The 47389-nt window shown below is 52.8% G+C and carries 50 protein-coding genes (1 of these 50 running past the window's edge); 32 read left to right on the top strand and 18 right to left on the bottom strand.

Annotated features, from left to right (window positions below; translation table 11 throughout):
* The coding region (locus tag ON072_RS10285) for a protein NO VEIN domain-containing protein (RefSeq protein ID WP_274626046.1) at positions 1–228 on the top strand (228 nt) is incomplete at its 5' end.
* Between the two features lie 415 nt (positions 229–643).
* Here the strand turns inward: ON072_RS10285 and ON072_RS10280 are convergent.
* Positions 644–907 carry a helix-turn-helix domain-containing protein gene (locus ON072_RS10280; RefSeq protein WP_240539438.1) on the bottom strand — a complete coding sequence of 88 codons (264 nt, stop codon included), beginning with the start codon at positions 905–907 and terminating at the stop codon, positions 644–646.
* Between the two features lie 95 nt (positions 908–1002).
* Between ON072_RS10280 and ON072_RS10275 the strand changes: the two genes are divergently transcribed.
* Entirely contained in the window at positions 1003–1338 is a 336-nt protein-coding gene (locus ON072_RS10275) for a hypothetical protein (protein ID WP_037467365.1), read from the top strand.
* An 83-nt stretch (positions 1339–1421) separates the two neighbouring features.
* Here the strand turns inward: ON072_RS10275 and ON072_RS10270 are convergent, their stop codons facing one another.
* Positions 1422–1613 carry a helix-turn-helix transcriptional regulator gene (locus ON072_RS10270; RefSeq protein WP_144220510.1) on the bottom strand — a complete coding sequence of 64 codons (192 nt, stop codon included), beginning with the start codon at positions 1611–1613 and terminating at the stop codon, positions 1422–1424.
* Between the two features lie 147 nt (positions 1614–1760).
* Between ON072_RS10270 and radC the strand changes: the two genes are divergently transcribed.
* The 5 genes from radC (at position 1761) to ON072_RS10245 (ending at position 4554) form a co-directional block, all read left to right on the top strand.
* Positions 1761–2252, top strand: coding sequence for a RadC family protein (gene radC, locus ON072_RS10265; protein ID WP_025888124.1), 492 nt, complete (start codon positions 1761–1763; stop codon positions 2250–2252).
* Positions 2245–2607: a hypothetical protein gene (locus tag ON072_RS10260; protein ID WP_144134363.1), complete on the top strand. Its 363-nt coding sequence runs from the start codon at positions 2245–2247 to the stop codon at positions 2605–2607. The genes radC and ON072_RS10260 overlap by 8 nt, the downstream gene beginning before the upstream one ends.
* A 75-nt stretch (positions 2608–2682) precedes the next feature.
* A complete protein-coding gene (locus tag ON072_RS10255) occupies positions 2683–3090 on the top strand; it encodes a DUF2787 family protein (protein ID WP_051541625.1) in 408 nt (135 codons plus the stop codon).
* 108 nt (positions 3091–3198) lie between these two features.
* Positions 3199–3759 (top strand): site-specific integrase, encoded by a 561-nt coding sequence (locus ON072_RS10250; protein ID WP_144134361.1) that lies wholly within the window; start codon positions 3199–3201, stop codon positions 3757–3759.
* A 69-nt stretch (positions 3760–3828) separates the two neighbouring features.
* Positions 3829–4554, top strand: a complete 726-nt coding sequence (locus ON072_RS10245) for a lecithin retinol acyltransferase family protein (RefSeq protein ID WP_274626045.1) — start codon at positions 3829–3831, stop codon at positions 4552–4554.
* Positions 4555–4596: 42 nt separating this feature from the next.
* Here the strand turns inward: ON072_RS10245 and ON072_RS10240 are convergent, their stop codons facing one another.
* Complete coding sequence (locus tag ON072_RS10240; RefSeq protein WP_208142395.1) at positions 4597–5217, bottom strand: inovirus Gp2 family protein; 621 nt, start codon at positions 5215–5217, stop codon at positions 4597–4599.
* A 757-nt stretch (positions 5218–5974) separates the two neighbouring features.
* Here ON072_RS10240 and ON072_RS10235 point away from each other — a divergent pair.
* On the top strand, positions 5975–6748 hold the full coding sequence (locus ON072_RS10235; RefSeq protein ID WP_274626044.1) for a hypothetical protein: 774 nt from the start codon (positions 5975–5977) through the stop codon (positions 6746–6748).
* Between the two features lie 322 nt (positions 6749–7070).
* Here ON072_RS10235 and ON072_RS10230 read toward each other — a convergent pair whose 3' ends face one another.
* Positions 7071–8186 carry a multidrug effflux MFS transporter gene (locus ON072_RS10230; RefSeq protein WP_107111705.1) on the bottom strand — a complete coding sequence of 372 codons (1116 nt, stop codon included), beginning with the start codon at positions 8184–8186 and terminating at the stop codon, positions 7071–7073.
* A 154-nt stretch (positions 8187–8340) separates the two neighbouring features.
* On the opposite strand from ON072_RS10230, the gene ON072_RS10225 reads away from it, so the two are divergent.
* The 4 genes from ON072_RS10225 to ON072_RS10210 all read left to right on the top strand — a co-directional run bounded on the left by ON072_RS10225 (position 8341) and on the right by ON072_RS10210 (position 11236).
* On the top strand, positions 8341–9117 hold the full coding sequence (locus ON072_RS10225) for an AraC family transcriptional regulator (RefSeq protein ID WP_045283610.1): 777 nt from the start codon (positions 8341–8343) through the stop codon (positions 9115–9117).
* A gap of 265 nt (positions 9118–9382) precedes the next feature.
* On the top strand, positions 9383–9640 hold the full coding sequence (locus ON072_RS10220) for a YjhX family toxin (protein ID WP_025010861.1): 258 nt from the start codon (positions 9383–9385) through the stop codon (positions 9638–9640).
* Between the two features lie 10 nt (positions 9641–9650).
* On the top strand, positions 9651–10370 hold the full coding sequence (locus ON072_RS10215; RefSeq protein ID WP_117200217.1) for an SAM-dependent methyltransferase: 720 nt from the start codon (positions 9651–9653) through the stop codon (positions 10368–10370).
* A gap of 23 nt (positions 10371–10393) precedes the next feature.
* Complete coding sequence (locus tag ON072_RS10210; protein WP_167716998.1) at positions 10394–11236, top strand: class I SAM-dependent methyltransferase; 843 nt, start codon at positions 10394–10396, stop codon at positions 11234–11236.
* 79 nt (positions 11237–11315) lie between these two features.
* Here ON072_RS10210 and ON072_RS10205 read toward each other — a convergent pair whose 3' ends face one another.
* The gene (locus ON072_RS10205) at positions 11316–13619 is read right to left on the bottom strand and encodes a zinc/cadmium/mercury/lead-transporting ATPase (protein WP_261752978.1); all 2304 of its coding nucleotides are present in this window, start codon (positions 13617–13619) and stop codon (positions 11316–11318) included.
* A gap of 585 nt (positions 13620–14204) precedes the next feature.
* Here ON072_RS10205 and ON072_RS10200 point away from each other — a divergent pair.
* Together ON072_RS10200 and ON072_RS10195 are read left to right on the top strand one after the other, a co-directional pair.
* Entirely contained in the window at positions 14205–15101 is an 897-nt protein-coding gene (locus ON072_RS10200) for an acyltransferase (protein WP_238336411.1), read from the top strand.
* Positions 15101–16039, top strand: coding sequence for an acyltransferase (locus ON072_RS10195; RefSeq protein ID WP_025010858.1), 939 nt, complete (start codon positions 15101–15103; stop codon positions 16037–16039). The genes ON072_RS10200 and ON072_RS10195 overlap by 1 nt, the downstream gene beginning before the upstream one ends.
* Positions 16040–16111: 72 nt before the next feature.
* Here ON072_RS10195 and ON072_RS10190 read toward each other — a convergent pair whose 3' ends face one another.
* The gene (locus ON072_RS10190) at positions 16112–16609 is read right to left on the bottom strand and encodes a DUF523 domain-containing protein (protein ID WP_144379689.1); all 498 of its coding nucleotides are present in this window, start codon (positions 16607–16609) and stop codon (positions 16112–16114) included.
* Positions 16610–17026: 417 nt separating this feature from the next.
* On the opposite strand from ON072_RS10190, the gene ON072_RS10185 reads away from it, so the two are divergent.
* The 6 genes from ON072_RS10185 (at position 17027) to ON072_RS10160 (ending at position 28590) form a co-directional block, all read left to right on the top strand.
* Positions 17027–17752 (top strand): GntR family transcriptional regulator, encoded by a 726-nt coding sequence (locus ON072_RS10185; RefSeq protein WP_071237707.1) that lies wholly within the window; start codon positions 17027–17029, stop codon positions 17750–17752.
* A gap of 12 nt (positions 17753–17764) precedes the next feature.
* Complete coding sequence (gene prpB, locus ON072_RS10180) at positions 17765–18640, top strand: methylisocitrate lyase (RefSeq protein WP_025889867.1); 876 nt, start codon at positions 17765–17767, stop codon at positions 18638–18640.
* 180 nt (positions 18641–18820) lie between these two features.
* Entirely contained in the window at positions 18821–19945 is a 1125-nt protein-coding gene (gene prpC / locus ON072_RS10175; RefSeq protein ID WP_261752977.1) for a bifunctional 2-methylcitrate synthase/citrate synthase, read from the top strand.
* Positions 19946–20049: 104 nt separating this feature from the next.
* A complete protein-coding gene (gene acnD, locus ON072_RS10170; RefSeq protein WP_044733512.1) occupies positions 20050–22641 on the top strand; it encodes a Fe/S-dependent 2-methylisocitrate dehydratase AcnD in 2592 nt (863 codons plus the stop codon).
* Between the two features lie 85 nt (positions 22642–22726).
* Positions 22727–23926, top strand: coding sequence for a 2-methylaconitate cis-trans isomerase PrpF (gene prpF / locus ON072_RS10165; protein ID WP_208133920.1), 1200 nt, complete (start codon positions 22727–22729; stop codon positions 23924–23926).
* A gap of 227 nt (positions 23927–24153) precedes the next feature.
* Complete coding sequence (locus ON072_RS10160) at positions 24154–28590, top strand: EAL domain-containing protein (RefSeq protein ID WP_260865491.1); 4437 nt, start codon at positions 24154–24156, stop codon at positions 28588–28590.
* 60 nt (positions 28591–28650) lie between these two features.
* Here the strand turns inward: ON072_RS10160 and ON072_RS10155 are convergent, their stop codons facing one another.
* Positions 28651–29742 (bottom strand): branched-chain amino acid aminotransferase, encoded by a 1092-nt coding sequence (locus ON072_RS10155; RefSeq protein ID WP_144133117.1) that lies wholly within the window; start codon positions 29740–29742, stop codon positions 28651–28653.
* Between the two features lie 105 nt (positions 29743–29847).
* Positions 29848–31206, bottom strand: a complete 1359-nt coding sequence (locus ON072_RS10150; protein ID WP_261752975.1) for an alpha/beta hydrolase — start codon at positions 31204–31206, stop codon at positions 29848–29850.
* Positions 31207–31442: 236 nt separating this feature from the next.
* Here ON072_RS10150 and ON072_RS10145 point away from each other — a divergent pair, with 236 nt between their 5' ends.
* Positions 31443–31997: an outer membrane beta-barrel protein gene (locus tag ON072_RS10145; RefSeq protein WP_025010852.1), complete on the top strand. Its 555-nt coding sequence runs from the start codon at positions 31443–31445 to the stop codon at positions 31995–31997.
* Between the two features lie 277 nt (positions 31998–32274).
* On the top strand, positions 32275–32553 hold the full coding sequence (locus tag ON072_RS10140) for a Rho-binding antiterminator (RefSeq protein ID WP_028781134.1): 279 nt from the start codon (positions 32275–32277) through the stop codon (positions 32551–32553).
* Here ON072_RS10140 and ON072_RS10135 read toward each other — a convergent pair.
* The gene (locus ON072_RS10135; protein WP_115389399.1) at positions 32550–32897 is read right to left on the bottom strand and encodes a RidA family protein; all 348 of its coding nucleotides are present in this window, start codon (positions 32895–32897) and stop codon (positions 32550–32552) included. The two genes, ON072_RS10140 and ON072_RS10135, sit on opposite strands and share 4 nt — an antisense overlap.
* A gap of 202 nt (positions 32898–33099) precedes the next feature.
* On the opposite strand from ON072_RS10135, the gene zapB reads away from it, so the two are divergent.
* Positions 33100–33303: a cell division protein ZapB gene (zapB, locus tag ON072_RS10130; protein WP_025010851.1), complete on the top strand. Its 204-nt coding sequence runs from the start codon at positions 33100–33102 to the stop codon at positions 33301–33303.
* 2 nt (positions 33304–33305) lie between these two features.
* On the opposite strand, the gene ON072_RS10125 is transcribed toward zapB, so the two are convergent.
* The 8 genes from ON072_RS10125 to ON072_RS10090 all read right to left on the bottom strand — a co-directional run bounded on the left by ON072_RS10125 (position 33306) and on the right by ON072_RS10090 (position 38693).
* On the bottom strand, positions 33306–33518 hold the full coding sequence (locus ON072_RS10125) for a DUF1107 domain-containing protein (protein WP_025010850.1): 213 nt from the start codon (positions 33516–33518) through the stop codon (positions 33306–33308).
* 351 nt (positions 33519–33869) lie between these two features.
* Positions 33870–34481 carry a thiol:disulfide interchange protein DsbA/DsbL gene (locus tag ON072_RS10120; protein ID WP_025889862.1) on the bottom strand — a complete coding sequence of 204 codons (612 nt, stop codon included), beginning with the start codon at positions 34479–34481 and terminating at the stop codon, positions 33870–33872.
* A 159-nt stretch (positions 34482–34640) separates the two neighbouring features.
* On the bottom strand, positions 34641–35642 hold the full coding sequence (locus tag ON072_RS10115; protein WP_261752974.1) for a serine/threonine protein kinase: 1002 nt from the start codon (positions 35640–35642) through the stop codon (positions 34641–34643).
* Complete coding sequence (locus ON072_RS10110; RefSeq protein ID WP_025010848.1) at positions 35639–35932, bottom strand: DUF3630 family protein; 294 nt, start codon at positions 35930–35932, stop codon at positions 35639–35641. The genes ON072_RS10115 and ON072_RS10110 overlap by 4 nt, the downstream gene beginning before the upstream one ends.
* Before the next feature lie 16 nt (positions 35933–35948).
* A complete protein-coding gene (locus ON072_RS10105) occupies positions 35949–37421 on the bottom strand; it encodes a protein adenylyltransferase SelO (protein WP_261752973.1) in 1473 nt (490 codons plus the stop codon).
* Positions 37422–37426: 5 nt separating this feature from the next.
* The gene (locus ON072_RS10100; protein WP_025010847.1) at positions 37427–37759 is read right to left on the bottom strand and encodes a hypothetical protein; all 333 of its coding nucleotides are present in this window, start codon (positions 37757–37759) and stop codon (positions 37427–37429) included.
* A gap of 113 nt (positions 37760–37872) precedes the next feature.
* Positions 37873–38238 (bottom strand): hypothetical protein, encoded by a 366-nt coding sequence (locus tag ON072_RS10095; RefSeq protein WP_123115526.1) that lies wholly within the window; start codon positions 38236–38238, stop codon positions 37873–37875.
* Entirely contained in the window at positions 38178–38693 is a 516-nt protein-coding gene (locus ON072_RS10090; RefSeq protein ID WP_274626043.1) for a hypothetical protein, read from the bottom strand. The genes ON072_RS10095 and ON072_RS10090 overlap by 61 nt, the downstream gene beginning before the upstream one ends.
* A gap of 270 nt (positions 38694–38963) precedes the next feature.
* On the opposite strand from ON072_RS10090, the gene ON072_RS10085 reads away from it, so the two are divergent.
* From ON072_RS10085 to ON072_RS10065, 5 genes are all read left to right on the top strand, one after another.
* Positions 38964–39323, top strand: a complete 360-nt coding sequence (locus ON072_RS10085; RefSeq protein WP_025011924.1) for a DsrE/DsrF/TusD sulfur relay family protein — start codon at positions 38964–38966, stop codon at positions 39321–39323.
* A gap of 139 nt (positions 39324–39462) precedes the next feature.
* Positions 39463–39849 (top strand): nitrous oxide-stimulated promoter family protein, encoded by a 387-nt coding sequence (locus tag ON072_RS10080; RefSeq protein WP_025011925.1) that lies wholly within the window; start codon positions 39463–39465, stop codon positions 39847–39849.
* Between the two features lie 57 nt (positions 39850–39906).
* Positions 39907–40764: a hypothetical protein gene (locus ON072_RS10075; protein ID WP_144166155.1), complete on the top strand. Its 858-nt coding sequence runs from the start codon at positions 39907–39909 to the stop codon at positions 40762–40764.
* Positions 40765–40832: 68 nt separating this feature from the next.
* Positions 40833–42893: a S9 family peptidase gene (locus ON072_RS10070; protein WP_144166156.1), complete on the top strand. Its 2061-nt coding sequence runs from the start codon at positions 40833–40835 to the stop codon at positions 42891–42893.
* Between the two features lie 186 nt (positions 42894–43079).
* Entirely contained in the window at positions 43080–43658 is a 579-nt protein-coding gene (locus tag ON072_RS10065; protein ID WP_028780964.1) for a lipid-binding SYLF domain-containing protein, read from the top strand.
* Positions 43659–43707: 49 nt separating this feature from the next.
* On the opposite strand, the gene ON072_RS10060 is transcribed toward ON072_RS10065, so the two are convergent.
* Positions 43708–44277, bottom strand: coding sequence for a hypothetical protein (locus ON072_RS10060; RefSeq protein WP_144166157.1), 570 nt, complete (start codon positions 44275–44277; stop codon positions 43708–43710).
* Positions 44278–44613: 336 nt separating this feature from the next.
* Here ON072_RS10060 and ON072_RS10055 point away from each other — a divergent pair, with 336 nt between their 5' ends.
* The 4 genes from ON072_RS10055 to ON072_RS10040 form a co-directional block, all read left to right on the top strand.
* On the top strand, positions 44614–45576 hold the full coding sequence (locus tag ON072_RS10055; protein WP_025011927.1) for a LysR family transcriptional regulator: 963 nt from the start codon (positions 44614–44616) through the stop codon (positions 45574–45576).
* Positions 45577–45608: 32 nt separating this feature from the next.
* The gene (locus tag ON072_RS10050) at positions 45609–45776 is read left to right on the top strand and encodes a hypothetical protein (protein WP_164489371.1); all 168 of its coding nucleotides are present in this window, start codon (positions 45609–45611) and stop codon (positions 45774–45776) included.
* Positions 45777–45785: 9 nt separating this feature from the next.
* Positions 45786–47228 carry a disulfide bond formation protein B gene (locus tag ON072_RS10045; RefSeq protein WP_025011928.1) on the top strand — a complete coding sequence of 481 codons (1443 nt, stop codon included), beginning with the start codon at positions 45786–45788 and terminating at the stop codon, positions 47226–47228.
* 116 nt (positions 47229–47344) lie between these two features.
* Positions 47345–47389, top strand: the 5' end (the start) of a protein-coding gene (locus tag ON072_RS10040; protein ID WP_144166158.1) for a molybdopterin-dependent oxidoreductase. The gene runs 2157 nt beyond the window's last position; only the first 45 of its 2202 coding nucleotides appear in the window; it begins with the start codon at positions 47345–47347; the stop codon falls past the right edge of the window.

Here is a 47389-nt window from a genome sequence, read left to right as displayed (position 1 = left end):
CGATGGGTCGAAGTGAAAGCAATGACGGGTACGTTAGAAGACCGCCCTGTTGGCCTTTCACACACTCAATTCAACTATGCCCGCGAAAAGGGTGAAGCATACTGGTTATATGTTGTTGAACGAGCAACCGATCCGATGCATGCCCGAGTGCTCAGAATTCAGAATCCAGCAGCCAAAGCTCAAACATTTACTTTCGATCATGGGTGGCGCGAAATCGCTAGTGATTAAATGTTCAATTGAATCTTGGGAGATTTCGTTAGCAACCAGTAGTGTAACATTACCCAACACCTTGATCTAACAAAAAATCATGGATACTGACCAATAGTTTTTTTGGGCTCCCAGTTCTATTTCTAAGCCGGGGCCCTTATACGCATATTACACTTCTTCAACCAATGACATCAAACGGGGGGCCAAGTTTCACGGTTCTAGAAATGTGAGCTTCATTGTGGAATGTCAACGAAAACCGGATTCCGTATTTGAAGGGAAGTTTAGTTTGGAGTTGAATTTGCGAGTACCAATCACTGCAAAACACATTTCAAAGAAGAAAACCACATAGTTCAATGCCTCTCTGACTCATCCGCCGAATTTGATACTGAATCAAGTTGGTACAAAAGCTCTGAGAAGGAAATGAACTTAGGTCACTTCAGTTGAGGGGATATACTTTAAAAAAACGCTCTAAGAAAGAAGCACTCGATGTCCCACAAGCGATGCAAACAGCCTCCAACTCCAAAATCCTCAGTTGTCGCTCACCACTTTCATATTTAGAAACAAAGCTCTGAGGCTTGTTGAGTCTTTCCGCAAGTTGAGTTTGGCTAAGCCCTGCGTTTTTCCGCATTGCTTTCAGTTCATTACGTAGCGACTCTTCGCGTTCCAACCAGCTTTTTTGCATGGCTGGATAGTAAGTCATGTTGTAAAATATCCCATTTTGGGATATTTTGCTTTCGGCCATATTTAGGAGCGAATATCAAAGGGCTAAGCCCGATTTACTCAGGAGTTGCTGTAATGGATAGATACATTCGATATTTGATAATTAGCTTTGTCTTAATGTTTGTCATGGTGCTGGTAACAGTATTCAACAGCCATGTCTCTGTTGGTTTTTTGGGATGGTTGGCTTTTTTAGTGTCTGGCACTTTGCTTACCGGCACTGGGGCTTTTATAGGTCGCTTGTTTCTGGACTTTGTCAGACCCGATATTTACCTAACCACCGGCGCAGTAGACGCTTTTTACAAGCGCGTATTTTGGAGTATCGGCCCTCAGTTTATCGGTGGCCTTATTGGTTTTATGGCAACACAGGGGTTTATGTCCAATGTACTAGGTTACGCCCAGTTCAGTGGATAAAGCCGAGATTCAGTCAAATATGGGAAGAAGGGAATTGTCAGGTGCTACTGACAATTCCCTTCCTTCACTTGTTTAAACGTTACCTACGCCAAGCCTTCATCCCGGTCTTCAATTCGTTCAAGAATCCACTCCTCTACTTCAGCGCCAACCCAAGCCACAATTCTCGGTCCAAGCTTCACAGGTTTTGGGAAGCGTCCCTCGCTAATGTAGTTATAGATAGACGAGCGACCTAACCCTGTACAATCCATCACCTGCTTCAATCGTAATAGTTTCATGATGAGCTCCTGTTATTGACTCATCACATAAGCGCTGCCAGTAATTTTTAACTTTTCCGTATCCCCACTCTGCAGCCCGCTTTTCGAAACATTTTCAGATATATATCACCCCTGTGCATAAACCAGAGTCATCATCAAGGAGGCGATATGCACAGAACCATTTCTGCACCCAGCAACAACTGGTCTCACACATCCAGTCAAATCCTCGAAACCGCGGCCGGCATCATCGCCGAGCGCTATGTTCGAGATGGCGTATTCACCAACCCAAGCGCAACCATGGACTTTCTGCGCTTCAAGTTGCATCAACATGAACGCGAGGTATTCGCGGTCATGATGCTGGACAGCCAGCACAGATTAATTGAGTTCACGGAGCTGTTTTACGGCACGATTGATGCTGCCAGTGTTTACCCCAGGGAAGTTGTTAAAGCGGTACTGAGCTGTAATGCAGCGGCAGTTATCCTCACTCACAACCACCCTTCCGGCGTTGCCGAACCTTCTCAGGCCGACAGGCGTATCACCGAGCGGTTAATCAACGCTCTCAGTACCATAGATGTGCCGGTGCTGGACCACATTGTGGTGGGCGACCAGTGTGTATCGTTTGCCGAGCGAGGTTGGCTGGAGGGAAGACGCCATGATTGAGTTTACCGACAGCTTTTCGCAGGCTGCGGTGGCTGAAGCCTGTCAGGCATTCCCTGAATTGCGGGCGTATCTACTCAGAGAGCTTACCCTGCCCACATTCGAGCGGCCGCTGAATGACACTGGCGAGGCGATTGGTGCTCCCCAGGTGATGCCATTAACGTCGTTGCGCAAAACCGTGTTGTATGTATGCCGTAAGGATATGAATGGTCACATTCCCAGGGAAATCGGCTTTTGTCGCTACCTGCAGCGCTGCGACACTTACGGCGTGCCGTTTGGTCCTTGGCTTAAGGTGATCAACGGCTGCTATTTCAATCACGGCTCCAACACCCAACCCAATTGGAGCGCCCACAGCTGAACCGCAAACCTTTTATCTATCCCCCTGCCCGCTTGGCATTCCACCAAGCGGGCTTTTTGTTTATGGAGAATCGATATGAACATTATCCAGTACCAGGCTCTGACGTTACCCGCCGACTTTTATGAACTGCTAAAGATGCACGCCAAGGACTATCAAACCCAGGAAGCCCGCTTTATCACCCTCAATTTTGCCGATCCGGATTACAACGCCGAGCGGGGTGGCTTCCATCCGGTAGAGATAGGTTTGAGTCGTCAGGGCGATGCCTGGGCACTCAGCTACTTTACCGACTTCGCTTTCTATGGCCGGGTCATGCCGGAATTGGAGCGGGAGATTGACGTGCATTTTCAGGCTCAGGAGGTTTACAGCACCTTTTACGGAACTCGGCCTTTGCGGGAAGTCGCGGGGTTGGTGCAACTGCTGCTCAAGAACTTCCTCAGCTATGTCGCCATCGACGCTTATGTCGTCAAAGTGCAGGCCCACTGAAGTGGTTCTCAAAAAGGTATTGTGGGCACCAGCAAACCCAGGCCCGATAGGGGTTGGCAAGAGGCTGGTTCCCATATTCATCAAATAGCCAAATGAGGGAACTTCATCATGAAAGAAGTCGAGGCGGTGAAAAGCCGTGATACCATCAAGCTTATCAGTTATCTGCTTGAGCGTCACTTTGGTCAGCAGATGGCTGATGTCTGGAATATCGGTCTTAATCTGGCACTGCGGATCTCAGATCTACTGGCGATCAGATTCAGTGATATCCAAGGTGACAGGCTCAGCATCATTGAGCAAAAAACCGGTAAAAGAGCCGACATTAAACTCAACGCCAAAACCAAGGCTTTGATCGACGCTATCCGCCAGCGTCACCCTGACCACATCTATCTGTTTCAATCCTATCGTAGCCAGCAGATGCAACATGCAGCGCCTAGGCCGCTCAGTCGTCGAGCCGTGACCAAAGCCTTTGCCTTCGTTGGTGAAGACATCAGGCTTGCGTTAGGGACCCACTCAATGCGTAAAACTCGCGGTTATCACTTGTACCAATCCTGCAAGGATATTGGCCGAGTGATGCGTATGCTCAGGCACCAATCGGAAGCGGTCACGCTGCGTTACATCGGCATTACCCAACAACAGATAGACCGCGACTTTATTGAACTGGAAATCTAACCCTAAACCTTTCCCACTTGAGAGCAGTTGCCTAAAAGGGCGCTGCTCTCTTTTTATTTGGAGTACAACATGAAGAAATTCAAAGCCGGTGATCATCTGGTTACCAATATCGATCCGCTTGGACTGACTGAACACCATGGTCTGTGTGTTGGGAATGACCAAGTTATCCACCAACGTAAAGATGGTTTTGTTGAGCAACTCAGTCTGAGTGAATTCTCGGGTGGGGCCAAGGTTCGTCGCAAAGCGATTGCATATGATAGAGACAGCTCTGTGGAGCGAGCAAAGAGCTTACTCGGTTATCGGCCCTATCACCTGCTCAGCAATAACTGTGAACACTTCGTCAACTGGTGTATCGATGAAACAGAAACGTCCAACCAGGTCAGTAACAACCTCCATTTCACCGCACAAGTGACAGCACGAGCCGGATTGCTTGGCAATGCCGCTCAACGTGCAGCACAAGGGAGCCTGGCCAATATTACCCTTGCATCAACAGCAGCCAAAGCCGTCGGTGAATACATTGGGTTACCGGATGCAGTGAACAGGGCCATTGGGACTCCAGGCGATTTGGTAGCCAAACCACTTGAGACTTTTATCAATGGCACCTGTGAAACACTGAGTACGTCCTCCGGGCATTTAAGAGCAGGAAACTATAGTGAAGCTGCAACATCACTCGTCAAAGGTTCATTGGAAACGGCTGTAGATTGCACCATAGTCAAACCCCTTGAAGTTACCGGAGACGGTATTGTGGCAATAGTGGATGTTGGTAGGGATATCTGGAGCTGGCTACGCTACTGATATTTAAGCAGTCAGGCGCGAATGCCCCTGACTGCTTAGCCATTACCCCATGAAAATCTTCTGACTGCTACCAAAGTGGCGATTACCATCACCTATGTATTTTGTTTCTTTCTTCGCCAAATAACTAAGACGATTCATCCCTGCATCATAATGCATCACAAAGTCTGCTGCATTTTGATCTAGCCAGTACACACCATTTTGACAGATATGCACTAAGCCAATGGCATATTGTACATTCAGCCCAAGTGCACTAGCCCATGCCCCAAAAATACGGTTATATGTATTGTCCTCTCCGAGCACCTGAGTGCCAAAGGTGAATACCGCATCTTTGTTAAAAACAAAGGCCACGTGGTAGTGCCAATTCCCTGTACCGTCAACCTGCTCTCGACACCATATGTAACCGAAACCAATCGGATGGACTGAAGCACGTCTATCCTTCCAAGCCCTTAAACGACTTTTAAATGCCTCGATAAAACGAGAGATTACCGCGGTGTCATCTGATTGAAGGTAGGCTGGGAAGCGTAAATCAAATCTAAGAATCGTAACCCGCGTAAATCTCGCTAAATGTCGGTTCACCACTGCATGGATTGAATTGAGATAGTCGTTAGATAGATCGTACTTGCCTGCAATAGAAAAGCAGGTGTTAGTGTCAAAGCCTTTCATGGATATGTCCTTGTGTTTAGTTAGTTCAAACAACACGTATAAACACAAGATGAACAGGTACTGTAATTTTAAACTTACAATCATCCTCCCCCTGACCAAGGAGAAATAACCTACAGCTAATATATTACTATACCGAAATGACCGTTATCAGTTGAGCCTGGGAAATTTGAACTTATTAATGCTATTACATAGCCCTTTTATCGCACCAGTACTCTGGAGTTAAGGAAGGTGCGAATAAGTCCTCGTGACACTCTGGCTTACACAGCAATTGGCGTTCAAGGCATCTGACTGAAGGCATGCCGGGGCCTGTCGAAGTCGGATAACGCAGAGAGCCGGTTGCTGTGTAAGCCTCGAAGGGCGTGGCTTACAGGCCTGCCTGCGGTGTTGTGCTTCTTGCAAAGGACTAGGGCCATTTGCTGCGAACCACGCCTTGCATCCAAGCCAGTAAGCCGACGCAGACCACACATGGGACTTGTTCGCACCTTCCTTAATGACTGAAGAATGCCAGAGATACAGGAAACGTTTGCATTCGACCGTTGAAGAAATTTACCTATGCAATATGAAAAACTACCGTCAAAAACCAACAAAAACGTCTAAAACAAGGTATTTCCCCGCAGTAACGCTTACGTTTTTATGACATAAATAATGGAAATAATGACAATTACCAGTCAAAATATATCAAAAAGTTGGATTCTAAATGACGTAAGTTTGCGTTATATTATTTATAAATAAATGCTTTCTAACTGAACAAACGAATATGAATAGAAGACAGCGAAATTTCATTATCAGATGGTTGGAATTCAAAGGAGTCTCATACCTCCCATTCGGACAAGATGAGCTAAAATTAACTGAAGGAATTTACCTGAAAACATCGATAGGCCAAGCTAAACAACTCAAAGTAGATATAAAGAAATTTTGGGAGCATCAAGCAATTGCTCTAGATAACATCTCATGGCTCTCACCAAAATTAGAAAGACAATGCAATTGGATTTGGGGTCAACTCGTCATTGAGTTTAAGCAGAAAACTAAAGAAATTTACTTACCTCCAACATTTTCATTTGATACATATGCATTCACAACAAAAGATCGTTATCAGTCTATTATTGATTTTTTTGATTATCTGAATGTACCTATGGCTGAAAAGCTCAGAAAAGTAGAACAGCTCAAAAAAAACTGGGTTGAAAATGCCCCCCAAAGGGCAAAAATAGACTGGCTTGATATAGACAACAAAGAGCAATGCGATTGGATTTGGGAACACTCCAGTAAGCTACTGGACAACATTTTTCTGTTAGCGCCACGGGATAATAAAGAAAAATATCATGACGCCATTCTACTTTATGACACCTTTTTAGGAGTATTCGATAAAGATAAATTAAAAAAGCTCAAGAATGGCTGGGCCCAACAGAAATCTAGGACAAACCAGAAACAAAAAGGTGTGATAAGCGAGAAAAGCCTAAATAAAGTTCGCAAACAGGCTAGCAAGTTGAGCATTACACCTGATGAGTTAATAGAAAAGTTGCTGTTAGACTAACTAAAGCTCAATGACCAAATGGTGGGCAATACGGTGGGCATTGTTCATCCACGCTTAAAAAATACACAACAACTATATGTTTTTAAAAGAATTCACCAAATAGACCACAAGAAGATCCAAAACGTGGAGTGATATTCCGCGCTGTTAAAAACGTTCAAAAAACCAGCAAATCACATTTCAAAAAGCCCCTTCAATAAGGGGCTTTGTCATTTCTAGCTCCTACCTAATAGCTGGTCGGCACGCACAAATGAACACTAAGACCGGAGACAAGGCCTAATAGCGCAAACTCTGCATTGAATAGTAGCCAACTGCGGCAAACTCATCAGCGAACCCGGCTTACCAACAGCGCCATGCTGCCGCAGGCTAACAGTACCCATCCCAAGTGCTGCACCGCGCCTGCCAGAGCAAGGCCGCTGCCGATGAGTAAGTAGTACATCAAGCCGAATAGGGCACCAGCGCTGCCAGCCTGCTGTCGGTACTGAGCCAAGGCCATGCTGAGCACATTGGGGATAGCTATTCCGAATGCCATAACCACGAGTAGCATAGGCGCCAGAAACCCGATGGAGTTCAGCGAGAGTTGTACTCCTATGGCTCCCAGAAGCAGCAATAGAGCGGCGCCTTGCAAGAGCTTACCTTGAGAGACTCCCTTGGAGATCAAGCGTTTATTGCTGTAGCTGCCAACCAGTGAACCCAGGCCAAGGATTAAGCCGCTGTAACCGAACTGTTCCGGCGTGAACCCAAGCCTGGCAAAGTTGAATCCACCGAGTTGGTAGTAAGAAAACAGGGCGACGTTATAAGCAGTGACCAAGAGCGCAGATTGCCAGATTTGCCTGTCACCGAGCATACGTTTACTCAAGGCGACCAGTTGCAAACTCTGCCTGCTGGTTTGGGTTTCCGGCAGCCTGATAAAACAATAGGCGAATAATCCCAAGGCCATAATAAATAAAGCTAAAAATACCGCATGATGACCACCCACCTTGACCAATTGGCCACCGGAAAACATGCCGATAACAGGGCTGATGGCAATCCCAAGCCCCATCACACTGAACACTTTCCCCAACTCTTCGCCGCTGAAGGCGTCACGCAGCATGGTTTGGGTGACGATTGAGCCGACAGCAATACCAAAAGCGCTGCAGGCTCTGGCGGCCATCAGCACGGCGAAGCTGGTTGTTGACATGGCCACCCAGGCTGCGACGCCATAGATAAAGAGTCCCAGCAACATGGTCGGGCGACGGCCGCAACTGTCGGCCACTATGCCCCACACTGCCACGCCCAAAGCGAAAGCCAGGAAATAAACCGATAGAGTTTGCGCCGCCTGAGGGTAGGACACGGCAAATGTCTGCGAAATCGCCCCCAGGGCCGGGCTGTAAATGGTTTCCACTATTTGCGGGAACATCAGTAGCGCCAGCATCAACCATAGCGAAGGTTTGGTTTTCATCTCTTATCCTTATCACAATCAAGCAAGCTGCGAACAAGCCCTGTTCCTCTATGCAGGCTTGATCCGCGCTTTTCCAAGTCGGCACGCAGTGTATACTCGTGATGAAACGGCACGTTAACGACATAAAGACAAGAAACATCAAAATAGGGACATCATGGCGATTATTGAGCAGGAAACTGAGTTCGATGCGGATACCTTTCCAGCCAGTGTTATCGGCATTGCGGCCGATGTTGGCCAGCACGATTCGGGCATGCACCAACACCATAAAGGGCAACTACTTTATGCCCCCCACGGCTGCATGAGCTTTGCATTGGAGAACGCCATCTGCATCTTGCCGCCCACCAAAGCCGTGTGGATCCCGCCAGGTATTTCGCACCGCGCGGTAATGACCAATGTGGTGGCCTATCGTTCTTTGTATTTTGATTGCGCCAGGTTCAACACTCCGGCTGAGCTTCGCATGATAGAGGTCAACGCCCTCTTGAAAGCCTTGATAGACAAGATGGCACTGTGGCCTTGGGACACACCGGAGCAGAATATGGCCAATAGCAGTGCGTTATTTTGGGAAGAGTTTTATGCCGCCAAGAAACATTCATTTCAGCTGCCACTGCCACGGGATCGCAGGTTTCGCCGATTCCGCCAGCAGCTTATCAAGGAAGAGTTTCTCGCGCCTGATATAGGCCGACTTGCCGGCAGTGTCGGCGCAAGCACCAAGACAGTCACCCGGTTATTCAAGGCTGAAACCGGTATGACTTATCAGCAATGGCGCCAACAGTGGCGCCTTTTGAAGGCCATTGAACTCCTATCCGGCGCCAGATCTGTCAGTGAAGTGGCCCACAATCTGGCGTTTTCTTCCGACAGCGCCTTCATTGCGTTTTTTAAAAAGCAGACGGGCCAAACGCCTTTGAGCTTTATTCACAATCCAATCAACTGAAAACAAGAGTCAAATGCACAAACAACAGCCTAAAATCACAGTTCCCCAACCGGCTGATTTACATCTAACATCCTTAGTGGTAAAAATTGAGCGGTAAAGCTACTTTCAACTCTCATTGAGGCATTGATGCTGGAGATTGTAATCATCAGATAATCAGTTAACTGACCTTCCAAGGCCGGTCTGATTATCAATGCGCGTAAATCAAAGGTGGACACTGACAAGTGCCCGCATGTTTTGCTCATGATGATTATCGAGTTTTTCCAGTATGAATATATCCCGTCAGGAACAACGTACCCTGCACGTCCTCGCCAAAGGCGGACGCATTTGTTATTTCCGCGACACTTCAGGTCGCGTCACAGCCGTTGAATGTTATAGCCGCGAAGGGCTTGTTCTTTGCGACTGTACCCTCGCCATTTTCAAAAAGCTCAAAGCCAAAAAACTGATCAAATCTGTCAAAGGTCAGCCCTATCGCATAACCACGGCCGGCTTGCACAATGTGCGCGCCCAACTGGACAACCGTTGAGGAAAGAAAGATGAATACACTATTTTCCCGTGACTATATCAACAGCAACATGATGGGCCCCAACGCCCTGCTGCTGGCCGAAGAAGTCTGCCGGTCACTGCAACTGCAACCAGGGATGCGGGTGCTGGACTTGGCCTGTGGCACAGGCATGACCTCCATCTATCTGGCGAAGGCCTTCAACCTCGAAGTCACCGCAATGGATCTTTGGATAGCGGCCGAAGACAACCAGGCAAGATTCAAGGCCGCTGGCCTGGAAGACAGGATCACGGCGGTAAACTTTGACGTAACCCAGATGCGGCCGGGACATGCCCCATTTGCAGAAAACAGTTTCGATGCCGTCTTGTCCATCGATGCCTATCACTACTTTGGTGCCAGTTCAGCGTTTTTTGACACCCACCTCGCCCCTTTCATCAAGCCGGGCGGTCAGGTCGCCATAGTGGTACCCGGGCTGAAAAAGCCTTTTCCACTGCAGCAAAGCGTTGCCCCTGAGCTGGCCCCCTGGTGGCAGCCCGGGATGAACTTTTTCACCGTCGACTGGTGGATGCAACTCTGGCAACAGAGCGCATTTTTACAGTTGGAGCTGTGCGAAGAGAGCGGGCAGTGCACCCAGGCATGGCAGGAGTGGTTGGCATGCGACAACCCTTATGCCGTACGGGATCGCGAGATGATGGCCGCCGAAAACGGCCAGTGGTTCAACTTTACCAAAATGACAGGCTGCATACACAAGTAAGCTTTAGAAAAGCAAGGAAATGTATGAATATCAATAAGCTAATCAGCCAGCATTTGCCAATAAGGCTGTTGCCGAACGAAAGCAAAATTCCCTGGAATGATGCCGATTTCAGCCAGCGAATGCTGGAAAACCACCTCTCCCAGGAGCACGATTGGGCCAGTAGAAAACTGGCGGTGATTGAGCGCCAGGTAGATTGGCTCTGCAGCCAACTGGCTCCTGGCGCAAAAGTGCTGGATCTGGGTTGTGGCCCCGGCTTTTACACTCAATTGCTGGCAAAACGCGGCTTTTGCTGCACCGGCGTCGACTTCTCACCAGCCTCTATAACCTACGCCCAACAACAAGCGCAGACGGCTGGACTGGATATCGACTATCAACTGCTGGATGTCAGAAGCTACCGGCCGACCAAGAAGTTTGACTTCATCATGATGACCTTCGGTGAGCTGAATGTTTTCAGCGCAGCGGATGCCAAGAGTTTACTCAAGGATTGTGCAAACTGGCTGATGCCGAATGGCAAACTACTTGTGGAAGTTCACAGCTTTGATGAAGTCAAACGACAGGGACAGGCAGAGCCAAGCTGGCAAAGGCATTCACAGGGCCTATTTCTCGATGCTCCCCACCTGCTACTGACGGAGCATGCTTGGGACGAGGCACTCCAAACCAGTTCCACACTGTTTTGGGTGATTGAAGAAAACGGCCAGGTGACGCGATTCGGCAGCCGGATGCAGGCTTGGCAAGATGAGGAATATCTGCAGCTGTTAAACGAGTGCGGCTTCAACAAGATTCAGCGGATAGACACTGTAGTGTGGCCCAGCAGCAATACCTTTGAGGGCAAGCTCTATACACTAATGGCATGCTCCAAGGCATAACCTGAGTCCGTTTGAAAGAGGAAGGTGTTAAGGTCTAAGGTACCTTCCTCTTTTTTATTGTTATCAACACCAATACATTTCAGTAGCGCTTTCTAAGCAGTCTCAAGGCGTTGGCAGTTACCAACACAGTTGCGCCTGTATCGGCCATCACCGCCAGCCAGAGGCCGGTGATCCCCAGTAAGCTGGTCACCAGAAAAATCGCCTTCAGCCCCAGCGCCAAGGCTATGTTCTGGCGGATATTGCTCAGAGTTGCCCTGGCCAAGTGGATCATTGCCGCCACCCCTCCCAACTGATTATGGGTCAGGGCCGCATCGGCGGTTTCCAGCGCGGCATCGGTTCCGCCGCCCATGGCAATACCGATACGGGCTCGCTTCATTGCCGGGGCATCATTGATACCATCTCCCGTCATGGCAACATTGCGGTGCTCGGCCAATGCCGCCACCTCAGAAACTTTATCTTCCGGCAGCAGCCCGGCGCGCCAATCGATGGCCAGTTCCTCGGCAATCGCCTTGGCGGTTCTTGGGTTGTCACCGGTCAGCATTATGCTGTCGATACCGAGATGGCGTAGCTTGGCTATGGCTTCGGCGGCCTCGGCGCGCAGCTGATCCCTGAGGGCAATAATAGCCACAGGAAGAAGTAGCTCCCGCTCGGCATCACACAGTACCACCAGGGTTTGCCCCTGCTGCTCCAGTTCTGTGACGCGTTGCAGCAACTCAGGAGCTAGGTTTGGCAGCCTTGAAGGGGCCAACAGTCGCCAGTTTTGCGAATCGACCCGTCCTTCAACGCCCATCCCGGGTAAGGCCCGAATAGCTTCTGCGCCTGGCAGTTCCAGCCGCTGCGCTTTGGCATGATTGACTATCGCCTGTGCCAGGGGGTGATGTGAGCCCAATTCAATGGCGGCGGCCACCCTGAGCCACTTGGTCGCATCCTGCTCAGTGAGGCTCTCCACCAAGGTAACTTCAGGTTTACCTTCTGTGAGGGTGCCCGTCTTATCGAAGGCGACGGTATCGACATGTGCCAGTGCTTCCAATGCCGCGCCGCCCTTAATCAAGGCTCCCTGACGGGTTGCGGCGGCCAGCGCAGAGGTTACCGCCGCCGGCGTCGAAATTACCAAGGCGCAGGGGCAACCTATCAACAACAGTGTCAAACCACGGTAGATCCATTGCTCCCAAGGCTCGGCGTACAGCAGAGGTGGCAACAGCACAGTCAACAAGGCCAGCAACATGATGGCTGGAGTGTACCAGCGACTGAACTTGTCGATGAATCTCTCTATCGGTGCTCTTTGCCCTTCGGCCTCTTCAATCAAATGCAGGATGCGGTCTATGGCGTTGCTGCCGGGCTCGGAGACAACCTTCATCTTCACCAGCCTATCGGCTGCCAGGCAGCCGGCGGCGACCCGTTCGCCCTTAACCCTTTCTACCGGGATAGATTCTCCCGTAAGGGCGCTTTCATCAAATGCCGCCGAGGCATCAAGCAGTTCGGCATCGGCCGGCAGGCGAGCTCCAGGCGCAACTTCTATGATATCGCCCGGGCGCAGCTCAGAGGCGGCCACCTCTTGCCTCTGGCCATCTTGCAACCTCAATGCCTTATCCGGCACCAATGCCATCAAGGCGCTGACTCCGGCGCGAGCGCGGCCGGCCGCAAACGATTCGAGCTGCTCACCGAGCATAAACAGGAGCAACACCATGGCCGCCTCGGCTGTTTCGCCCAGCAACATGGCACCTATGGCGGCAACTGTCATCAGGGTTTCAATGGCAAAAGGGGTGCCGCTGCGAATAAGGGCCCAAGCCTTGCGGGCAATAGGCAACAGCCCCCAAACTGTAGCCAGAGTGAACAGGCTGGAGCTGATACTCGCAGGCGCCAGAGCCGCCAGCAGCATTAACAGCGCCAGTGACAGTGGTTGCCAGTATTTGCCAAGCCGGCTCCCCGGGCCGGGCTTGGAACCTTCCTTACCTGCCTGAGTCTGCTGCTTAAGCTTAAAACCGGCCGCATGCACAGCATCGACTATACCTTGGGGCGAAACGCCGGGCGTCAGTTCCACCAGCAGCTTTTCGGTGGCAAATACCACCCTGGCGCTGCAAACGCCGCTCACCCTGGAAACCGCAGTTTCGACTTTACGGGCACAGCTGGCACAGTCCATACCCAGTATTTGCCACTGATGCTGCTCACCTTGACCAAGCCGGACAGTGTTGACTTCGGCAGCGGAGTCGGCCTGATGGGACTCATGATGATCATGGCAACAAGCCGAATGACAGCCAGAATGCTCGTTGGAATGACTGACTGCGTTACCGGTTATCTGGCTATCGGTGCAATTTGCCGGGTCCTTAGCCCCCGCCTTCACAGTCTCGCGAGTGGGTTTGGGATCACAACAGGAATGACTCATAACTGTGCCTCATGCTATGGCTCAAATGATGCCTCGGAACCCAACTGCTGTTATCCGGGCCGTTTGTTATTGCCAAGGAGTGTAAAGCTTGGAGTAAGCTCCAGAGTCAAGCATCTGTGCCAAAGTATTTTCCCGGCCCCAAAAGCCCTATCAATTAACCAACCAGCCCAAGCCCTATCTGCCAGCCACTATCAATTAACCAGCGATTGTCACTATGCAGCCCTAGCCTACAACGGCGCCGATTGTCCCATTTACCGGCGCCAGTGTTGCGCTTGACAGTCAACCAGCTTCCACCAAAAATGCGCCGGGGATTTAAAGTGCCAGGCGCAGTTTCGCCACAAAGCAACATACGGGTAAAGGCTCAGGAAGATACTGAAAGACGCTGCACTACAAGCCATCTTCTGCACAGCACAAAGAATAGATGGCACAACTTATGCGGCTGAAGCTGGTTAAACCTCTTGTACCAATGCTTATGTGAGCAGGCCCTAACTCCCTGTCAACGCCAGCTTAAGATTGAAGCCAGGTGGCGACTGCGGTTAACATAGTCGGTCGATTTTTCTTTTTATGATCCTGAGGGAGCCCAAGTTGTCCTTGATTCGAGGTTGTCTTGCCTTTAGCGGCTATGTTATCAACACCCTGTTTTGGAGCCTGCCAATTCTGCTGGGCAGCCTGATAAAACTGCTTCCAATAAAGCCATTACAGCGCCTATGCAGCCACGCTTTGGATTTCTGCGCCAGCGCCTGGATCAGCGTTAACGGCGGCATAGAAAAGCTGCTTCATCCGCTGAAGATGCATATAGACGAGCTTCCGGAGCTGTCAGAGCAGGAGTGGTATATGGTGGTAGCCAACCACCAGAGCTGGGTCGATATTTTGATCCTGCAGCGACTGCTTAATCGGCGGATCCCTTTTCTCAAGTTTTTCCTGAAAAAAGAGCTGATTTATGTGCCCGTACTTGGGCTGGCCTGGTGGGCGCTGGACTTTCCCTTTATGCGCCGTTACAGCACGGCCGAGTTGAAAAAGAACCCGAAACTCAGAGGCAAAGACATTGAAATTACCCGTAAGGCCTGTGCCAAATTCAAGCACAAGCCGGTGAGCGTGATGAACTTTGTCGAAGGTACCCGCTTTCAGCCCAGCAAGCACCAGAAGCAAAACTCACCGTTCAAACACCTGCTCAGACCCAAGGCCGGCGGCATGGCCTTTGCGTTGTCGGCCATGGGCGATCAGATCCATAAACTGGTGGATGTCACCATCTATTATCCCGGCAAGATCCCCAGTTTTTGGGACTATATCAGCGGCCGTTTGCCTGAGGTTTACCTCCATTTGGAGGTCAAGGAGATAGACTCGGGGATGCGGGGTGACTACGCCAATGATCGTCAGTTCAAACAAGCCTTTCAGGAGCGGCTGAACGCCCTCTGGCAGCACAAGGATGAAGTGCTGGAACAATTGGCCGCCAAGGCAAACCATTCTCAAGGGGACTCCTGATGTTGCACTTCCTGCCCGGGCCTGTGCTGTTTATTCTCAGCCTGAGCTTGCTGATCATCAATACCGCCGTTTGGGGGTCGCTGGTGTGTATCGGCGGCCTGTTCAAATTGTTGCTGCCCTGGAAGGGTGGCCGCATCGCCATGACCCGGTTAATGAACCGGTTCATGTGGGCCTGGGCCAGCTGTAATGGCGGCATACTGCACCTGATAGCCAAGGTCGAATGGGATGTGCAGGGACTTGAAAGCCTCAAGCCAGATGGTTGGTATCTGCTGATCAGCAACCACCTCAGTGGCTTTGATATTGCTGCGCAGACCTATATCCTGCGCAACAACATCCCCATGCTGAAGTTCTTTCTCAAGAAAGAGTTGCTGTATGTTCCCATTATGGGCCTGGGTTGCTGGGCGCTGGACATGCCCTTTATGAACCGCACCAGCCCGGAAAAGCTGAAGAAAAACCCCAAGCTCAGGGGCAAGGATCTGCAAACGACCCGGCGCTCCTGCGAAAAATTCAAAGACTTGCCCACCTCCATCATCAACTATGTGGAAGGCAGTCGCTTTACCGAAGACAAACGGCAGCGGCAAAAATCCCCCTACAAGCACCTGCTGCGGCCAAAAGCCGGTGGCATTGCCTTCACCTTGTCAGCCATGGGCGAGCAGTTTGATGCCTTGCTGAACGTGACAGTGCTTTATCCCGATGCCCCCAAGGATATTCTCGGCGCCGTGATGCAGGGTAAAGTGCACAAAATCGTGGTGCGAATCGAGGCTCTGCCCGTGCCTCAGGTGGATTCTGTTCGCTACTTCAGCGAGCCAGAGTACAGGGTAGAGTTTCAACGCTGGCTCAACGACATCTGGCAACAAAAGGATGCCCAAATAGACCAGTTGCTGGCCGAATGCCATCCCGCCGACGACTACAGCAAGCTGGCACAAAAAAGCCACTGACAGTGATTGTCCAAGACAAAACAATGCCGGGTCTAAGCCCGGCATTGTTGTTTTAAAACTGAGTATTTCGACTCAAGCACTTTTATCGCATTCAGTCAGATACTTCTCGGCGGTGTCCAGCTCAAATTCGCTGAACACTTGAATACCATGGCGCATCAGCAAGGCGGCGGTCACGCCGTCGCCCTCTATGAGTTGGCGGGAGAAACTGCCATCGTAAATCTTGCCTTTGCCACAGGAAGGGCTGCGGGCCTTGAGAATGGCCGCAACCACTTGCTGTTGCTGCGCCTTGGCCAGTGCCAGCTCGGCGCCTCGCTCAAAGGCCTCTGTCACGTCCTCACCGTCACAGGTCAGCACTCGTCCCTGTATCTGTTCGGCCGGAGCTCTGGGTGTCGGCAAGCCGCCGGCGCACTCGGGGCAGAAAGGCACAAACCGCCCTTGGGCCTGCCATAGCTGCACTCTGGCATCATTGAGCAAGTTATGGCCACCGTCATAGCGTACTTCTTGCCCCAATAAACAGGCGCTTATCAATATCCGATTCGGTTTTGCTGTGTTGATGATTTCTGCGCTCATGCTTTGTCCACTCTTGTCACTCTTGCCTCTCTCCTCACTCGAACGATTCACTCCGGGGAACCGCCCTCGCCTAATTGGCAGTGGCTCATGCTCTCGGTTTAACGGCCCAGGGTCTGGGACACTGCTACGGATAACAAGCTTCGCTCTTTTCCTTGTCTGCCGCTAACAAGGAGCATTCTATCAGTCGCCCCTCAAGAAAACTGTTTAAAACGGGATTGTCGACAATAGTTGCAATAGCAAGTGTAAACCCATGCTAACAGCAAGTTTAAAAAATAAACCCAAGACAATGTTAAGTAAGGGTTTAACCACCAAAAACACCAAATTATTAGACTTACGTCTAGGTAAAGGCATTGTTGACAATGACCCGGATCACATCTAATGTCGAACCATTGTTAACAATCGAGCGAAACTTAAGCAGTGACTCAGGCACCTGTATTGGACAAAAACGGCGTTGATAAAGCCACTCCGGAGAAGAGCAGTACCCTGGTGGATCAGATCCTGGTGCAAATTCAGACCAGCATCATCAAGGGTGAGCTAGCTCCCGGCAGCAAGATCAACGAGCAGGCGCTGGCACTCAAGTACGGTATCAGCCGCGGTCCAACCCGCGAGGCCTTGCAGATCCTCGAGCGTCAGCGCTTGGTAGTACGTATCCCCCATGTGGGCGCCAGAGTCGCCGCCATGACAGTGGCCGAGCTCAACGACCTCTACGAGCTGCGCAGTACGCTGGAAGCCATGGCCTGTGAACTGGCGGCCAAACGGATAACCGATGAGCAGCTCGACCAGTTGTGGCAACTGCTGGCCCGTCAGGAAGCGGCGCTGGCAGAAGGCGATACCTATTTTCAGGAAGAGGGTGATGTGGACTTTCACTACCAGATTATCCGCGCCAGCGGTAACAAGCACCTGCAGGAAACCCTGATCGGCGGCTTATATCACCTGCTGAGAATGTATCGCTATCAATGCACCAATAAGAACCGCCCGGTCAAAGCCATCGCCGAGCACAGACGCATAGTCGAAGCCATAGCCCAGCGCGATGCCGAACTGGCCGGCTTGCTGATGCGCCGTCATATCGAACAGGGACGGCGCAATACCGAACTCAGACTCAAACAGCTTCAGGCGGAGCATGCCGCCCTGGACTCAATATAAGGAAGCAAACAGATGACTCGCAGCGCAGGACTCAGATTCCGCCAGGCTCTGGCCAAGGCCAAGCCGCTTCAAATCGTGGGAACCACCAATGCCTATTTCGCCCTGATGGCCGAGCAATCCGGTGTTCAGGCCCTGTACCTTTCCGGTGCCGGTGTCGCCAACGCCTCTTACGGCCTGCCGGATCTGGGCATGACCTCAATGAACGATGTGCTGATCGATGCCGGCCGTATCACATCGGCCACCGAACTGCCGTTGCTGGTCGACATAGACACAGGCTGGGGCGGCGCCTTCAACATTGCCCGCACCATCAAGGAGTTTGAAAAGGCCGGTGTTGCCGCCGTGCATATGGAAGATCAGGTGTCACAGAAGCGCTGCGGTCACAGACCCAACAAGGCCGTGGTCAGCACCGAAGAGATGGTTGACCGTATCAAGGCTGCCGTGGATGCCCGCACAGATGAGAACTTCGTCATCATGGCCCGCACAGACGCGGTTGCCGTGGAAGGACTGGATGCCGGTATCGAACGCGCCCAGGCCTATATCGAGGCGGGCGCCGACATGATCTTTGCCGAGGCGCTGACCGAGCTGGATCAGTACCGTCGATTCAAGGCGGCCGTCAACGCCCCGATCCTGGCCAACATGACCGAATTCGGCAAGACAGAGCTGTTCAACAAGGAACAACTGGCCGAAGCCGGAGCCGACATGGTGCTCTACCCACTGAGCACCTTCCGCGCCGCCAACCTGGCCGCCCTGAAAGTGATGCAGGCACTGATGGCCGACGGTCATCAACGCAATGTGGTCGATGCCATGCAAACCCGTGAAGAGCTGTATAAGTTCCTCGGCTACCACCACTACGAAACCAAGCTCGATGAGCTGTTCAGCCAAAAGTAACGGCTGAATCCAGGGATGATTGACCGGCGCAGACGCGCCGGTTGCAGGGTTTGCCCCATGAAACACCCGGGGTTGCCGCCCTACACTGCGCCCCAGAGCGCTGAAAAAGGCAACCGCATACCAGACCAGCCATGGCTGGCCAACAAATTGACAAGAGTGTAACGGAAGAGGGAATGCATTATGACTGACAAGAAACTGAGCGGTGCCGGATTACGCGGCCAAAGCGCAGGCGAAACTTCACTGAGCACAGTTGGTAAGTCCGGCTCAGGCCTGACCTACCGCGGCTATGACGTCAAAGATCTGGCCGAAAACGTCAGCTTCGAGGAAGTGGCCTACCTGATCCTTTACGGCGAACTGCCCACCGAAACTCAACTGGCGGCCTATCGTCAGAAACTCAAAGGCATGCGCGGCCTGCCACAGGAACTGAAAGAGGTGCTGGAGCGGATCCCGGCCGATGCCCACCCTATGGACGTTATGCGTACCGGTTGCTCCATGCTGGGTAACCTGGAAACCGAAAAAGATTTCTCCGAGCAGAGTGAAGTGGCCGACCGTCTGCTGGCGGCATTTCCTTCCATCATCTGTTACTGGTATCGCTACAGCCATGACGGCGTGCGTATAGACACAGAAACCCATGACGACCAGATAGGCGCCCACTTCCTCCACCTGCTGCACGGCGAAGCTCCATCTGCCCTGCATGCCCGGGTTATGGATGTGTCACTGATCCTCTACGCCGAGCACGAATTCAACGCCTCTACCTTCACCGCCCGGGTTTGTGCCTCTACCCTGTCTGACATGCATTCCTGCATCACAGGCGCCATTGGCTCACTGCGCGGCCCTCTGCACGGCGGCGCCAACGAGGCGGCGATGGAGCTTATTCAGGATATGCGCGATGAAGACCATGCCCGCGAAGTGCTCAAGGGCAAGCTGGAGCGCAAAGAGAAGATCATGGGCTTTGGTCACGCCATCTACCGCGAGTCCGACCCCCGTAACGTGATCATCAAAGAGTGGTCGGAAAAGCTGGCGCAGGAATATGGTGATGATCGCCTCTATCGCGTTTCTGTTGCCTGTGAAGCCCTGATGTGGGAAGAGAAGAAACTCTTCTGTAACGCCGACTTCTTCCACGCCAGTGCCTATCACTTCATGGGGATCCCCACCAAGCTGTTTACCCCCATCTTCGTTTGCTCCCGCCTCACCGGCTGGGCCGCACACGTGATGGAGCAGCGCGCCAACAACCGCATTATCCGCCCGAGTGCCGATTATGTTGGAGTTGAGCCACGCAAGGTGACGCCTCTCAGCGAGCGTTGATCCCGGCGGCGGCCAAACGGTCGCCCGATGAATGAGCAAGAGCGGGCACCCAAGTGAGCAGGGGCCCGGCTCTTTTTGCAGTTGCTTCTCAGTGGACAGAACTCATGAATACCAATTACCGAATTCCCCTGCCCGGCACCAGTCTCGAGTATTTCGATACCCGCGCCGCAGTCGAGGCCATCAGCCCCGGAGCCTATGCCAAACTACCCTACACCTCGCGGGTGTTGGCTGAAAACCTGGTACGCCGCGCCGAGCCCGGCAGGCTCAACGACTTCCTCGAACAGATTATCGAACGCAAACGGGATCTGGACTTCCCCTGGTTCCCGGCGCGGGTGGTTTGTCACGACATTCTCGGCCAGACAGCACTGGTTGATTTGGCCGGTCTGCGTGATGCCATCGCCGACAAGGGTGGCGATCCGGCCAAGGTTAACCCTGTGGTGCCGACCCAGCTGATTGTGGATCACTCGCTGGCAGTGGAACATCCCGGCTTTGAAGCGGATGCCTTCGAGAAAAACCGCGCCGTTGAAGACAGACGCAACGAAGACAGATTCCACTTTATCAACTGGACCAAGACGGCCTTTAAAAACGTCGATGTGATCCCGCCCGGTAACGGCATCATGCACCAGATCAACCTGGAGAAGATGTCCCCCGTGGTACAGAGCCGCGACGGCGTCGCCTTCCCGGACACCTGTGTCGGCACCGACAGCCACACGCCACACGTGGATGCCCTCGGGGTGATCGCCATAGGCGTGGGTGGCCTGGAAGCCGAAAGCGTGATGCTCGGCCGCGCCTCCTGGATGCGCCTGCCGGACATAGTCGGCGTCAAGCTGACCGGCAAGGCCGCTCCCGGCATTACCGCCACGGATATAGTGCTGGCGCTGACCGAATTCCTGCGTAAAGAGCGGGTGGTGGGTGCCTATCTGGAATTCTTCGGTGAAGGCGCCGCCAGCCTGACCCTGGGTGACAGGGCAACCATCTCCAACATGACTCCCGAATATGGCGCCACTGCCGCCATGTTCTATATCGATCAGCAAACCATAGATTACCTGCGCCTCACCGGCCGTGATGACCAGCAGGTGGCGCTGGTGGAGAACTATGCCAAGACCACGGGTCTGTGGGCCGACAGCCTCGAAGGCGCCGAATATGAGCGGGTGCTGGAGTTCGATCTCTCCTCCGTGGTGCGCAACATGGCCGGTCCTTCCAACCCGCACGCCCGTTTGGCCACCAGCGACTTGGCCGCCAAAGGCATTGCCGGCAAGGTAGAACAGCAAGAAGGCCTGATGCCGGACGGCGCAGTGATTATCGCCGCCATCACCAGCTGTACCAACACCAGTAACCCACGCAACGTGATTGCCGCCGGCCTTATCGCCCGCAACGCAGTGGAAAAAGGCTTGGTACGCAAGCCTTGGGTCAAGACCTCTCTGGCCCCCGGCTCCAAGGCGGTGGATCTCTATCTGCGCGAGGCAGGGCTATTGCCTTACCTGGAACAGCTGGGTTTTGGCATAGTCGCCTTCGCCTGTACCACATGTAACGGCATGAGCGGCGCGCTCGATCCCAAAATCCAGCAGGAAGTGATCGACAGAGATCTTTACGCCACCGCGGTATTGTCCGGTAACCGTAACTTCGATGGCCGAATCCACCCTTATGCCAAGCAGGCATTCCTGGCCTCGCCGCCTTTGGTAGTGGCCTACGCCATTGCAGGGACTGTGCGTTTCGACATAGAGAAAGACGCACTCGGCACAGATCAGAACGGCAACGCCGTAACCCTCAAGGACATCTGGCCCAGCGATGAAGAGATAGATGCCATCGTCAAGTCGTCGGTCAAGCCGGAGCAGTTCCGCAAGGTGTATGAGCCCATGTTCAATATCGCCGTGGAATACGGTGATGGGGTCGACCCTCTGTATGACTGGCGCCCAATGAGCACCTATATCCGCCGTCCACCCTACTGGGAAGGTGCCCTGGCCGGTGAACGTGCGCTCAAGGGGATGCGGCCACTGGCGGTATTGGGTGACAACATCACCACGGATCACCTGTCGCCATCCAACGCCATTCTGCCATCCAGCGCCGCCGGTGAATACCTGGCCAAGATGGGCTTGCCGGAGGAAGACTTCAACTCCTACGCCACCCACAGGGGTGACCATCTGACGGCTCAACGGGCCACTTTTGCCAACCCCAAACTGTTCAACGAAATGGTCAAGGACGACAGCGGCAAGGTGATCCAGGGCTCGCTGGCCCGTATCGAGCCCGAAGGGCAACAGGTACGCATGTGGGAAGCGATAGAAACCTACATGGAGCGCAAGCAACCCCTGTGCATCATAGCCGGTAAAGACTATGGCCAGGGCTCCAGCCGTGACTGGGCCGCCAAGGGCGTGCGTCTGGCCGGAGTCGAGGCGATTGTGGCCGAAGGCTTCGAGCGCATTCACCGAACCAACCTGATAGGCATGGGCGTGTTGCCGCTGGAGTTCTTCCCAGGGACCGACAGGCTGACTCTGGGCATAGACGGCACAGAAACCTTCGACGTTCTCGGCGAGCGCACTCCCGGCGCCACCCTGACCCTGTTGCTGCATCGCAGCAATGGCGAAACGGTGGAAGTACCTGTGCGCTGCCGCCTGGATACCGCTGAGGAAGTGACCATCTATGAAGCCGGTGGTGTACTGCAGCGTTTCGCGCAGGACTTCTTGCAGGGCAATGTTTAAGTCGGCCCTTGATGCGTGACCAAGTCGGCCATAGCCAAGGTTATGGCCGACTGATAAGAATATTTATGTCAAAGGATCCAATGCCATGGCATTTAAACCACAGATAAAAATCCCCGCCACCTATATGCGCGGCGGCACCAGTAAGGGAGTGTTCTTCCGCCTGGACGATCTGCCCGAGGCGGCCAGAGTGCCCGGCCCGGCCCGCGACGCCTTGTTGATGCGGGTCATCGGCAGCCCTGACCCCTACGGCAAACACACAGACGGCATGGGCGGCGCGACCTCAAGTACCAGCAAATGCGTGATCATGAATGCCAGCCAGGTTCCCGGTCACGACGTAGACTACCTCTATGGTCAGGTCTCCATAGATAAGCCCTTTGTCGACTGGAGCGGCAACTGCGGCAACCTTTCCACCGCGGCCGGCGCCTTTGCCCTGCATGCCGGTCTGGTTGCTCCGGAACGGGTACCGGAAAACGGCATCTGCGAAGTGCGGATTTGGCAGGCCAATATCGGCAAGACCATTATCGCCAAGGTGCCGGTCAGCGCCGGTGAAGTGCAGGAAACCGGTGACTTTGAGCTCGACGGTGTCACCTTCCCCGCCGCCGAAATTGTGCTGGAATTTATCGACCCTGCCGATGATGGTGAAGACGGCGGCGCCATGTTCCCTACCGGCAAGCTGGTGGATGAGCTGACGGTTCCCACCCAAGTACACCCCAGTGGCAAAATTCAGGCAACGCTGATCAACGCCGGGATCCCGACCATTTTCGTCAATGCCGCCGATCTCGGCTATCAAGGCACCGAATTGCAGCCGGAGATCAACGGCGATCCCGAGGCGCTGGCTCGCTTTGAGCTGCTTAGGGCACACGGCGCGCTGGCCATGGGGTTGATTAAGGATCTATCCGAAGCCGAAACCCGCCAACACACTCCCAAGGTAGCGTTTGTAGCCAAACCGCAGGCGCATCAGGTTTCCAGTGGCAAACAGCTGGCCGAAACCGATGTCGACCTCCTGGTTCGCGCCCTGTCCATGGGTAAATTGCACCACGCCATGATGGGCACTGCGGCAGTGGCCATAGGCACGGCCGCGGCTATCCCGGGCACCCTGGTTAACCTGGCGGCCGGTGGCGGTGAGCGCAGTTCGGTACGCTTCGGCCACCCATCTGGCACCTTGAAAGTCGGCGCCGAAGCCGAATTCAAGGACGGTCAGTGGCAGGTGACCAAGGCCATCATGAGTCGCTCGGCGCGCATCCTGATGGAAGGCGCAGTACGGATTCCGGACGACAGTTTCTAACAGTAGCTTGGTTTTCGATGGCAGTCGTTGATAACACTGCTGTCGATTGCCTCTCCCCTTTCCAAAAGGCTCCGCTTCCTCCCTTCCGGCGGGGCCTTTTTTCCTTTCTGTTATCAACTGGGCAACAAAGTAGGATAAAGTGCGATAAAGTTTGCCAAACTGAGAAAAGAAATCTGTTATAAAATAAATTCTCACCAATCAAAAACCTACTGAAAAAAGAGGGCCTCTTGTCTCGGATCTGCTGCCTACTCGCCGCGCTACTGTTATCTGTCTGCCTGTTTGAGCTCAGGGCAGAACCTGCGCCCCAGCTCAGATTCCAGCATGTCAGCAGCATGAATGGCCTGAATCAGAACAGCATCACCAGCCTCTACCAGGACAAGGCGGGCATTTTGTGGATTGGCACCCAGGATGGGCTGCACAGTTACAACGGCATCGAATTTACTCTGTTTCAACATGACCCCTACCACAGCCAGACATTGTCGGATAATCATGTCACCGACATACTGCAGGATAGCCGGGGACAGTTGTGGATAGGCACCTTCAACGGCGGACTAAACCGCCTGGATCTGCAGACGGGAGTATTCACTCCCGTTGGCCGTGACAAGGGGATCAACAGCAAAAGAATCAACCGTCTGACTCTGGTGGGTGAGACACTCTGGGTCGGAAGCGGCAATGGACTCTACGCCCTGGATACGGTCAGCGGCGAGCTGCATGAGTTGTCACTGGGGCAAAATATCAGCGCTGATATCCGGGTACTGACTCCCATAGGAAAAGATGCCCTGCTGATTGGCACCCAAAGTGATGGTTTGCTGGTTTTGCGTAATGAAGGACTCAAGCCCCTGCCCTTACCCGATGCCGAACATGGTCATCCGGTACAGGCCCGCCAGAGCGAAGATGGCGCCCTGTGGCTGGTTATCGATGATGCACTCTGGCGTTATCCGCCCGGGCTGAAAAACCCAGAGTTCATCTACCGGCTGCCAACGCCCAATCGGGGCATTCTGGAGTTTATCTTTGACAGCAGGGGCGGCATCTGGCTAGGGGGCCAACAGACGGGGCTTATCCAGCTACAACTTAAAGAAGGCCAGTGGCAAGCCAGGCACTATCGCTATGACCCATCCGATCCCAATAGCCTCAGCGATAATGATGTCTACAGCCTGCTGCAGGACAACAACGGTATTCTGTGGATTGGCAGCCTGTTTTCAGGCATAGACAAGGTGAACCTGGCCCGGCAGTACTTCGAGCATATCTACAACAATCAACAACCCCTGGAACGCCAGCGGGACAACAATATCCGCGCCATTTTCCGCTCCGGCGACGGCTTGCTGTATTTGGGCACCGACAGGGCCGGCTTATTTCATATGGATCAAGATGGCCGATTTTTCTCCCACAACAGCCAGCTCGCCAAACTACTTGGCCAGGATGAATCCTTTTTGGACCTCACTATCAGGGCGATTACCGAGGACAGCAGCCGGAGGCTATGGCTGGCCAGCAGTGAGGGCTTGATAAGACTGAACAAAAGCGGCCAAATGCAGCTGTATCGGCCCCTGGGCAACGAACCCGGTATTCGCGATTTGATCATCAGCCCAGATGAACAGATCTGGCTCGGTGCCGGCAACACTTTATACCATTTCGACCCGGATACCGGTGTTTTCCAGGCCCACTTTGTCAACGAGTATCTTGAAGAAGGGCCACAGTCGCAGATGATCCTCAGCCTGACCACGGCCAACAATGGCATCTGGGTCGGCACCACCAATGGCGCTTACTGGCTGCAACCTGACACCGGCCAACAACAGATCATCCGCGGTGATCGCCTGGCCAATCCCATGGTGCGGGATATTCTCAGAGACAGGGACGGCAATATCTGGTTTGCCACTCACGGTGGCCTCAGTCGCCTGCGCCAGGATGAGCTGCAACACTTCGGCCGTAATCAGGGATTACCGGGCAATACCGTCTATGCCATGGAGCAGGACAAGAGCGGCGACCTCTGGCTCAGCAGTAATTCAGGGATCAGCCGCTTTGCCATCGACAAGGAAAAGGTGCTGACCTTCAATGAATATGAAGGTTTGCAGGCGCTGGAATTCAACGGCAATGTCAGTTGGCAGGACAAGGATGGCAGTATCTGGTTTGGAGGCATCAATGGGTTGAACCATTTCTACCCTCAGCAGGTGCCCAAGGTACGCAAACAACCCAAACTGGCCCTGGCCGGTTACCGCCTGGGCAACAGCTATTTTCCCAGGCTGGATCTTGGCCATATACCCGAGCTGACGATTCCCTATAGTGAGCAGTTAATAAGCTTTGAGATCACTGCACTGGATTTTGCCTATCCCCAACGCCACAGATTCAGCTTTTTCCTTGAGGGCAGGGACAAGAGTTGGCATCCGGCCCAGTCGCTGCACGAGATCAGCTATACCAATTTGGCGCCCGGCGACTATCGGCTGTTTGCCCGCCATCAGTTGCAGCACAATCCCGAAGGACATGAGCAACTGTTGTTAAAACTCACAGTGCTGGCTCCTTTTTACCGCACCACCCTGGCTAATCTGTTTTATCTGGCACTGGCGCTGTTGTTGTTTGGCCTCTGGCTAAGGCGTTTCCTGTCGCAACGTCGTCTCGAGCAGCAAACACAGTCCAATATCCAGCTTTCTGAAGAGAGGCTGAAACTGGCGCTCTGGGGCTCGGGTGACCGGATGTGGGACTGGCAGTTGAAAGACGATCGCTTCTTCGTTACCGGCCCCAAACAAGGCTCAGAAACACCACTGGAAACCAACGCCAGTCGGCAGATGGCGCTGGTACATCCCGACGACAGACCCCATGTTCAAGCGGCACTGGAGAGCTACCTCCAGGGGGATGCCGAATTCTTCGAGGCCGAGTATCGTATCAAGCTTGGCAACACGCACTGGGGCTGGGTGTTGGATCGCGGAAAAATAGTCGAACGCGACCGTAGTGGCAAACCTCTTCGCCTGGCGGGCACCTACACGGATATCAGCATGCGCCGTGGCCAGGAAGAGGCGCTGCGGCTATCGTCCCAAGTACTGGAAAGCATGAATGAGTCTGTGGTGGTCTGCGATCTCAACTACCGCATCATCTCGGTCAATCCGGCGTTTTGCAGCACTACCGGCTTCAACGAACAGAAGATCTCCGGCAAGTCTTTCCTGTTCCTGACCCGAGGACTCTACGCCAGAAGCTTCTATCAGCAGATAGAGCATCAATTGCTGAACCAAAAACACTGGTCCGGTGAAGTGCAGATCCGCACCCACAGCAAGCAGCCGCTGCTGGTATGGATGGAAGTCAATCAGGTGCTCAACAGCCAGGGCGAAGCCAGCCATTTCGTGGTGGTATTTACCGATATCACAGACCGCAAACAGGCCGAGGAAGACCTGCGCCTGTTGGCCAACTATGATCAGCTCACCGGCCTGCCCAATCGCACTTTGTTCCAGGACAGACTGGATCATGCCCTGCGCCAGGCGCACCGTAACCGTAACATGGTCGCCCTGCTGTTTCTGGATCTGGACAGGTTCAAACACATTAACGATTCTCTGGGCCATCATGTGGGCGATCAACTGCTGAAAGCGGTTTCCTCCAGACTGACCCAAGCGATAAGAGATGGAGATACGGTTGCCCGCCTGGGCGGTGACGAGTTCATCATCATCCTCGAAGGCCTGCAAAAAACCAAGGCGGCGACCGTTATCGCCGAAAAACTGCTGGCGGCATTCGAGCGCCCCTTCGCACTGGAGAACTTCAGCCTCAATGTTTCACCATCCATAGGCATCAGCCTCTATCCGGATGATGCCGAAGAAGCACTGGAATTGCTGAAGTTTGCCGATACCGCCATGTACCATGCCAAGTCGCTGGGGCGCAATAACTTCCAGTTCTACACAGCTAAACTCAACGCCTATGCGGTGCGTCATGTACAGCTGGAAGCCGGGCTGAAACAGGCGCTGGATCGCGACGAATTCTATCTGCTGTACCAACCCAAATTCTGCGTCCATACCGGTAAACTCACCGGCATGGAGGCCCTGCTGCGCTGGGAAAGCCAGGATCTGGGGCCTATTTCTCCGGCGGAGTTTATTCCGCTGGCCGAGGAAACCGGCCTGGTCAACGCCATAGGTCAGTGGGTACTGCTGAGTGTCTGTAGTCAACTGGAGCGCTGGCAGAATCAGGGGCTGGAAGCGGTTCCGATAGCGATCAATATCTCCGCCAAACAGCTGCAGACTGACATTATTTCCAGCATAGAGGTTGCTCTTGCCATGCATGGTCTGGCTGCAGATCTACTTGAGATAGAGCTGACAGAGTCAGCGGTGATGCAGCAACCGCTGGAATCAGTGGAAATACTCAATCAACTGAAGGGACTGGGGTTAAGCCTGGCGGTCGATGACTTCGGAACCGGCTACTCCAGTCTGGCCTATCTCAAGCGTTTCCCGCTGAACACCTTGAAGATTGACCGCGAGTTTGTCCGTGATATCACCAAAGATCCTGATGATGCCGCCATTACCAGCGCCATCATAGTCCTGGCTCACAGCCTGGAGTTACAGGTGGTGGCAGAAGGGGTAGAAACCCAGGCCCAGCTTAACTTCCTCGCCGCCCAGGGCTGCGATCAGGCCCAGGGCTTCCTGCTGGGGCGCCCAATGACAGAAGCGCAAGCACAAGCATTACTCGGCCGAAAATAGCATCACCCCATAAAAAACGCGGCTCAAATGGCCGCGTTTTATCAATAATTAGTTATTGGCTTATGCCTTCTCCAGCCTGGGCACTTTGCAAACCCAGCCTTGAGGGCCTTGTCTGTGCCCTTTCTGGATTTCGGTGAAGATTCGATAGATGCGACTGACATGTTCACCCACCTTGCCGTCACCAACAGTGACCACCCGGCCATCTTCAAAAATGTAGGAGCCGACCGGAGAAACCACGGCTGCTGTGCCGAAACCGCCGGCTTCGATGATCTCGCCCGACTCGACACCTGCAATAAAATCATCCAGTTTGACCTGCTCCTGGCGGACATCACAGCCAAGCAGTGGCGCCAACTCAATAATAGACTGTGAGGTGATCGACTTGAGAATGGTATCGGTAAACTCAGGGATGATCACTGTGCCATCCTTGAGTATATGGAAGTGGTTCATCGCCCCGGCTTCTTCGATATATTCATTGGTCGAGTCCAGGTACAGCACCTGGGAAGCACCGTGAGCCGCAGCCGCCTTACCGGCACGCAGTGAAGCGGCATAGTTGCCGGCGGCCTTGGAGGCACCGGTACCACCGGATACTGCACGGTGGAATTCTTTACTGATCAGCAGGCGAATGGCGTTGAGGCTCTCACCATAGTAGGCACCGCTGGGGCTCATCACCACACAGAAGGTGTAGCGGTTGGCCGGGCTGACTGACAGTCTGTCTTCGGTGGCAAAAATAAAGGGCCGAATATAGAGGCAAGCTCCCTCCTGCATGGGGAACCAGAGACGGTCGACATCGATAAGGGCATTGATCGCCTTAAGCTGCATGGCTTCATCAATATTGGGAATACAGACGATATCGGCAGAGCGGTTCATGCGTTCGGCATTCTTGTTGAGACGGAAGGTATAAATCTCACCGTCTTCATGCATAAAGGCCTTGGCGCCCTCAAAAATACTCTGACCATAATGCAGCGCCATCGCGCCGGGAGCCATCTCAAACGGACCGTAGGGGACGATGCGGGGATCCCGCCACTCGCCATCATAATAATCCATCATGAACATATGGTCGGTGCGCAGACGACCAAAGCCAACATTACCTTCAGGGCAAAACTGCTCTGAGCGACGCTCTGCGGCGGGCTTTAACTGATACTTGATTTCCATTGCTTACCACCTTGACTATTGTTCAAGCAGACTAGGGAGCGCCCGGAATAATGTCAAGAGGACCAAGGCCTGTGTCCAGCAGGAGTACTGTAAAAAATTTAGTCATCAAATATCGGTAAGTTCCCCCTGGGGAGCTAAGCGGGAAAAGTCGCCGCCCTCTTCAGGGCTGACCAGAGTAAACAGCCCTGCATCCCTGTGCCGCTTAAGCAAGAGATCCACTTCTAAAGTGGCGTCCTCCTTTAACAGCCTGGATACCGCGCCGGCATCAGACTGGAACTCAACCGCACGATAATAACAGGCGCCATCATCGGGGCGCGGTACCAACTTAAAGCCGATTTTCCCTTGAGGCAGGGTCTGCATCTTGGCGGCATCCAGATACAGGGTCAGGCAGTTGAGGCTCTGCTGGTTGCGCTGCTTATCCTGCATAAAGCCTCTTGGCAGAATACCCGGCAGATACTGCTCGCCACTGAGCAGATAAAAATCGAAATCCTCTATGGCGGCGCCGGTATCATCCCACACCCGAATCACCAGCATGGTGTAACGCTTCTTGGTGGTCCGGCTTTGGGTTTGCCGCGTAAGCTCCTGACAGGCACGGCGGTAAGCCTCTACCGAGTCGACCTTCAACCAATTCAGAATCGCCTGCACTACCGGCTTGTTGGCAGCGTTTCTACGACTGACGGAACGCATGATCCCCATTTTCTCTTTGCTGTGGCAGGCCTTGGGAATAATGCCGAAGCCACTGACAGGGGCCTGAATGAAACTTTCCGGCGCCAGCTTGGCCACGCAGGCACCATCAAAGCTGTCACATTCCTGTACCTGCTCCACCAATTGCAACCGAGCATAATTCATATTCGCCGCGGCTACCCGCACGACACCATCCGAGCCCGGCTCGGCGGTATAGGAGTTGAGATAATCATAGAGGGACGCATCTATACTTTCGCCGGTCAGCACCAAGGGCCAAAGCCGAGCGGCCTCAAAATCATAGTTCAACCAGGCTTTACTTAAAGCAGCCTGCCCCAGGCTGCCCAGCTCCAACCAGTCGAGGATCTTCTGCCCCGGCTCCAATCCATCGAACCAGGCCTTAATCCTGGCGAGGCGCGACTTGCCAAGCTGTGCCAAGGCGGAGCCGTGGTTGGCTGGTGCCAGCATGATCATATGAGTCACGGGACAAGCCGCCAACTTTTGGGCTCCGAAGAAGGTCTCCAACCAGCAACGTATCACGGCTGCTCCAGTGCTGTGGGTGATCACCGCGAAAGCTTCATCCCCCAGCACTTCACGTCTGGCAGCCTCGAAGGCCAGCGCAACGTCCTCCAACTTCACCTGGTCCTGAAAACTGATATAGCGTCCCAGGTGCAGATGACTCACCTCAAGCTCAGTGTCTGCCAGCTTGGCCAATGCCTGCGGCAAATAACCATAGGTCTCTGTGGACGTCACACTCCAGCCGTGTACAAATACCAGTCTCATCCCTTTTCCCTCAGGTTAACAGTCTATTTTTCGACCACAAACCCATCACTGACCCACAACAATTGGAATTTCTAACATCAGGTTTTTTAACACAAAAAGCCAATACATACGATTAAAAACCCGATCCAGCTCTCATTCAGGTGGAGTTCAGTAAAGCGGTCCTAACCTGCCGATGAACACAAGTTGACCCGGCTTAAAAACAGCCATCCGGACTTTCCCGGATCCAGGAGTAAATTATGAAAATTCAATCTCTAGTACTGGCTTCCGCTGCGGCTCTCGCTTTCTCAGCCCCTTCTTTTGCAGCTGACTGGTTTGTTGGCGGCGGTGTTGGTGCGCAGCAAAATGACTACTCTCATAAACCCACTGATGGCGGCAAGTTCAGCGATGATGATCGCAATGCCGTCTACATGCTGCGTGGTGGTGCCTTCCTGACCCCCAACCAGCGTCTTTACGCGACGTACAGCTACAACAGCGATGACTTTGCCAAGCAGCAGATGGGACTGGTTTCCTATGACTACCTGATAGGTTTGGATCAGGCCAACAAACTGAACTGGTTTGTCGGTGCCAGCGCCGGTATCAACCACACGGCACCGGACAGCGGTGCCCTGGAATCAGACAATAATTTTGTCTGGGGTGGTCAGACAGGTCTGGTGTATAAGCTGAGCGACAATCTCAATACCGAGATAGGTTATCGCTATCTGAAGCAAGACTATGACAACAAGATAGACTCAGGCAAATATGCACTGGATAACACCCAGCAACTGTACCTGAGTGTCGACTATCGATTCTAGCCAAACTCCAGCCTCTAAAAAGCCCCATTTATGGGGCTTTTTGTTTAATATCTCTTCTTGAATCGAGTGGCATGGTTAACAGCCACGACGATACAGCGACTTTAGCAAGCCACTCCCCCACCAAGTTCATGTCTCACAATTTACTGCAAGTTATTTTGGTATAAGTGAAAATTCGAACTACTTTTATACCATTCTGCATGGAAGCAGGTGCAACTTTGGATAGCTCAAGCTTCCATCTGGAAGCGCATTATTTAACTTCAAACTAAAAGACCAAGATATGAAACCTTACCAAGCCATAGATTGCGGCCGCTATGATTACCTGGAGCTGGCCTGTATTCGCGGTTATCCGCTGAAAATAGAGCTGTTGCAAGGAGAGATACTGCATGGCAAGGCGCTGATCACCGAGACCCGTCCCGACAAGAGCGAGTGGCTGCTGGTGCAAACGGCCACCAGCAACCGCGCCATTCGAATGGATCAACTGCTGGCTATCACACCTGAGCAGGAAGGCGCCGAGTTTGGCCGAGTGCTGATTGCCTCGGCAGGCTGTGAGATTTAAATCGCCGCAATAACCGAGACTTCCACCAGATACTCGGGTTCGGCAATAGCCGCCTCCACACAGGCTCTGGCCGGTGCATGCCCCGCCGGTAGCCAGGCATCCCAGATGGCATTCATGGCATCATAATCGCTCATCTGTTTCAGGTAGATAGTCGCAGAGAGGATCCGCTCACGACTACTGCCAGCCCGCTTGAGCAGTTCATCCACCTCTTCGAGCATGGTACGGGTCTGCTGCTGAATATCGGCAAACTTATCCTTGGCAACCTGACCACAGAGATAAACCGTGTTGTTGTGGATCACTATGCTGCTCATGCGCGGATTGGTATCGATACGTTTAATTGTCATCGGCTTGGTTCCAGGTGAAAACCGTTATTTTATCCGGCAAAAGTCGGCTTGGGACAGTTGTGGTTCAGATAAGTGAAAAAAACTGCCAAACAGCCAATTTTATCGCATATTTTTTGGACACTTGGAGATAAGAGCTATTCCTTAAGCCAGCGGCACTGATAGAATCAATATCTCATTCGCCCAACTATTTAAGGACTCCTGTATGAGCCTAGAATTACTGTCCAAACTGGAGACCAAGATCCAGGCCGCGCTCGAAAATATTGAGCTTCTGAAAATGGAGCTGGAAGAAGAAAAGCAGAAGAATGCCCATCTGATAGAGCAAAACCAACAACTTCAGCAAGATCTCAACTCGTGGAACGAGAAAGTCACCGGCCTTGTTGGTCTGCTCAACGACGAAGTCAACTGAATCTAAACGGTTTTAGCTTGGCTATTCTGAGTTTCAATGAGTTCGTTCAATTCCATGATAGCCTGCTTTACCTTTGGCAGGCTTTTTCTCGGCAGCAAAAAGCGCCCTTTATCAAACTCTAATCTTCCCAGATCTTTCACCCAGACGGCGCCGGTCAAGAATATCCTTACGTGTTTGACAATCAGCTTGGGAGCATAGACAGGAAATACACGCACGAGAAACCTCCTTTAGTTGATTTCCGATCCCGAAGTTTTGACCCCCCAACCCGGTGGAAGGTTTCATTTCAATCCGGGAAAATGAGTCAAAATTCGCAACTATGCGCCTTTGTTCTAAAAATCTTGCTGTTATACCTCTCGCCCAGGTGAATTAGTCAATAAAGCAACACTTGCCAATTTTTTGACGCGCTGCTAGAGTAAAGCCGTTACTCAGGGTAAAAACTGAGCCCTATGGCTCTAATCCGTGCTTCTTGCGACCAGGGAGTACGGTTTTTTTTTGCTTTATGCCCAGCTGTTTTCCGGGTAACAAAAAAGGGCCATTAAGGCCCTTTTTTGTATTTAGATGCTAAATTATTTCAGCTGAGTCAGATAGATAGCAATATCCAACATCTCGTCATAAGACTTGATGGCACCGGTTTCAACCCGATACTTACCATTCACCACCAACGCTGGAACACCTGAGATCTTGGCGTTTTCTGTGTTGCGCTTCATGTTAGCCACCATGCTGTTGACCATAAAAGAGTTGGCCGCAGAATCAAACTGCTTGGGATCCACACCATTGGCAACAAAGATAGCCTTGATGTCGTCACGATTGGTGAAATGCTGCTTCTTGTCCTGAATCGCGCTGAACATGGCATGATTGACCTTATCAGACACCTTCAGTACTTCGGCAGTGGCGAAAGCACGGGACATCTCAACACCCATCTCGCGGCCGATAAAGTCGACATGGTTTTGCTCAAAAGCCACACCTTCGGGCAGACGAGCCTTCAGCTTGGGGATCACGTTCTTTTCAAAGTTATAGCAATGAGGACAGTAGAAAGAGAAAAACTCTGTGATTTCAGGCTTGGCGGAGGCGGGGCCTTCACTAACCACAGTATAATGCACGCCTTCTTTGTACTGGGCCGCTGTGGCCGCCAGGGGAAGCAGCAAAAATGCCGCCGCCAACATCAGGATTTTCTTCATTGGAGTTCCTTGTTTATTAAAATTTCAGCCAACACTGCTGGAGTTGCTGAATAACATAATCTTCTTTTTGAGTCGAACTCAAGCTCTGAGTTCCCTTTTTGTTAAATCCAAATGCCGGGCGGCCATATCCTCAACGCCCGGCACTCGTTCGATGCAGCCTCAATAAAGAATAAGACTCAGTGGTGCTTCATCCAGGCGCTGTTGCTGTTCTTTAAAGGCTTGCAACTGCTGTTGCCAGTATTCTTCGGTCGCAAACCAGGGGAAGTGGCGCGGAAACGCGGGGTCGTCCCAGCGCTTGGCCAGCCAGGCGTTGTAATGCAGCATTCGCAGAGCCCTGAGTGGCTCTATCAACTGCAGCTCTTTGGTATCGAAGTTGGAGAAGGCCTCGTAGGCCTCCAGCAAGACTTCCAACTGCAGCGTCTGTTGCTGCCTATTGCCAGACAGCATCATCCACAGATCCTGCACCGCAGGGCCGTTGCAGGCATCGTCGAGATCGACAAACCCAGGGCCATTGGGGGTCCAGAGAATATTGCCGGGATGCAGATCGCCATGCAGACGCATACTCTGGTATTCGATACCTTGCCAACGCCGCTGCAGCTCAGAGAAGAGACTTAACGCCGCCTCGAGCAGATGTTCCCGCAAAGCGTTCGGGATCAGCTCTGTGCGCTGCAATTGCTCCAGCGCCGGAGTACCAAGGGTTGTCGGCGTCAGATTCAGGCGCTGTTTGAACAGGCTGCCACGGGAATACTGGTGCAAACGGCCGATAAACTGGCCGGCGCCCTCTATCTGATCCAGGTTGTCCACCTCAAAGCTGCGACCCCCTATGGAAGGAAACAACGCAAAACGCCACTCTTTGAAGTGATGCAGACTGCAGCCGTCGAGCACCACAGGGGCGGCAATGGGGATCTCGGCTTCGGCCAACTCGAACGTAAATTCATGCTCTTCCACAATTTGGGCATCGGTCCAACGCTCGGGGCGATAGAACTTAACCACGTACCTCTGGCCACGATCGCAACGAAACTGATAGACCCGGTTCTCATAGCTGTTGAGTGGCGTTAGCCCCGTCTCGGGGTAAATCGCCAGACTTTCGATGGCATCCAAAATCAGTTCAGGGGAAAGATCCCGATAATGAAACGCCGCCGTGGCCTGCTTTTCTGTCATGCCTGTGACTCCAGTAAATGCTTCAGGTATACCAACACATCCCAGTCTTGTTCACTCTGGCAGCTCAACCAGCACACATCGCCGTAGAACTCATAGTTGAGCCACAAGAGACTGCCTTCAAAATCCAGCAGCCATTGGTGACGATCAGCCCCCCATTGCCGCTCCAGCACCTTGGCATCGAGCGCCCGGCACAGGGGCTCGGCAAAGCTGTCGAAGGCTTCGAACTCGACCCCGGCCGTCATCGACAGGGTTTTATGCTCGGGATCCAAGCTAAGATTTTGATACTGCATTTTTTAATCCTATTTCTTAACTACTGCAGGACATGATCAACCCCTGACCCCAATCCGGTGGTCGCTTGGCATACTCCTGCATCTCAGGCTGTTCATCGAACGGGCGTCTGAGGAGCTGGTGCAACTGCTCAAGCGGCTGGGTATTGCCCTCCTCTTCGATGGCAATGATCGCTTCCTGAGCCAGATAGTTGCGCAAGATATATTTGGGGTTGTGGGCCCGGCGCTCGGCCTGCCACTGCTCAAGTCCCTGGCGAGTATCGATACGGCACCGGTACTCGGGCAGCCAATCATCCCAGCCCTGACGATTGATAAAATCATCCCTCAGACTGCTGTTTTCTGCCTTGGGATCCAGCTCGCCAAAGCGGCGCAGGCTCTGGGTGTAGTCCAAGGCGTTTTGTTCCAACAAGCCGGTAAAGGCGCCGATAAGCGCCAGGTCCTTGTTGTCCTGCTCCAGCCGGGCATCAAGGCTTAAATCTTCGGCCAAAGGTGCCAGCCCCAACTTGGCGCGCATCAAACCAAGATATTGCTGCACTAACTCATGCTGATAGCTATTGAGCGCGGCTATCAAATCATCGGAAGCCAGCACTGGCGTCAACGCCTGCGCCAAACGTTGCAGGTTCCACAAGCCGACGCCGGGTTGCTGACCGAAGGCGTAGCGTCCCTCGGGATCAGAATGGTTACAGATAAAGTCTTCCTTGAAGGTATCGAGGAAGGCGAAGGGGCCAAAGTCGAAGCTGTCACCGAGAATCGACATATTGTCGGTATTCATCACCCCGTGGGCAAAGCCCACCGCTTGCCAGTGGGCTATCATACGCGCGGTATCACGTACCACCAGAGCAAACCAGGCCTTGTAGCCCTCATAGTCCAGGCTGAGCTGGGGATAATGTTGGCTCAGGGTGAAATCGAGCAGCTGCTTGAGCTTGTCGGCCTGACCCTTCTCGCTGTAACAGAAATACTCGAAGTGGCCAAAACGTATATGGCTGCGGGCCAGGCGCACGGTAATGGCGCCTTTTTCCAGCGACTCGCGCCACACCGGCAGCTCAGAGCCGATCACCGCCAACGCCCTGGTGGTGGGCACGCCCAAATGATACAGCGCCTCGGAAACCAGAAACTCGCGCACCGCAGAACGCATCACTGCACGGCCATCACCGTGACGAGAGTATGGCGTGGGTCCCGCGCCCTTCAAGGCCAAATCCCAGGCACCGTCAGGCCCCTGCGCCTCACCGAGAATGATCGAACGGCCATCGCCCAACCTGGGGCTGTAGCCGCCAAACTGATGTCCACTGTAGACTTGGGCGTAATATTCGGCGCCCGGCATTCTCTGGTTGCCGGCGAGTTGCGGCAGCAGGGTTTCATTGGGGGCAGTCAGGCCCAAAAGCGCCGCCGCATCATCACTCCAGGCTAACCAATGGGGCGAAGGTAGCCCGGCAGGCAGTACCTGCTGGTAAAATCCCGCCAGGCGGGTGAAGTAATCCTGTTTAAATTTCATGTCCCTTAGGGGCCGTTATTGTGCCATTGGTCACAGATTATCATATCCCTGTCGTCGAGACGGCAGTTGTGACCACACTCGAAGCTGCCCTTGCCCTCATTGAGGCGCTGCATGCCTCTGCCCTTGTCCTGGCACTGCTGCAGGGTTTGATAATAACCGGCAATGGCGTGGTAACGATCCAACGTCTCGGCCGTTTGCGGCTCGACGTCCGACTTATCTCTATTCGGCTGCTGTATATCCGTATCCGGATAGTAAAACAGGGTCCATTGCGGCTGCTTGCTGCAGGCTGCCAGCAGCAACAGCGAAGTGAGGGCAACCCATAAAGTCGCTGGTTTCATTGCGGCTCTCCATCAATAAAAAAGCGAACCCGCAGGCTCGCTTGGGAAGGAGTGAAAAAGCACTTTGCCCTTCACTCCTTGCTTGATTCTACACATTGAATCGGCTTTTGTACTCAGGCTGAGGCTTTATCTCTGGCCTTTTCTATCCGCTTGATACGACCTTCAAAGCCCGTAACTGTGCCATCTTCCAGCCCATATTCAATCGCCTTGTTGCAAAGAGCTATGGCGGCATCGAAACGACCTGCATCGCTGCACAGGGTAGAAAGCTGCATAAATCCTGTGCCCTTGAACTCGGCCTTGGGTGATTTGCTGAGTACTTTCTCCCGACTGGCGGCAAACAGGGCGCTATATGCGGTATCGTACTCTTGCCCCAACTGCAGATACTTGCTGTTTTTCCGCTGCTTGTAGCATTCACCTATCACGGCCAGTAAAGCATCATGCGCTTCGATAGCGCCTTCAGAGGCCTGATACTGTTCCATCGCCCGCTTGAGGGTAATATTGCCCCAACTGATATCCGGCGCAGCCGCCTTGACTGGCGCTCTGGCTCTGGCTCTGGCTCTGGCTCTGGCTCTGGCTCTGGCTCTGGCTCTGGCTCTGGCAGGACAGTCTCGACCTCGGCACGGCCAACTTCCACCTCTGGGGCGATATTTTCCGCTCGAGGTTCAAGCTCAGGCGATTCTGCGACCGCTTGCTCAGCCGATGGCTGAGGCTTGGGTTCGGCTTGCTCTTTCGATTCGGCAAAGTCCAGATCGACACTCTGGTGCTCCTCCTGAGTCTCGTTTTCCGTCTCGGCCTGTGGCGCCTGAGGCATGGCCGAAGCTCTGTCTTTGAGCTTAAGCGCCTCATCACGCTCCTCTTTTGCCAGCCGCTGCGCCCGGTTATAGAGGAAAATACCCGCTGCGACCAACAGTACTACGACCAGGATTTTAAACATCTTCGTCCACCATTTCTTGAGTGCCGGGCCAACTGGCGGCCCTGTTTTGTGGTATTGGCAATCCGCCAAAGCCACCCCGCTCTGCACAGAGTTTAACCGATATTAATAGAGTATCGTCTTAGTATAAATCAAGTATTTATGCTTTTTCTGCTCGCTTTTAGGCGCTTTTTGCAATTGAAACTCAGTCTGTGAAGCCTGGCGCGCCATCGACAGATACAAGCTGGTACACTCCTAGGGTTTTGATCCCAAGAATGGCAAACAAGGATTCAGATGCAAAAATTACTGATAGTGGCTCACGCCAGCCCTTATGGCACAGAAAAATTATTCAACACTCTGCGTATCGCCCTGGCGCTGAAAGACCAGGAGCAGACCGAAGTGGAGCTCAAGTTATTCCTGATGTCAGACGCTGTCTTTGGCGCAGTAAAAGGTCAGAATACCCCTGATCTCAGCTACAACCTGCAGCAGATGTTTGAAATCCTTACTGCTCAGGGTGTGCCCTTGCTGCTGTGCAAGACCTGTGTTGAAGCCCGCGGCGTAGTGGCCGACATGCTGCTGGACGGTGCCGCCATTGGCACACTCGGCGATTTGAGCCGCTGGACCCTGGAAGCCGACAAGGTTATCCATATCTAGGGTCAACTTGTCATTTGACCTTGGGTGCGCATAAAGCTTCATTTTGTGCGCACCTTCATAATTCCTGCCACTGACTTTGAACCCTGCCCCGCCTCAGGACTAAGATGACCATAGTTGAGTTATTTACTAAGGTAAGGCTATGGAACTGCTGCAAGGAAAACTACTGACCGAATTCCGCACTGTTTCTGCCATGGTGTGGATCTACTGCCGTGACCATCACCCCAGAACTGAAGATGGCAGCCTCTGCCCCGACTGTCAGGCCTTGATGGAGTACGCTCACACCCGCCTCGACCGCTGCCCCTACGGTGAAAGCAAGCCCACCTGCAACAAATGCCCGGTACACTGCTACAAACCTGAACCCAAAGAACAGATGCGTCAGGTGATGCGTTACGCCGGTCCCAGAATGCTGTTGAGCCACCCGATACTGGCACTGCGTCACCTCTGGTGCGAGCGCAAAGCCGCACCGGGAAAGCCTCCGAAGGACGCCTCCAACCGCCATAAGCGCATGCAGTGCGCCAAAAACTGACTATTTTTTGTTGCACCCCTCAAGCGGCTGAGATAAGAATGTCGTTAAGGGGGCCAGATGACTGCATTCAGCGACATTTTTACCCAAGCTTACTGGTGGCTGTCGCTGCTTGGAGGCCTGCATTGCCTGGCATTGTCCATCTACGCCCGCTTTGTCTACCAGGACAGCCATAGCCAACGTCGGCTGCTCGCCGGCATCTTTGCCTTGATGGCACTCTATTTCTTTACCGGCCTGTTCAATAGTGACAATACCCCGGCACCTATCCATTTGCTGTTTCTGTTATTACTGCCGATGTACTTCCTGTTGATGCCGGCACTGTATCAATACCTGAAGCAACAACTCAGGCCGACTGTAGATGCAAGGTTGCCGCTCAAACATCTGTTGCCGTCCATACTTGCCATGTTTCTGGTGGTGTTGCTGTGGCTATTCAATCCCAGCCTGGTCACTGGCGTGGCTCTACTGGGCTACCAGCCCAGCCTGAGTTGGGGTTCCCTGCTGTTGCCACTGTTGCTGTTACTGCAAACTACCCTGTACCTGGTATTGGTGCTGCAGCTGATGAAGCGCCACTTTCATGCATCGGCTCAGCTGGACAACAGATTGCAACAGCTGCGCAGTAACTGGCTGCTGGTATTGACCCTGGCACTGATACTGACCTGGTTGGTTCGTAACATTGCCGTGCTCTTGACTCTGTTTCTCGGCGATCAGTTCTCGGCTGTGGCGCAGGCAATCCCGAGACTGGCACTGCTACTGACCCTCTATCTGCTGGCCATCTACGGCCTCAATCAGCTCACCCGCGCCGCCTATCTGCGTGGACGCGAATCCCGTGCTCAAGCCGCCTCTGTACCCAAACAGCCTCTCGATAAGGAAGAGCTGGATTTTCTCAATGAGATACTGCACGAAAAAAAAGATAAGTAACATCGCCCAGGCTGTGACCTTTACGTTAATCTAATGCGGCTTTTAATAACAAAAACAAAGGAACAGAGATGGGATTGCCTAACAGCTACAGCCTGCTGGCCCTGTGCCTTATCGGTATGGGAACCCAGGTATTGGCCGCAGAGCGGCAGCATAAAATAACCAACCAGGACTTTTTCGAGATAGCCAACATGGGCCAGGTAGTGCTCAGCCCGGATGCCAAAATGGCCGCCTGGCTGGAATCGCGCTGGGACAAAAATCTGGATAAGGCCCAGAAAGACATCTGGCTGGTCGACAGCAAGAGCCGCCAGAGCAAACGACTGACCTTCAGCAACGAGAGTGAAAGCGCTATCAGCTGGAGCCCGGATGGCCAATATATCTACTTTCTCAGCAGCCGCGGCCATGCCGAGCAGCCGGCGCCCTTCAACGCCAAACCGCAAATTTATCGTCTCTCTATCCAAGGTGGTGAAGCTGTTCCCGTTACCCAAGAGGCCGGTGGCGTCAAGAGTTACCAGCTGAGTGACGATGGCAGCCAGCTCTATTTCCTGACCCATAAGACCCTGACAGACAAAGATCCCTGGGCCGGTATGCGCGCCGCTCACCAAGGCCCTGAGTATGCTCACGGCAGTCGCGATACCAATCCCCTGTACCGCCTGGATCTGAACCATTTTCGCAAGCAGTTGCTGCTGGATGATGACAAAGTGGTTTGGGAGTTCAGCGTCAGCCATGATGGCAATAAACTGGCGCGGATCACCACAGAAGACAACGAGTTGGTCAATCTGGAAGGTTGGTCCCAGGTAGAAGTCTTCGATATCAAAAACGCCGGCAGCCTGGTTCTGGCCGACAAGCTTTGGCGTGAACAGGCGCCCTCTCCTTACGGCTGGCTGCTGGGGCTGAGTTGGGCCGAGGATAACCGCCGTCTCGCCTTCAGAATCGATTTCGACGGCCATCCAGGCAGGCTGTTTATCAGTGATACCAGTAAACCCGAACAGGCACCTTTGAGTGTTAAACGCCAGGGTGATATGACACTCAGCGGCGGCGACATCCATTGGCGTCCGGGCAGTGAAGAAATCTGCTATCGCGGCGCCGATCATGCGCTGGTACGCCTCTACTGCACTGAAATCAATGACCTGGAACAGGGTGACACCCGGACTCTGCTGCAGGATGATACCGTCATCGGCAGTTACAGTTTCAGTCACAACGGCAAGCAACTGGCGTTCAGCCATAACGGCCTGGATCACTTCTACGATCTGTTCATCGCCAACGCCGAGAAGCGCAAAGCACCGGCCAAACGCCTGACCAATATCAATCCGCAAACCGATTCCTGGTTGCTGCCACAACTGAGCATAGTCAAGTGGCAAGCCGCCGATGGCACTCAGGTTGAAGGCATACTGGAATTACCACCCGGCTACCGCAAAGCCGATGGCCCCCTGCCACTTGTTGTGCAAATTCACGGAGGCCCCACTGCCGCTACCCCGTTTGCACTGCAACACAGATCCTATGGCCGTGCCACTTTCGCCGCCAACGGCTGGGCCTTGTTGTCGCCCAACTACCGCGGTTCTACCGGTTATGGCGACAAGTTCCTCACTGATCTGGTGGGCCATGAACACGAGATTGAGGTAAACGACATCATGGCCGGTGTGGACAAGCTGATTGCCGAGGGCCTGGTCGATGCCGACAAGCTGGCCGTCATGGGCTGGAGCAACGGCGGCTATCTGACCAATGCACTTATCGCCAGTAGCGACAGATTCAAGGCCGCCAGTTCAGGGGCCGGGGTATTCGATCAGCGCCTGCAATGGATGCTGGAAGACACGCCCGGACATGTGGTCAACTTTATGCAGGGCTTGCCATGGGAAAAACCCGAGGCTTATACCCATGGCTCGTCGCTGACGCATGCAGACAGAATAAAGACCCCGACACTTATCCATATCGGAGAGAAAGACGCCAGGGTACCTTTAGGGCACGCCCAGGGGCTATATCGCGCCCTCAAGCATTACCTGAATGTGCCGGTGGAACTGATTACTTACCCGGGTGAAGGCCATGGTTTGAGCCGCTACAAGCACAAACAAGCCAAGATGGACTGGGATCAGGCCTGGTTTGAACATTATGTTCTCGGCAAACCCTTTCCTTAGCAGTGCTGTATAGGAGATGGGTTAACTGAACTCTGGCTGACATTCACTCCAAAAAGCGCTGTTATCGGCGCTTTTTTAGTCTCCCCCTCTGTATTTTTGCTGCCGGACAAGTAAGCTCAAGAGTACCTACAGGTACCCAGTCTCTCATTGACGGGGAGCTTAAGACTCTCAATTTGGAGGTTCATCATGAAAGCCATTTCAAGTACCTTGTTTGCCTTATTAGCCCTGGCGAGCAGCCTGCTGCTGATCCCGACGGCCAGTGCCAATGACAGCTACAGCAGTGCCATAGCTACCTTCAAACAAGCCAGTGAAACCCATAAATTCTTCGACTCTGCCTATGGTTACGCCATATTCCCCACTGTCGGCAAGGGAGGTCTGGGCATAGGGGCGGCCTATGGTAAAGGACGTGTCTATCGCGGCGGCGTTTATACCGGTGAGTCGAGCATGACTCAGGTTTCCATCGGTTTTCAAATCGGTGGTCAGGCCTACAGCGAGATTATTTTCTTCAAGGATGAACAGGCCTACCGCGACTTTACCAGCGGCAGCTTTGAATTCGGCGCCCAGGCATCCGCCGTAGCCATCAACGCCGGTGCCAACGCTCAGGCCGGTACTACAGGCAACTCGGCCGGAGCCGGCCAATCCGGCGGCAGTCAGGCTGCCAAGGCCTCCTATATCAACGGCATGGCGGTGTTTACCGCTGCCAAGGGTGGCCTCATGGTTGAAGCCGCACTTGCCGGACAATCATTTACCTTCGAAGCGCAATAAGCCCATGGGTGAGGTGATCCTGAGTCGCCTCATCCATTTGCCCGTTTTATCAATGTCCCCATGGCGCCGGAGGTGGCGTTACTTCATTGCTTAAGTTGAACTGCAACAGAAAATCACGCTTCTCCCGGGTCAGGCGATAACTGAAATTCTGCTGATCCAGCCCCAGATGCCAAACATTGGTTACCGACTGGGCCAGACCATGCTGTTTGAAATTGGTAATTGAAAATTCATCGACCGGGAATGACTGCCAGGACTCGGTTCCCGGACTGCGACTGTCACCGCCATACTGGGTTACGGCATCTTCGCTGCCATCCTGATGACGATGATCATGCTTGAGCCTGAGGCCATCGGCCGTCTTGCTGATCACCCAGGTGCGGGATCTGTCCTCTCCCACATGCAGCGGAATACGGATCTCGGTTTTTGAGCATTGGCGCACATGCATCACCAACGGCTGGCCCGTAAAACCATCGCCGCTGCTGCCCCCCTTGATCAACTCGCCACTGTAGGCCTTGCCACACAAACCGGATAAGTGGTTAAAAAACTGCTCGGCAGCAGTCAACTCCTGCCCCTGAACCGTCGTTGCCAGCAGCAAAGATGCCATCAGTCCCAATCGTTTCATTATTCTTGTTCCTTCTCTATTAAATGAACGACTATAACGGCGCAGTTTGAAACCAAACTGAATCCCTATAACAAGTTTTTGCCATGCGCAAGTAGCAAAGTCACAAGTGAGTATCTCGAAAATACTTTCACTGTATTACTTGAGTAAATTCACACCCTGAGAATAAAAATAACCCTATGTTAATTTCGCCTGCAGAAATAAGGTTTTTTCGCTTAGTTAAAAATAGGAAGCAATTCATATTTCAAATAATTAACTATTTCTCAATGTGATCTTAATCTTGGCAATAGGCCAACAATGAATTCATAGTAATGTCTCAGCAGTGTGGGGAGCGATTACATGAAAATAGACAGCCTTAATTACAACCAATTAAAAGTTTTACTCGCTGTATATAAACATGGTCAAGGAAGCTTGGCCGCAGCCGAATTAGGTATATCCAGTTGTGCCGTCACCCGTACACTAAATGCACTACGTGATGTTTTTATGGACTCTTTATTTGTCCGTAAATCAAATGGATTAATTCCTACACAAAAGACCGAAGAGTTAATCCCACACGCCAAATTATTGGTAGAACAATATCAACTGCTTGAGCGGCAACATTCTGTCTTTTCCCCCAGCCAATCCGGCGGTCATTTTGTTATCAGAGCCTATGATGAATTTGTCTATGCGGTTCATAAAGTTATAGATAACTATATTCTTCCCGAAGCCCCCAACTTGCGTTTCGACATTCGTACACTAAGCCATGACTGCAGCAATGAACTCATTGGTGGCGGCGTCGATTTCGTGGTGGTCTACGAAGGTTTTGATGACACCCGGCTCAACTATGAAATCTTCTCTGAGACAGGTGATATCTACATTCTGGCCAGAAAAGATCATCCAATTCTGTCCGAATCCATGTCATTGGAGCAGCTATCCCACTATCCCTTGCTGGAAATCGACAACTACAACGACCTGACCTGCCCTTTGCTGGTCAATCTGTGTCGGGACAACGGCCTGCAGATGGATGTCGCCGGTTATACAGACAGTGTTGCCACCGCGATGCAGATCCTTGCCGAGTCGGACAATATAACCCTCAGCTGCAATCAATTTACCCGCAAGTTTGTCGACATGTTGCCGGCGGTCAGTTATCGAAGATTATCTGACAACATGATTGAAAATATAAAAGAAATCCGTAGCGAACATCGTACCGTCGGCAATTACATTCTTTATGGAAATATTAATAATTCCCCGGCATTCAACTGGGTGAAATCAAAACTCGTTTATGGACTGGAACGGGAATGGCGTTTGGCTGCGGCCACATAGAGATAAATCACAAGTGAAACAAGAGGTATCCAATGGAGTTCACACTATTTTGCATTACGGCCTATGCCGCTTATCTGGTTTATAAGAAACCAGAAAAAGAAAAACTGGCAGATAAACTTCTTTTCGGTTGTATCGGAATGAGTTTCTTTATTTGGATCATGATGTCCTGGGGCATTTTACTTCCAGTCGGAAATTACTAAAGAGTCGTTATGAAAGAGCATATATTCAACAAGTTGGCATCCTTCGCCGCTATTGTCATCATGGCCTTACCCGTAGGTATTGCCTGTTTCTTTTTCGGATTTATTCTCCTGGATAACCCTTGTGCATTTTGCTGGCAAGAACGTACGGCAATGATTCTGGTGGCGCTGACCGCTCTGTATATTGTGCGCTTTGGCCTCAAGCCGAAATATATTGCCGCGCTGGTTTGGCTGGGTATTTATGGTGCCTTTATGGCATCCGTGCATACTTCCATCAACCTCGGCAGCGACATAGGCCAGGGCTTCTCATTGAAGATCATGGGCGCCCATACCTACACCTGGGCACTGCTGGTCTTTATCGTGGTCCTTGTGGTTGTTGCTCTGCTGATGCTGACCCTGGGCAATAAATTTCCCGGCAACGCCTATGGCAAACAGCCGCTGGACACCCTACCAAAATTGGCCTGCGGCGTATTCCTGGTGGTAATAGCCGGCAACATAGTACAGGCCTTTACCCAAACCGGCCCGATTCCCTTCGTCGGCCAGGACAGTCCAGGCCGCGTATCCTTCAATCCCAAGTTCATGAGCTGGGAACTGGACCACTGGCCAACCTATGCCCCGGATGCCCGCGGCGCCTATGCCATCAGCAACCCGGATATAGAAAGTTGGAACAAGACAGCTGCACTGTTTACCTCGGCTCCAGAAGCCAGACTACTGAGTCAAACGGCATTGCCGGAAGCGATTTCCGGCCGGGTAACTGCCATCGACTACCAGCCTGAAAGCCAGCTCTACGCCCTGACCACTTCAGACAACTGGGTCTACATACTCGACCGTCAGTTCAAACTACTCACTCAGGCGCAAATCGACGGCATGTATATGCTGCACATTGAAACCTTGAGCGGCGTCAGCTTTACCTCGGCCAACAGCCTGTTGGTGATGGGGTTCAACAAGGCCTGGGCCGAACTGGTAGTGGATCCTGAGCAAAATTGGGAAATGAACTATCGCCGCTTCAATCAGAGCAGCGACGGTATAGGCGAAACGGCCCGTGGTCAGTTCAGCACTGTCAGAGCCAAGACCAGTTATAGCCTGGCACTGGGTTACAGCAAAGCGCTGGATCAATACGTCACTGTCACCACCCGCAACGAACTCAGCGATGCCTTGGTGGTATCCCGTTTCGACAAGGGTGACATGACACTGTCTGCCGAAGCCAATCTCAAGGGGCTTGAAGGCAAGGCGCTGCCACAACTGACGGGTATCAGCGTCGATGGCGAGCAAGCCTGGCTGCTCAACAATGATGCGAGTGAAGCCATGCAACTCAACCTGCTCACAGGTGAAGTTCACTCAGGTGTGAAACTGCCTGGCACAAACAACCCACAGGGCTTACTGGTTCGCGATGGTCAACTGCTGACTGTCAGCCTGGTGAATGGCCGTAACCAACTGCAAACCTTTGTAATGTAACGCACCTTAGCTCCGGGGGGTATCCCCCGGGGTAACGCCGGGAAACCGGCACTATAAAGGCCCTTGGGCCAACAATCATAACGGACCCAGGGTCCAAATTATGGTGAGTGATGACTATGAAAATCAACAGACGCACATTTCTACAGGGGGCCAGCGCCACA

It is taken from the genome of Shewanella sp. K8, from assembly GCF_028823715.1.
Classification (GTDB): Bacteria; Pseudomonadota; Gammaproteobacteria; order Enterobacterales; family Shewanellaceae; genus Shewanella; species Shewanella algae.
Note: the sequence above shows the minus strand (reverse complement) of the source record. Positions and strands in the feature narration are given on the sequence as shown.

Bases quoted from the DNA above. Each gene is read 5' to 3' on its own strand.
- ON072_RS10230 (WP_107111705.1), bottom strand. From the start codon at position 8,186: ATGAAAACCAAACCTTCGCTATGGTTGATGCTGGCGCTACTGATGTTC.
- ON072_RS10135 (WP_115389399.1), bottom strand. From the start codon at position 32,897: ATGACAATTAAACGTATCGATACCAATCCGCGCATGAGCAGCATAGTG.
- ON072_RS10120 (WP_025889862.1), bottom strand. From the start codon at position 34,481: ATGAAGAAAATCCTGATGTTGGCGGCGGCATTTTTGCTGCTTCCCCTG.
- ON072_RS10205 (WP_261752978.1), bottom strand. From the start codon at position 13,619: ATGAGTCATTCCTGTTGTGATCCCAAACCCACTCGCGAGACTGTGAAG.
- zapB (WP_025010851.1), top strand. From the start codon at position 33,100: ATGAGCCTAGAATTACTGTCCAAACTGGAGACCAAGATCCAGGCCGCG.
- ON072_RS10045 (WP_025011928.1), top strand. From the start codon at position 45,786: ATGAAAGAGCATATATTCAACAAGTTGGCATCCTTCGCCGCTATTGTC.
- ON072_RS10105 (WP_261752973.1), bottom strand. From the start codon at position 37,421: ATGAAATTTAAACAGGATTACTTCACCCGCCTGGCGGGATTTTACCAG.
- ON072_RS10245 (WP_274626045.1), top strand. From the start codon at position 3,829: ATGAAGAAATTCAAAGCCGGTGATCATCTGGTTACCAATATCGATCCG.
- prpC (WP_261752977.1), top strand. From the start codon at position 18,821: ATGACTGACAAGAAACTGAGCGGTGCCGGATTACGCGGCCAAAGCGCA.
- ON072_RS10140 (WP_028781134.1), top strand. From the start codon at position 32,275: ATGAAACCTTACCAAGCCATAGATTGCGGCCGCTATGATTACCTGGAG.
- ON072_RS10110 (WP_025010848.1), bottom strand. From the start codon at position 35,932: ATGCAGTATCAAAATCTTAGCTTGGATCCCGAGCATAAAACCCTGTCG.
- ON072_RS10210 (WP_167716998.1), top strand. From the start codon at position 10,394: ATGAATATCAATAAGCTAATCAGCCAGCATTTGCCAATAAGGCTGTTG.
- ON072_RS10100 (WP_025010847.1), bottom strand. From the start codon at position 37,759: ATGAAACCAGCGACTTTATGGGTTGCCCTCACTTCGCTGTTGCTGCTG.
- ON072_RS10055 (WP_025011927.1), top strand. From the start codon at position 44,614: ATGAAAATAGACAGCCTTAATTACAACCAATTAAAAGTTTTACTCGCT.
- ON072_RS10150 (WP_261752975.1), bottom strand. From the start codon at position 31,206: ATGAGACTGGTATTTGTACACGGCTGGAGTGTGACGTCCACAGAGACC.
- ON072_RS10235 (WP_274626044.1), top strand. From the start codon at position 5,975: ATGAATAGAAGACAGCGAAATTTCATTATCAGATGGTTGGAATTCAAA.
- ON072_RS10250 (WP_144134361.1), top strand. From the start codon at position 3,199: ATGAAAGAAGTCGAGGCGGTGAAAAGCCGTGATACCATCAAGCTTATC.
- acnD (WP_044733512.1), top strand. From the start codon at position 20,050: ATGAATACCAATTACCGAATTCCCCTGCCCGGCACCAGTCTCGAGTAT.
- ON072_RS10075 (WP_144166155.1), top strand. From the start codon at position 39,907: ATGACTGCATTCAGCGACATTTTTACCCAAGCTTACTGGTGGCTGTCG.
- ON072_RS10090 (WP_274626043.1), bottom strand. From the start codon at position 38,693: ATGTTTAAAATCCTGGTCGTAGTACTGTTGGTCGCAGCGGGTATTTTC.
- ON072_RS10270 (WP_144220510.1), bottom strand. From the start codon at position 1,613: ATGAAACTATTACGATTGAAGCAGGTGATGGATTGTACAGGGTTAGGT.
- ON072_RS10255 (WP_051541625.1), top strand. From the start codon at position 2,683: ATGAACATTATCCAGTACCAGGCTCTGACGTTACCCGCCGACTTTTAT.
- ON072_RS10060 (WP_144166157.1), bottom strand. From the start codon at position 44,277: ATGAAACGATTGGGACTGATGGCATCTTTGCTGCTGGCAACGACGGTT.
- radC (WP_025888124.1), top strand. From the start codon at position 1,761: ATGCACAGAACCATTTCTGCACCCAGCAACAACTGGTCTCACACATCC.
- prpB (WP_025889867.1), top strand. From the start codon at position 17,765: ATGACTCGCAGCGCAGGACTCAGATTCCGCCAGGCTCTGGCCAAGGCC.
- ON072_RS10215 (WP_117200217.1), top strand. From the start codon at position 9,651: ATGAATACACTATTTTCCCGTGACTATATCAACAGCAACATGATGGGC.
- ON072_RS10195 (WP_025010858.1), top strand. From the start codon at position 15,101: ATGTTGCACTTCCTGCCCGGGCCTGTGCTGTTTATTCTCAGCCTGAGC.
- ON072_RS10070 (WP_144166156.1), top strand. From the start codon at position 40,833: ATGGGATTGCCTAACAGCTACAGCCTGCTGGCCCTGTGCCTTATCGGT.
- ON072_RS10145 (WP_025010852.1), top strand. From the start codon at position 31,443: ATGAAAATTCAATCTCTAGTACTGGCTTCCGCTGCGGCTCTCGCTTTC.
- ON072_RS10155 (WP_144133117.1), bottom strand. From the start codon at position 29,742: ATGGAAATCAAGTATCAGTTAAAGCCCGCCGCAGAGCGTCGCTCAGAG.
- ON072_RS10280 (WP_240539438.1), bottom strand. From the start codon at position 907: ATGACTTACTATCCAGCCATGCAAAAAAGCTGGTTGGAACGCGAAGAG.
- ON072_RS10260 (WP_144134363.1), top strand. From the start codon at position 2,245: ATGATTGAGTTTACCGACAGCTTTTCGCAGGCTGCGGTGGCTGAAGCC.
- ON072_RS10050 (WP_164489371.1), top strand. From the start codon at position 45,609: ATGGAGTTCACACTATTTTGCATTACGGCCTATGCCGCTTATCTGGTT.
- ON072_RS10065 (WP_028780964.1), top strand. From the start codon at position 43,080: ATGAAAGCCATTTCAAGTACCTTGTTTGCCTTATTAGCCCTGGCGAGC.
- ON072_RS10240 (WP_208142395.1), bottom strand. From the start codon at position 5,217: ATGAAAGGCTTTGACACTAACACCTGCTTTTCTATTGCAGGCAAGTAC.
- prpF (WP_208133920.1), top strand. From the start codon at position 22,727: ATGGCATTTAAACCACAGATAAAAATCCCCGCCACCTATATGCGCGGC.
- ON072_RS10225 (WP_045283610.1), top strand. From the start codon at position 8,341: ATGGCGATTATTGAGCAGGAAACTGAGTTCGATGCGGATACCTTTCCA.
- ON072_RS10080 (WP_025011925.1), top strand. From the start codon at position 39,463: ATGGAACTGCTGCAAGGAAAACTACTGACCGAATTCCGCACTGTTTCT.
- ON072_RS10115 (WP_261752974.1), bottom strand. From the start codon at position 35,642: ATGACAGAAAAGCAGGCCACGGCGGCGTTTCATTATCGGGATCTTTCC.
- ON072_RS10095 (WP_123115526.1), bottom strand. From the start codon at position 38,238: ATGGAACAGTATCAGGCCTCTGAAGGCGCTATCGAAGCGCATGATGCT.
- ON072_RS10275 (WP_037467365.1), top strand. From the start codon at position 1,003: ATGGATAGATACATTCGATATTTGATAATTAGCTTTGTCTTAATGTTT.
- ON072_RS10085 (WP_025011924.1), top strand. From the start codon at position 38,964: ATGCAAAAATTACTGATAGTGGCTCACGCCAGCCCTTATGGCACAGAA.
- ON072_RS10190 (WP_144379689.1), bottom strand. From the start codon at position 16,609: ATGAGCGCAGAAATCATCAACACAGCAAAACCGAATCGGATATTGATA.
- ON072_RS10220 (WP_025010861.1), top strand. From the start codon at position 9,383: ATGAATATATCCCGTCAGGAACAACGTACCCTGCACGTCCTCGCCAAA.